This is a genomic window from Anthropogastromicrobium sp., assembly GCF_037349415.1.
In the GTDB taxonomy this organism is placed as follows: domain Bacteria; phylum Bacillota; class Clostridia; order Lachnospirales; family Lachnospiraceae; genus Anthropogastromicrobium; species Anthropogastromicrobium aceti.
This window is the reverse complement of the sequence record NZ_JAXWCK010000034.1, coordinates 1-57,671: the sequence shown is the minus strand read 5'-3', so window position 1 is coordinate 57,671 and position 57,671 is coordinate 1. Positions and strand designations below refer to the sequence as shown.

46 protein-coding genes, 1 tRNA gene and 1 pseudogene (1 of these 48 running past the window's edge) are annotated in these 57,671 nt (G+C 41.7%); 8 read left to right on the top strand and 40 right to left on the bottom strand.

Translation table 11 applies throughout. From position 1 onward, the window contains the following. From WJP93_RS07575 to WJP93_RS07560, 4 genes are all read right to left on the bottom strand, one after another. On the bottom strand, nucleotides 1-39 hold the 5' end (the start) of the coding sequence (locus tag WJP93_RS07575) for a carbohydrate ABC transporter permease (RefSeq protein ID WP_227101276.1). Its footprint begins 870 nt before the window's first position; only the first 39 of its 909 coding nucleotides appear in the window; its start codon is at nucleotides 37-39; its stop codon lies off the left edge, out of view. A 12-nt stretch (nucleotides 40-51) separates the two neighbouring features. After that, on the bottom strand, nucleotides 52-990 hold the full coding sequence (locus tag WJP93_RS07570; RefSeq protein WP_337547593.1) for an ABC transporter permease subunit: 939 nt from the start codon (nucleotides 988-990) through the stop codon (nucleotides 52-54). A gap of 123 nt (nucleotides 991-1,113) precedes the next feature. Then, nucleotides 1,114-2,703: a DUF3502 domain-containing protein gene (locus WJP93_RS07565; RefSeq protein WP_227101272.1), complete on the bottom strand. Its 1,590-nt coding sequence runs from the start codon at nucleotides 2,701-2,703 to the stop codon at nucleotides 1,114-1,116. Between the two features lie 355 nt (nucleotides 2,704-3,058). Next, nucleotides 3,059-4,858 (bottom strand): beta-L-arabinofuranosidase domain-containing protein, encoded by a 1,800-nt coding sequence (locus WJP93_RS07560; protein WP_337547591.1) that lies wholly within the window; start codon nucleotides 4,856-4,858, stop codon nucleotides 3,059-3,061. A gap of 250 nt (nucleotides 4,859-5,108) precedes the next feature. On the opposite strand from WJP93_RS07560, the gene WJP93_RS07555 reads away from it, so the two are divergent. Continuing rightward, on the top strand, nucleotides 5,109-5,969 hold the full coding sequence (locus WJP93_RS07555; protein WP_308732037.1) for an AraC family transcriptional regulator: 861 nt from the start codon (nucleotides 5,109-5,111) through the stop codon (nucleotides 5,967-5,969). Between the two features lie 58 nt (nucleotides 5,970-6,027). Here WJP93_RS07555 and WJP93_RS07550 read toward each other — a convergent pair whose 3' ends face one another. The 13 genes from WJP93_RS07550 to pta form a co-directional block, all read right to left on the bottom strand. Continuing rightward, nucleotides 6,028-7,830, bottom strand: a complete 1,803-nt coding sequence (locus tag WJP93_RS07550) for an ABC transporter ATP-binding protein (RefSeq protein WP_227101267.1) — start codon at nucleotides 7,828-7,830, stop codon at nucleotides 6,028-6,030. 45 nt (nucleotides 7,831-7,875) lie between these two features. Next, nucleotides 7,876-9,684, bottom strand: coding sequence for an ABC transporter ATP-binding protein (locus WJP93_RS07545; protein ID WP_227101265.1), 1,809 nt, complete (start codon nucleotides 9,682-9,684; stop codon nucleotides 7,876-7,878). A gap of 304 nt (nucleotides 9,685-9,988) precedes the next feature. Next, nucleotides 9,989-10,987, bottom strand: coding sequence for a hypothetical protein (locus WJP93_RS07540; RefSeq protein WP_227101263.1), 999 nt, complete (start codon nucleotides 10,985-10,987; stop codon nucleotides 9,989-9,991). 125 nt (nucleotides 10,988-11,112) lie between these two features. Beyond that, a complete protein-coding gene (locus tag WJP93_RS07535; protein ID WP_227101261.1) occupies nucleotides 11,113-12,804 on the bottom strand; it encodes an AAA family ATPase in 1,692 nt (563 codons plus the stop codon). 117 nt (nucleotides 12,805-12,921) lie between these two features. After that, the gene (ilvA, locus tag WJP93_RS07530) at nucleotides 12,922-14,139 is read right to left on the bottom strand and encodes a threonine ammonia-lyase (RefSeq protein WP_227101259.1); all 1,218 of its coding nucleotides are present in this window, start codon (nucleotides 14,137-14,139) and stop codon (nucleotides 12,922-12,924) included. Nucleotides 14,140-14,261: 122 nt separating this feature from the next. Beyond that, the gene (gene ftsY, locus WJP93_RS07525) at nucleotides 14,262-15,209 is read right to left on the bottom strand and encodes a signal recognition particle-docking protein FtsY (RefSeq protein WP_066557942.1); all 948 of its coding nucleotides are present in this window, start codon (nucleotides 15,207-15,209) and stop codon (nucleotides 14,262-14,264) included. Between the two features lie 37 nt (nucleotides 15,210-15,246). Next, nucleotides 15,247-18,804 carry a chromosome segregation protein SMC gene (gene smc, locus WJP93_RS07520; RefSeq protein WP_337547588.1) on the bottom strand — a complete coding sequence of 1,186 codons (3,558 nt, stop codon included), beginning with the start codon at nucleotides 18,802-18,804 and terminating at the stop codon, nucleotides 15,247-15,249. A gap of 24 nt (nucleotides 18,805-18,828) precedes the next feature. Beyond that, nucleotides 18,829-19,509: a ribonuclease III gene (rnc, locus tag WJP93_RS07515; protein ID WP_118614595.1), complete on the bottom strand. Its 681-nt coding sequence runs from the start codon at nucleotides 19,507-19,509 to the stop codon at nucleotides 18,829-18,831. Between the two features lie 68 nt (nucleotides 19,510-19,577). Further along, nucleotides 19,578-19,814, bottom strand: a complete 237-nt coding sequence (acpP, locus tag WJP93_RS07510) for an acyl carrier protein (RefSeq protein WP_066557937.1) — start codon at nucleotides 19,812-19,814, stop codon at nucleotides 19,578-19,580. Between the two features lie 43 nt (nucleotides 19,815-19,857). Continuing rightward, a complete protein-coding gene (plsX, locus tag WJP93_RS07505) occupies nucleotides 19,858-20,853 on the bottom strand; it encodes a phosphate acyltransferase PlsX (RefSeq protein ID WP_227101255.1) in 996 nt (331 codons plus the stop codon). 212 nt (nucleotides 20,854-21,065) lie between these two features. Beyond that, on the bottom strand, nucleotides 21,066-21,248 hold the full coding sequence (rpmF, locus tag WJP93_RS07500; protein WP_066557932.1) for a 50S ribosomal protein L32: 183 nt from the start codon (nucleotides 21,246-21,248) through the stop codon (nucleotides 21,066-21,068). 73 nt (nucleotides 21,249-21,321) lie between these two features. Further along, complete coding sequence (locus tag WJP93_RS07495) at nucleotides 21,322-21,855, bottom strand: DUF177 domain-containing protein (protein WP_118614591.1); 534 nt, start codon at nucleotides 21,853-21,855, stop codon at nucleotides 21,322-21,324. 115 nt (nucleotides 21,856-21,970) lie between these two features. Continuing rightward, on the bottom strand, nucleotides 21,971-22,966 hold the full coding sequence (gene pta, locus WJP93_RS07490) for a phosphate acetyltransferase (protein WP_066557928.1): 996 nt from the start codon (nucleotides 22,964-22,966) through the stop codon (nucleotides 21,971-21,973). Nucleotides 22,967-23,358: 392 nt separating this feature from the next. On the opposite strand from pta, the gene WJP93_RS07485 reads away from it, so the two are divergent. Then, nucleotides 23,359-24,597, top strand: coding sequence for a nucleotidyltransferase family protein (locus tag WJP93_RS07485; RefSeq protein WP_337547585.1), 1,239 nt, complete (start codon nucleotides 23,359-23,361; stop codon nucleotides 24,595-24,597). 6 nt (nucleotides 24,598-24,603) lie between these two features. On the opposite strand, the gene WJP93_RS07480 is transcribed toward WJP93_RS07485, so the two are convergent. The 4 genes from WJP93_RS07480 to WJP93_RS07465 all read right to left on the bottom strand — a co-directional run bounded on the left by WJP93_RS07480 (nucleotide 24,604) and on the right by WJP93_RS07465 (nucleotide 27,708). After that, a complete protein-coding gene (locus WJP93_RS07480) occupies nucleotides 24,604-25,095 on the bottom strand; it encodes a dihydrofolate reductase (protein ID WP_118614587.1) in 492 nt (163 codons plus the stop codon). Between the two features lie 25 nt (nucleotides 25,096-25,120). Next, entirely contained in the window at nucleotides 25,121-26,485 is a 1,365-nt protein-coding gene (locus tag WJP93_RS07475) for a PFL family protein (RefSeq protein ID WP_227102066.1), read from the bottom strand. 82 nt (nucleotides 26,486-26,567) lie between these two features. Beyond that, complete coding sequence (locus WJP93_RS07470; RefSeq protein WP_066557894.1) at nucleotides 26,568-26,840, bottom strand: ACT domain-containing protein; 273 nt, start codon at nucleotides 26,838-26,840, stop codon at nucleotides 26,568-26,570. A gap of 70 nt (nucleotides 26,841-26,910) precedes the next feature. After that, nucleotides 26,911-27,708: an MBL fold metallo-hydrolase gene (locus WJP93_RS07465; RefSeq protein ID WP_066557893.1), complete on the bottom strand. Its 798-nt coding sequence runs from the start codon at nucleotides 27,706-27,708 to the stop codon at nucleotides 26,911-26,913. A gap of 260 nt (nucleotides 27,709-27,968) precedes the next feature. Between WJP93_RS07465 and WJP93_RS07460 the strand changes: the two genes are divergently transcribed. Further along, nucleotides 27,969-30,152 carry a family 78 glycoside hydrolase catalytic domain gene (locus tag WJP93_RS07460; protein ID WP_337547582.1) on the top strand — a complete coding sequence of 728 codons (2,184 nt, stop codon included), beginning with the start codon at nucleotides 27,969-27,971 and terminating at the stop codon, nucleotides 30,150-30,152. Between the two features lie 88 nt (nucleotides 30,153-30,240). Here WJP93_RS07460 and coaE read toward each other — a convergent pair whose 3' ends face one another. From coaE to upp, 6 genes are all read right to left on the bottom strand, one after another. After that, a complete protein-coding gene (gene coaE / locus WJP93_RS07455; protein ID WP_308732332.1) occupies nucleotides 30,241-30,834 on the bottom strand; it encodes a dephospho-CoA kinase in 594 nt (197 codons plus the stop codon). Nucleotides 30,835-30,846: 12 nt separating this feature from the next. Next, nucleotides 30,847-33,678: a DNA polymerase I gene (gene polA, locus WJP93_RS07450; RefSeq protein ID WP_337547580.1), complete on the bottom strand. Its 2,832-nt coding sequence runs from the start codon at nucleotides 33,676-33,678 to the stop codon at nucleotides 30,847-30,849. Nucleotides 33,679-33,876: 198 nt separating this feature from the next. Continuing rightward, the gene (locus WJP93_RS07445) at nucleotides 33,877-34,212 is read right to left on the bottom strand and encodes a zf-HC2 domain-containing protein (protein ID WP_227102071.1); all 336 of its coding nucleotides are present in this window, start codon (nucleotides 34,210-34,212) and stop codon (nucleotides 33,877-33,879) included. An 18-nt stretch (nucleotides 34,213-34,230) separates the two neighbouring features. Beyond that, nucleotides 34,231-35,415 (bottom strand): carbamoylphosphate synthase large subunit, encoded by a 1,185-nt coding sequence (locus WJP93_RS07440; RefSeq protein ID WP_337547577.1) that lies wholly within the window; start codon nucleotides 35,413-35,415, stop codon nucleotides 34,231-34,233. A gap of 28 nt (nucleotides 35,416-35,443) precedes the next feature. After that, nucleotides 35,444-36,124, bottom strand: coding sequence for an ElyC/SanA/YdcF family protein (locus WJP93_RS07435; RefSeq protein ID WP_262537012.1), 681 nt, complete (start codon nucleotides 36,122-36,124; stop codon nucleotides 35,444-35,446). A gap of 94 nt (nucleotides 36,125-36,218) precedes the next feature. Further along, nucleotides 36,219-36,860: a uracil phosphoribosyltransferase gene (gene upp, locus WJP93_RS07430; RefSeq protein WP_066557877.1), complete on the bottom strand. Its 642-nt coding sequence runs from the start codon at nucleotides 36,858-36,860 to the stop codon at nucleotides 36,219-36,221. A gap of 130 nt (nucleotides 36,861-36,990) precedes the next feature. Between upp and WJP93_RS07425 the strand changes: the two genes are divergently transcribed. The 3 genes from WJP93_RS07425 to WJP93_RS07415 all read left to right on the top strand — a co-directional run bounded on the left by WJP93_RS07425 (nucleotide 36,991) and on the right by WJP93_RS07415 (nucleotide 39,683). Further along, nucleotides 36,991-37,071: transfer RNA gene (locus tag WJP93_RS07425), tRNA-Leu, on the top strand. A 117-nt stretch (nucleotides 37,072-37,188) separates the two neighbouring features. Then, nucleotides 37,189-38,283 (top strand): AAA family ATPase, encoded by a 1,095-nt coding sequence (locus tag WJP93_RS07420; RefSeq protein WP_262537010.1) that lies wholly within the window; start codon nucleotides 37,189-37,191, stop codon nucleotides 38,281-38,283. Between the two features lie 32 nt (nucleotides 38,284-38,315). After that, entirely contained in the window at nucleotides 38,316-39,683 is a 1,368-nt protein-coding gene (locus tag WJP93_RS07415; RefSeq protein WP_337547573.1) for a restriction endonuclease, read from the top strand. 8 nt (nucleotides 39,684-39,691) lie between these two features. On the opposite strand, the gene WJP93_RS07410 is transcribed toward WJP93_RS07415, so the two are convergent. From WJP93_RS07410 to WJP93_RS07360, 11 genes are all read right to left on the bottom strand, one after another. Continuing rightward, nucleotides 39,692-40,420 carry a GDSL-type esterase/lipase family protein gene (locus tag WJP93_RS07410; RefSeq protein WP_337547571.1) on the bottom strand — a complete coding sequence of 243 codons (729 nt, stop codon included), beginning with the start codon at nucleotides 40,418-40,420 and terminating at the stop codon, nucleotides 39,692-39,694. A 15-nt stretch (nucleotides 40,421-40,435) separates the two neighbouring features. Then, nucleotides 40,436-41,209 (bottom strand): phosphoribosylformimino-5-aminoimidazole carboxamide ribotide isomerase, encoded by a 774-nt coding sequence (gene hisA / locus WJP93_RS07405; RefSeq protein WP_227102077.1) that lies wholly within the window; start codon nucleotides 41,207-41,209, stop codon nucleotides 40,436-40,438. 54 nt (nucleotides 41,210-41,263) lie between these two features. Continuing rightward, complete coding sequence (locus WJP93_RS07400) at nucleotides 41,264-41,725, bottom strand: NUDIX hydrolase (RefSeq protein ID WP_066557863.1); 462 nt, start codon at nucleotides 41,723-41,725, stop codon at nucleotides 41,264-41,266. A gap of 104 nt (nucleotides 41,726-41,829) precedes the next feature. Beyond that, a complete protein-coding gene (locus tag WJP93_RS07395; RefSeq protein WP_337547568.1) occupies nucleotides 41,830-43,473 on the bottom strand; it encodes a penicillin-binding transpeptidase domain-containing protein in 1,644 nt (547 codons plus the stop codon). Then, nucleotides 43,442-44,782 (bottom strand): FtsW/RodA/SpoVE family cell cycle protein, encoded by a 1,341-nt coding sequence (locus WJP93_RS07390; RefSeq protein WP_227102079.1) that lies wholly within the window; start codon nucleotides 44,780-44,782, stop codon nucleotides 43,442-43,444. Before WJP93_RS07390 ends, WJP93_RS07395 begins: the two co-directional genes overlap by 32 nt. Before the next feature lie 42 nt (nucleotides 44,783-44,824). Beyond that, nucleotides 44,825-47,044 carry a DUF3656 domain-containing protein gene (locus WJP93_RS07385; protein ID WP_337547566.1) on the bottom strand — a complete coding sequence of 740 codons (2,220 nt, stop codon included), beginning with the start codon at nucleotides 47,042-47,044 and terminating at the stop codon, nucleotides 44,825-44,827. Nucleotides 47,045-47,139: 95 nt separating this feature from the next. After that, on the bottom strand, nucleotides 47,140-47,625 hold the full coding sequence (locus WJP93_RS07380) for a cell division protein ZapA (RefSeq protein ID WP_066557855.1): 486 nt from the start codon (nucleotides 47,623-47,625) through the stop codon (nucleotides 47,140-47,142). A 22-nt stretch (nucleotides 47,626-47,647) separates the two neighbouring features. Continuing rightward, nucleotides 47,648-48,649 (bottom strand): Holliday junction branch migration DNA helicase RuvB, encoded by a 1,002-nt coding sequence (ruvB, locus tag WJP93_RS07375; protein WP_118614555.1) that lies wholly within the window; start codon nucleotides 48,647-48,649, stop codon nucleotides 47,648-47,650. 83 nt (nucleotides 48,650-48,732) lie between these two features. Then, nucleotides 48,733-49,341: a Holliday junction branch migration protein RuvA gene (gene ruvA, locus WJP93_RS07370; protein ID WP_118614607.1), complete on the bottom strand. Its 609-nt coding sequence runs from the start codon at nucleotides 49,339-49,341 to the stop codon at nucleotides 48,733-48,735. A gap of 172 nt (nucleotides 49,342-49,513) precedes the next feature. Further along, the gene (gene nrdD / locus WJP93_RS07365; protein WP_337547561.1) at nucleotides 49,514-51,676 is read right to left on the bottom strand and encodes an anaerobic ribonucleoside-triphosphate reductase; all 2,163 of its coding nucleotides are present in this window, start codon (nucleotides 51,674-51,676) and stop codon (nucleotides 49,514-49,516) included. Between the two features lie 223 nt (nucleotides 51,677-51,899). Then, entirely contained in the window at nucleotides 51,900-52,805 is a 906-nt protein-coding gene (locus WJP93_RS07360; protein ID WP_066557844.1) for an AraC family transcriptional regulator, read from the bottom strand. 219 nt (nucleotides 52,806-53,024) lie between these two features. Here WJP93_RS07360 and galE point away from each other — a divergent pair, with 219 nt between their 5' ends. Further along, the gene (gene galE / locus WJP93_RS07355) at nucleotides 53,025-54,041 is read left to right on the top strand and encodes a UDP-glucose 4-epimerase GalE (protein ID WP_337547559.1); all 1,017 of its coding nucleotides are present in this window, start codon (nucleotides 53,025-53,027) and stop codon (nucleotides 54,039-54,041) included. A gap of 93 nt (nucleotides 54,042-54,134) precedes the next feature. Here the strand turns inward: galE and WJP93_RS07350 are convergent, their stop codons facing one another. Further along, complete coding sequence (locus WJP93_RS07350; protein WP_337547557.1) at nucleotides 54,135-55,169, bottom strand: aminotransferase class I/II-fold pyridoxal phosphate-dependent enzyme; 1,035 nt, start codon at nucleotides 55,167-55,169, stop codon at nucleotides 54,135-54,137. An 84-nt stretch (nucleotides 55,170-55,253) separates the two neighbouring features. Further along, nucleotides 55,254-56,789, bottom strand: coding sequence for an alpha-amylase family glycosyl hydrolase (locus WJP93_RS07345; protein WP_337547556.1), 1,536 nt, complete (start codon nucleotides 56,787-56,789; stop codon nucleotides 55,254-55,256). 172 nt (nucleotides 56,790-56,961) lie between these two features. Here WJP93_RS07345 and WJP93_RS07340 point away from each other — a divergent pair. Further along, nucleotides 56,962-57,671 (top strand): annotated as a pseudogene (locus WJP93_RS07340) (adenosine deaminase); the annotation flags it as partial.

The window sequence follows — 57,671 nt, the reverse complement described above, 5'->3', positions numbered from 1 at the left end:
ATGACGCTCACGAATCTCTTTTCCTTTTTTTGCTGCCATACTCACACCTCCTTACATCAGACCTGTACCGGTCAGTTTCTTACCCAGCCAGTTTGTCAACATTAAGAATGCAAAGTTGATTACATTTGTAAACAATCCTACTGCTGAACCAAACGAGAACTGAGATGATTTAATACCAACCGTATATACATATGTTGAAATAACCTCTGAGGTCTTTTTATTTAGTGTGTTCTGCATCAGATAAATCTTATCAAAGCCGACATTTAAAATACCACCCATGTTCATGATAAGCAAAATAACAATTGTTGGAATAAGTGCCGGGAAGTCGATGTGTACGATGGTTTGCCAACGGTTTGCTCCATCTATCTTACATGCATCATACAGCTGTGTATCAACAGAAGAAAGAGCTGCTATGTAAATGATACTGTTCCATCCCATGCTCTGCCAGACACCGGAGAATACATATACCCATACAAAGTAATCATTACTGAACAAATTAGCTTTTGGGGGAATCAGGTGAATTGCCTTCATTGCTTCACTGATTACGCCACCCTTGCTTGCTAACATAATATTTAAGATAGAAACCATAACAACCGTTGAAATAAAGTATGGAATATAAACCGTTGTCTGAACAATTCTCTTCCATTTCTGCTGACGAATTTGGTTTATAATCATTGCAAGCACAATCGGAGCTGGAAATCCTAAAACAATACTGAGTGCTGCCGTTACAAATGTGTTGCGCAGTGTTGTTCCGAACATTGCACTATCAAAATACTGTTTAAAATATTTAAAGCCAACCCACTTTCCACCGTAAATACCAGACTTGAAATCGTACTCACGAAATGCCAGCTGTACACCGTACATAGGAACATAGCAGAAAATAAATATATAAATAATTGCCGGAAGCAGCATGACCCACAGCTGCCAATCATGGGCTAAATACCAGCCAATACTTTTTTTCTTTCCGGTTGCCACTTTTTTCCTTGCCATGATGTTCCTCCCTTCCATTGTTCTGAATCAATTTGTTTTTTTAAAAGAGGCGGTGCTGATTGCTCCGCCCCCGCCCTTTTTACCATCTGATTTTATTGCTTATTTTTTCAATCAAGCCTTCAATTATTGAGCCTTCCAAGAATCATAAGATGCCTGACGAATAGCAAGGATATCCTGCAGACCTGCTGCATTTACTTCCTCTACATAAGAATCCCAATCATCTTCAATATTAGACTCACCAGTCAGCCACAGACCCCAGTAAGCGTCAGTAACGTTGGTAACATTTGCCTGTGTAACTGCCATGTTGTTCTGATCTTCAGATGTGTACTTCATCAGCATCTGCGGATAGTATTCCTTATCCATGTCGATTCTTGCAATAGCTTCCTTATACTGCTCTCTTTCTTCCAGTGCATAAGTCATATCCTGTGCCATATCGATGGTAGTTGATCTTCTGATGTACATCGGGCCATTATCAGCCATGGTGCTGGTCCACTTCCATGTACCTGGGTCGGTATCTGGATCAAGCGGATCAAGAACCTTATAGGAATCGTCGCCAGTCTTCTCAAGACAACCATCACTGATACCACCAAACAGAACCTCTACAGAAACTTCTGAATCATAAAACTCGTTCATGAACTTCATTGCTGCTTCTGGATTTGCGCAGCTTGCACTCATACAGATACGATTAGAGCTCATATTCAAACCAGAGTAATCATAAGTCCAACGTGGTTCGTCTGTTCCAAGATCATCCACATCGTCTGCGAACGGTCCGCATGGAACATACTGATCATGTAAGGTCGGTCCAAACTTATCAGTTTCTTCCCATCCTAATACAACACCAACAAGTGCATCACCATTCTCATCACCTCTTGACAGAGACTGGAACATGGAGTAGTCGTTTGTGATTGCATTCTCATTGATCAGACCTTCGGAATACAGATCAGCCAGATAAGAAATTAATGCCTTATATCTCTCATCTACTGCGTAGTTCTTAACCTGTCCATCTTCTACAAAGTAACCATCAGTACCCCAGTTAGTTAACTGAATGCCATATGAACCAATCAGATTTGTCAAGGAATAAGCGCCTCCGAACCAGCCGTTGAAGTCCATCGGAATCTCATCAGAAGCATCGCCGTTGCCGTTTGCATCGTTGTCACGGAATGCAACTAAAACGTCCTTTAACTCGCCGAGAGTAGTCGGAACCTCAAGTCCTAAGTTGTCCAGCCAAGTCTTGTTAATGAACATAACACCATTACAATCCGGCCACTTGCCCTGGAACTTAGGCAGTGCATAAATCTCACCCTCATAGGTCTTTGCAAGTGCAAGTGTATCAGGCTCTTCCTCGAACATTGCCTGTACGTTTGGTGCATACTGATCAATCAAATCAGTCAGTTCCATGAACAGACCCTTATAAGTTGCATAATCTGAATCAGCTGTTGCATTGATCAGAATATCCGGAATATCTCCAGATGCAAATCTGGTAGACTTTGTCTGATCCCAATCGGTGTAGATCTGCTCCCACTCGACCTCAACACCTGCCTTCTCCTCAATCTCCTGCAGCCACTGCATATCATTTACACTCTTGGTAAGCGAATGTGAGATAAACAGACCAGTCAGCTTAACTGGCTCCTCTGCGGAATCTGCAAATGCAGTACATGTCGGCAGTGCCATTGCTCCTGCCATTGCCATTGCCATCAGTTTTCTTGTTTTCATAAACAATTCCCACCTTTCTTTTTGATCACTTTCTTGGTAAAAGTATCTTTTTACAAGTTTTTTTTGCCAAACATCATATGTATATAATATACATATTTTCGAGTTGCTCAGCTCTTTGTGTTGGCTATATTGTAAACGATTTGCCACCCAAAAGTAAATATCACTTTCCTAGATTCGGTGTCATTTTCACACTTTTTTTATTTGTTAATCATGATTTTTTTATAGTTTTCGGTGTTACTTTTCTCTTTTTGCTGATTGAACTGTGCATAAATTTTCTTTTTGCAGAAAAAAATATCGGACTAGCTATGCTTTTTGCACAACCAGCCCGATATGAAATCACCTTCAATCGTTACTATTATTTTGTAAATCGACTGTACATGTAATACCACTGCATCTGTGGAATCTCGTAATATGGATAAAATTCTCTTGTCAAATGCTCATACGGCTTTACATGACCTGGCTTTGTTCGAAATGCAAACGAATAACCATCCTTTTGAATTGGCTCGATCCACTCCTCTGGGTTCTCACGATCCCCGTCAAAAAGAGTCATCTTGTTGCAGGCAAGAACAATCGGTCCATACACAAGTGCTGCTACCTCTGGCGCATATGAGTCCACAGATTCAAAGCGAAGCACAAACTCAAAGGAAATTGTAATCTCGTCGCCCTCTTTCCACTCGCGCTCTAATGTCAGCCAAGTGTCAGGAATGATACTGGTATTCACTTTTTCTTTGTTTATGCAGACAGTATTGCTTCCGGTTGCCCATGACGGCACACGAAAATGAAGTGCTGTTGTAACCGGTATCTCTGCGTGAACAACAAATCGAAGCTCTTTTTCCTTTGGATAAAAACTTGTATTTTCTAGGCGTACCTGCTTATCTCCAATAGAGAAAGTTACATCTGACGGCAGATACTGGCTGACAAACAGTCCCTCTTCTGAATGATAATATAAAAGATTTGCATACTCAGCCACATCCTGAGGAAATGTTCCAGTACAGCACTGCCACTCAAAAGAAGCGCCATTATCCTGAAGCCGTCCATCTTCTGTTGACTTCAAACCACCGTTGATGAAATAGTCAGCATAATACATGACCTTTCCATCCTGTGTGATCGGAGGCTGACCACCGCATCCATTATATAGAAGCTTCTCTGCCCAGCCGCCATAGCCTGCCTCTCCGGTCAGCTCCATCAGATAGCGAGTTAACTTGAAAACCGCCCAACTGCAGCAGGACACCTCACAGCTGCCCCAGCGATCATCTCTCTGGCGAATTGAATTGCCAAAGTCACGATAGTGAATATGACGCTTATCTGCATCCCAGCTAGCCTTGATGGAATCACCCAGATACCCTTCCTCATCAGCAAACAGACACTCTGCCGGACCATAACCGCCAGTTGCGAAGGTGTGGTGATCCAAAATCTCTTTGTAGGCAATTTCTATTGCACGCAAATACTCCTCATTCTTTGTCGTCTCGTAAGCCATCGCTGCACTTGAAAGACTGTTGACATGACTGTAGGCGTGTCTTGGACCTATCTTAAAATCTCCAGCAAGAAGCTTATCCCAAAAATAGTCGTAATCCCACACCTTTGCAAAATCAAGATAGAGCTGTTCGCCTGTAAGTTGATATGCGCGGTAAATCTGTTCTGGAAGCGTATACCACTCAATCATATCGCCGCTCATGATCTGCAAACCATCACGGCAAACTTCCTTGTCAAGTCTTGCATCTGCGCTCTTCGTCAGCGCACGCACATATTCTTTCGCCGGTTCATAGCCAAGATACTCATACAGATCAAGAAAGCCGCCCATCAATTTATCGTAATTATATGTACCATTGCAATCAGCAACACTGTCAGATGCTGCCAGACATTCACCCCAGCCGTCTGCCAGTCGAATCGCCTTTTCCTTTAAACGGATATCTCCTGTCACTAGATACAGCTTGGCAAACGCTCCTAACTTCTGTCCAAATGTAGATGCTCCGCTTCCATACCAACCAACAAGACCATGTCCTTTATTTGGAAGATTTGCCAGCTTGCGAAATGGGTGAAGCAGGTCATCATCCTCGATTTTTAGATAAGTCTCAATCAGCTCATCTCTCTGTTTCTTCCAATGGCCTTCCTTTAAGGCGACATTTTGATAGTCAAAATTTTGAAGTTTACTCACGTTTCTCTCTCCTTTTCTTGTATTAATATCTAATTATTCAGCGTTTTTTCTTTTTTCAATAGTATAATATTGACAGTAAAAAAATGGAATATCGAAAAGATAGAAAGTGTGTCAAAAGGTTATCCTTTTCTTTTAAATTTTATTGTGATATACTCAAGTTATGTGTGTTTATTATTGCAGAAAGGAAACGGAACGACCATGAAAAATTCATTGATACAGATCCCTTTAAATGCCCCCCCTAGACTATCATATGAGCGGTAAATTTGAAGCTCCATCTGATATCTGGATGCATGAAGATTTTGATCTGACTGATTTTGAACTGATTTTAATGACTGATGACGTCTTATATTTGGAATACAACCATATCCCATTTACGGTTCATCCAGGCGAATATCTGCTTCTCCCACCACTTGCTGCACCAGATAACAGGCGCAAAGGTCTAAAGGCTTCTAATTGTTCATTTTATTGGATTCATTTTTCATCCTGTGTGCCACATACGTTGCTGTCATCAGACGAAATAATTAAAATGGTTGAAAAATCAAATGACACAAACACAACTGACAGCTTAGGCACTGACACAAATTCAATTTGCATTCCTGTTCAGGGAACTGCTCCAAATCCTGCAAAGTTGATTGCCTTGATGAAACAGCTGCAAAGCAATGTACGTGATGGTCACTGTCATCTTGCCTTGAATTATGAGACAACATCACTTGTATGTGAGCTATATTCTCAGCTGACAAAAGAAGAAACAGATACAAATAAGCTTGCGCAGAAGCAAATCTACTCCGATATGCTTGACTACATAAAACTAAACCGCGCCAACAACCTACGTGTTTCAGATATTGCGCTCCATTTTGGCTACAATGAGAAATATTTATCACACCTTTTCCGTAAGCTTTCTGGTGTGCCGTTAAAGCAATTTATCTTAAAATCAAAGATGGATGAGGCAAATTATCTTTTGACCGATACCAATTTGAGCATCGGTGAGATTGCCGTAAAGCTTGGTTACACCGATGCCCATAATTTTGCCCGCACCTATAAGAAATGTACCGGATTGTCACCGTCCGCATACCGGGAATCCTATGCGAAGCGGTTGTTGTACCATGTTTGATAAATATATGATACTAGTTGCTTTACAAACATTTTCTTTAACGCTGACCTTTTGTTGATTATGTATAATACTGCGCCTGTGCCTGCCAAAGCTGATCGTACACCGTACCTTTTTGCTGTACCAACTCGTCATGATGACCTTCCTGGATAATATGTCCATCATCGAACACGAGAATGCGGTCACTAAAGCGACAGGCAGAAAGGCGATGTGAGATATAGACCGCACTGGTTGATCCGGTGATCTCACGGCATTTCTTAAAAATCTCTGACTCTGCCACAGGATCAAGTGCCGCAGTCGGCTCATCCAGCAACATCAAAGATGGATCACGGTACTGCGCTCTCGCTAGCGCCAGACGCTGCTTCTCTCCGCCGGACGGCGCTGTTCCCTCCATAGCTGACATCCATTCGTTCAAGCCGTTCTTTAACTGATCGGCCCATTCTTCCAGACCGATATCTTTCAGACAGCGACGCACCTTCTTTTCATCGTACTGTGCAGAAGCGGCAATGTTTTCCGCAAGTGGCAATCCAATGAGTGCAAAATCTTGAAAGACAACACCAAGAATTTTCCAATATTCCTCTTTTGAATAAGAGCGAATCTCTTTCCCATCCAAATAAATATGACCTTTTTGTGGCTCGTACATGCGGCACAGCAACTTAACAAAGGTCGATTTTCCACTTCCATTTTTCCCGACAATTGCAAGATGTTCCCCACTTTTGATTACAAGACTGACATCCTCTACGGCAGGCTTTGTGCTGCCATGATACGAAAAACTCACATGTTCAAAACGAATCTCATGAGGCGTTGAACGAGCAACAGATACTTCTTCCGATTTCTTTTGGGTCTTCTTTCCGATTTGAACAAAATCAAGAAACTCCTGACAATGTGGTGCCTGCATCGCTACGTGCTGCATGGAGTAGACAAGCATACGTGCGCCCTCTGAGACACGTGACAATGCACCCGCGTACAAAAGCACATCTCCAATCGAAAAATATCCTTGTGCTGCACGGATGCCAACGATCAGATAGCCAGCAAAACTAATCAGTCGCCCAAACATCTCGCGAATCGCACTGTTTGACGCTTCTTTTCTGCGTCTGGATTCCCCTACACCCTGACGCATTTTCTGGTTAAACGTATCGCGAAAACGGCGAATGCTGTTTTGCTGCTGATACAAGCGCACATCCTTTGCTGCTTTGTCTGCCGTAATGTATTCATCCATATAATTTAACACCTGATTGTCATGAATCTGGCCTTCCAATCCCTGCTCTTTTAACTGATAGAGCTTACGCTCCGCAAAAAATGAGTACGTTGCCGAACCTACAATCAATGCAATGAGAAGAACGGTCTGCCACCAGTCATTTCCCTCTGCCGGTACAAAAACCGGATACGCCAACGCAAATGAAGAAATCACAACAGTCAAACCTTCTGTTACATTCATTAACACCCCTGGTACCTCCCATGGGCCATACCAGTACACATTAGCAGCACGGACAATTCGCTCATACTTTTCGCGCATCTTTCCATTTTCCAGTTCACTGTAATCTGCATGCATCATCGCCGCGCTCATTTCTTCATACAGCTTAACAAACAAATCCATGCCCTCAACGCTATTTAGATTGGCAAAGAAACGACCCGTCAGATGAATCAGTGCCGTAACTGCGATGCCCGCTATAATCCACTGTACGACCTGCGGCCGATCCGCGCCCTGCGTGAGCAAATCAAGAATCTTTGCCGAAAAGAATAATGTGACAAAGGGCTGGACAATCTCAAGAAAGCGACTTCCAATAAATGCAGGAAGATTCCATGGCGAGGTCTTTGCAATCAACACTGCTGTTTTCAATATGGTTTTGATCTGTTTCAGCATATCTTTTTTCTCCTTTCCTCCCTCAAGTGCAATAGTGTAAACAATTTATACATAGTATTGACGCTGCACCTCAAACATTTTTGCATAACTTCCTGCCTTTTTTAAGAGTTCTTCGTGCGTTCCTTCCTCTGCAATCCGTCCATCCTCCATCAAGAAGATACGATCACAAAAGCGTGTACTTGCCAGACGATGGGAAATAAAGATGGACGTTTTGTGCGCAGACAACTGATTATACTTTTCATAAATATTGCTCTCAGCAATCGGATCGAGTGCCGCAGTCGGCTCATCCAAAAGAAGAATCGGTGCATTTTTATATAATGCTCGCGCCAATAACAACTTCTGTGACTGGCCTCCTGACAGATTCACAGCGCCCTCTTCTAGCTCCTGTACCAGCTTTGTGTTCTCCTTTTCCTTAAGAGAAGACACCCACTCAGCCAGATCAGCCTGTTCTAAGCACTGGGCAAAATAGGCCTCATCAACTTGTCCATCCCAGACAATATTATCTTTTATGGACACTGGAAAGATATGAAGATCCTGAAAGACAGTGGAGAATAGTTTATAGTATTCCGTTCGCTCCATTGATGTGATATCGACACCATTAATCCGAATATGACCGCTATTGGGGCGAATTAATCCACACAAAAGTTTAATCAGTGTACTCTTTCCTGCGCCGTTCATACCAACCAGCCCAATCTTCTCTCCCGCTTTTATCTTGAAGGACAATTCTTTTAAGGTATCTTTTTCATTATTTGGATAGCGATAGCTGACACGATCAAACTCGACCTCACACGGATCACCCTTCTTTAAGACATCCGCTGCGCAAACCCATCCACCAGATGGTATCGACTGTCCCTGTTCCTCTTCACGACTGTCCGTATCAAGGAAGGTTCGAACACATGAAAGATCACCGTTCACCTTCCAGACGCGCTGCAAAAGTCCTGTCACCTGACGCACCCACGCGGTGAATCCAGTCGCTGCACCAATATACAGCACATACTCCGCGATAGTAATTTTCCCTTGCATGGCAAATGCAGTAAGGCACAGATACACAACAGCATCGGCTGCAAATGACAGCACAGTTCCAATCGAGTCTGAGATAAAATTCCACTTTGCGATATGACCATACTCACGATTCAGTTTTTTGTTATAAATATTGTAATAGTGATTAACCCACGGATGCATCTGATAAAGGCGTACATCCTTGCCCTTTGCGGCATCCGACATCTCACTTGATAACCCTAGCAAACGACTTACGTTCTCACCAAAATAATCGTTGCGCTTCTGTCGTATCTTTTCGCCAAAGCCTGATGTCAGAAAGCTCACGACCGTCGCCGCAATCAAAAGAAGGATCACCCAAAATGGAAGCTTTGACAATACCGCAAGATACACGACCACACCTGCCACTGCGGAAAAGAAAGCAACCGTATTCTCACCTGCGTTAACCAAAAATCCTGTGTTAGACCAGATACGCTGCGATGCCTGGCTCAGGCTTTGCATTACCTTTTTGTCACCAAGCATGTCATAGTTGCAATCCATTAAATGGTCATTTAGCATATCCGTCAGCTTCATGCGCACATATGCCGACTCCGCGCTCACGATTCCTTTGCCATACTGGTTCACCAGCGACAACACGACTAACAGTCCTCCGAGAACGGCTGCCTGTGTAAATAGCTGTGTCCGATTTACACTTTCCTCGATTGCACGCACGATCAAATTCGGAAACCAAATTCCGATATACGGAATGATGACCTCGAGCGGAATGCGCAACAGCACAAACACAAAGGAAGCTTTGGATGCCTGCCGCATCACAGATGCCAAAAAGCTAATATTATCTGTTAATTTATATTTTTTCATGCCAACTTGTCCCCTCTTTAGATTTGTAGTAATAACAATCTCCAAATCAATTAAAAACTTTGATAAATCACCACTCTATCTAAAAGGGTACACTATATAATTTTAAAAGTAAATATCATTTTCCTTGTTTTTGTGTCTTTTTCACACTTTTTTCTCAGCTAATGCAAATATTATTGTATGTGTTTACCCGTCTGGCTTTTTTATCTCACTTGCGTCACTGCAAGTATCACTATTATGGCATGTTTATTTTATCTGTTTTTGTAGCAAAAGTCCTTTGTCTAGTAAAAATTACTTTTTCCGTCTCTCATTTGACCTTCCATGACTGCAACAGTTCAATCGACATGATGCCCTTTCCACTATGTGTCACAGTCGAATGACCACTCGTCATCGTCTCACCCACGCTCACACTGCAGTACGAAGAAAAAACACGTCCCCATTGTTTCCAGAAATCTGTCTCAATCAACGGATCATCACCTAGGTAATCTGCTGTTGACAGGTAATACTGCCAATTTCCTTTTTCATAGCCATTCGTCCAGTTTCCATCCCACTTCTTAGCCAGTATCTTTGCCACTTCTGTCTTCTGAGCCTCAGCATCCTCTGCATCTTCCATATAATAAATAGCATTATATAAATAGTTAGAAGTAGGGATGATCACATCATTTTCTGCCTGAATCTTCATATTCTGCATTATAAGGTACGAGGTTGCATTCAGCTGGATATATTCTACTTGATCTGCACCTGGTGTCAAAACAAGATACATGATATCCGTAAACGTTCCCAGATCCTTCTCGTCGCAATAATATGGTGCATTTTGTATTGCTGCTTCAATCTGATTACAGTCATCTCCAAAGGAAAGTCCAAATGGAATATCTGACCAGTCAATTGAAAGGGATTCATAGTTATGTAAAAATAGATCTACTGTCAACCCATTATCTGTCGGATCAAGCACACATCCAATGCAGCTGCCAAGACTCTCATCGTACCAGTAATTAAGCCAAAATCCGCTCTCCGTATACGGATACTGACTTGACTGATAGGACTCCTTTCCTTCCTTTAAAAGCACCTGTGAGATCCGATCAGCCAGTTTCTCACCTATCGCTGTTAACTCTTCGGTACTTTCTGCCGTACCGTCCATTCGAAAACTAACTTTTACATTATCACTTGCATCCTGTGATAATAAATATTCCATGGCTAACTGTACACCAAGCGTTTCCTGATCATTCTTGGCAAACACTGGCACAACTGCTGACAGCATTACAGAAACACATGTAGGTGCAACTAATATTCGAACTCTTTTGCTCATAGTTTGTACCTCCTTCTTTGAAATATCACGCACAATATTGTTTTATTTTTTCTTCTATCTGTATGTTATCATGAATACCAGTATTTTGTCAATTTTATTTAGGTTTTTAAACAGCTACTTTTTTCTCAAATCTCCACCAATACTTTACAGGTCTTTATCTGGCAAGCAATTCCATACTTTAAAATCTTATGAAAACCAGCATCTCTAAGCTTCTGTGTATAGTCTCGATCTTTGATCTGCTTTAATGCCTCTTTACAATCTTTTTCTAGTTGATCTTCATCATCTGAATATTTTACTTCTATTACAATTCCAATATCTGAATCATCAATCTCGATCAAGATATCGCTAAATCCAGTTCCGGATTCTCGATTTGATGACACCTCCCAGCCTGTCTTGAAACTCAAAATCCCAAGAAGAATACCATGGTAGAAATTTTCTTTGATTGATTTTCGAACAAAAGTATCACGAATGCTAATTGTCTTACCCATATAGGCAGTCAACAGCCGTTCAACCTCTTTTTCTTTTCCTTCCATCAATGCCTGACAAAATGCATTTGCCATTTGACCATCTTTTTTGACTTCATCTTGAAACAGACTTAAAATATTATCTGTGACTATATTTCTGATCTCCCGATTCGGAATTACCAAACGATAGCGTCCATCGTCCTCTGATCCTCTTTGGGTCAAATACCCAGTCATAAAGAGTGTACTCCATAAATTATCAATTGTGGAATATAATTCTTTGTAGGTAATCGTTTCATTAATCCGCTTTCGAACCACATTTCCACTCACAAGACGTTCTAATTCTGTTTTTGCAAGCTTCTGTGGTTCCCCAACACTGTCAATAAAATGATTGATTACTTCGTTCCCGCTTGTGTTTAACCAATAATTTTTTGGTGTCGCATTGGGGGTTGTCAAATGGTCTGCACAATAATTTACAACATCCCAAGGGCAATAGACATCTGTATTTCCAAACCGATATCCATCATACCATTCTTTGACTTCCTCATAATGATCTTGCTGATTCAAACTTTTAAGCATCTTTTTCACTTCATCATCAACAAATCCAAATGTTTCATCATAATCCGTATCGGTAATTGAATAGACCTTAAAATTATTTAATCCAGTAAAAATACTCTCCTTTGCAATTCGCAGACATCCCGTCAGAACAGCAAATTCCAGACTATCATTTGTTTTTAATACATTTTCAAAAAAATTGCGAAGTAGTAGCGCCATTTCATCGTAGTAACCATTTTGGTTTGCCTTTGCAAGTGGAACATCATATTCATCAATTAAAACAATCACTTGCTGTCCAAAGTGAATTTCTAACAGTTCTGTCAACTCTTGAAGGCTACTTACAAGCGTGTCTTCTTCCATCTCTCGATCTAAAAGTTCACTAAAAAGTGCTTTATCAACTGCTGTCAGTCTATCACTGTCCAGTAAAAACTGTACTCTTCTAGCCTCTCGGTTCACCAATTTGATCAACTGAGCCTTGGCCTTTGCATACGAATCTGCATGAATGCTCTTTAAGCTGATAGATACAACTGGATATTTTCCCATATGTTTTTCGCATAATTCATTATTTTTAGAAATAGAAAGACCTTGAAAAAACTTTGGATCGGTTCCAATCTCGAAGAAGTGCTGAAGCATACTCATATTCAGTGTTTTTCCAAAGCGGCGTGGTCTTGTAAACAAAGATACTTTATTTCTTCTGTTAAGAACTTGTTCGATTAATTGAGTTTTATCTACATAATAATACCCATGTCTTCTAATTTCCGCGAAATCCTCAATTCCTACCGGAAGTCTTAATTGCTCCATTTCTTAAACTCCTTTCCGATTACCGACACCATTATTTGTTTTATCTTTTTCTTCATACGTGCAAAAAGACTCCACGAGTCCGTGGAGTCTTCGTAACATATAAAAGCCATTCCCCTATTACAGATTTGCTCTAATTTCCTTCGGACGGAAACCACCCTCTGCTAATGCAGCGATGATCTCTTTCTTATGGCTCTCACCAAAGCTCTCCATGGTGATCTTTAACTCTACTGCGGCGCTTCTGTTTATGGTAATAAACTGATTGTGGTCAAGCTTAATGATATTGCCCTTTACCTGTGCGATAAGGGAAGCGACCTTTGCTAACTCACCCGGCTTATCTGGAAGCAGACAGGATACGGAGAAGATTCTTCCTCTCTGAATTAATCCGTGCTGTACAACAGAGGACATAGTGATGACATCCATGTTACCACCGCTTAAGATGGAAACGATCTTCTTGTTCTTTACATCAAGATGCTTGAGTGCTGCAACAGTCAGAAGTCCGGAGTTTTCTACAACCATCTTGTGATTCTCGATCATATCAAGAAATGCACCGATCAGCTCGTCATCTGGTACAGTGATGATCTCATCTACATTTGCCTTAATGTACGGGAACAGCTTATCTCCAGGAGTGCGAACTGCTGTACCATCTGCAATTGTATTGACACTCGGAAGGCTTACAACATGATCAGCCTTTAAAGATTCCTGCATACAATTTGCACCTTCTGGCTCTACTCCGATAACCTTAATCTTTGGATTAAGCATCTTCGCTAATGTGGAAACACCTGTACACAGTCCGCCGCCGCCGATTGGGCAAAGAATGTAATCAACAGTCGGAAGCTCCTTTATAATCTCCATTGCGATGCTTCCCTGTCCACATGCAACATCCAGATCATTAAAAGCATGGATAAATGTATATCCATGTTCTTCTGCAAGCTTCAACGCATGCTCACATGCGTCATCATACACATCTCCGTACAGAACAACCTCAGCGCCATAGCTCTTGGTACGGTTAATCTTAATTAACGGTGTATTTGTCGGCATAACGATAACTGCCTTTGCGTGATACAGCTTTGCTGCGTAAGCAACACCCTGTGCGTGATTTCCTGCGGATGCAGTGATGATACCCTTTGCGCGATCCTCCTCACTTAAAGTGGAAATCTTGTAGTACGCACCTCTTACCTTGTAAGCTCCGGTGTACTGCATATTCTCAGGCTTGAAATAGACCTTATTTCCAGTCTGGTTTGAGAAATACTCGCTGTACTTTAATTTTGTCTCCAGTGTGACGCGGCTTACGATCTCACTGGCTTCCTCAAATTTCTCTAATGTCAATTCTTCCATTTTCTCATGCCTTTCTTTTCGCTTGTTGTGCGTTACTTGCTGCACTTTCTACTACATTGTACTACATTTTACTACATTTTATTGCTAGTTTTTATGTTTTTTCCCGTTAGAGCTTTGGTGCTTTACTGCTCAGACGATGTGTCCTTGCGGTCAAACAATGCGGTGACAAACTGCTCGGAATTAAACTTCTGCAGATCATCAATGCGCTCGCCAACACCGATATATTTAACCGGAATGCCAAGCTCGGACTGGATCGCTACTGCGATTCCACCCTTTGCGGTTCCATCCATCTTTGTTAAGATGATACCACTAATATCAGCAACCTCCATAAACTGCTTTGCCTGAGAAAGTGCATTCTGACCAGTTGTACCGTCAAGAACAAGAAGCGTCTCTCTGTATGCTTCCGGATACTCCTTGTCGATGATACGATTGATCTTTTTCAGTTCTTCCATCAGGTTCTTTTTATTATGAAGACGACCGGCTGTATCACAGATTAAAACATCTGTATTTCTTGCCTTTGCTGCCTGAACAGCATCAAAAATAACTGCTGCCGGGTCGGAACCTTCCTTATGGGAAATAACACCAACATTTGCACGTTTTCCCCACTCTTCAAGCTGATCAATTGCAGCAGCACGGAAAGTATCAGCTGCTGCTAAGAGCACACTGTTTCCCTCTGCCTTTAACTGATCAGCCAATTTTCCAATTGATGTCGTCTTTCCAACACCATTGACACCGATGACAAGCACAACTGATTTTCTGTGCTCAAACTCGTAGGCATTTTCACCCAGATCCATCTGACGGCGGATACTGTCAATTAAAACCTCCTTGCACTCGTGAGGCTCCTTTAAATGAAGCTCTTTTACCTTCTGCTTCATATCTGTTAAGATTTTCTCCGTCGCATCAACACCTAAGTCGCCCATGATTAAAATTTCCTCGATTTCCTCATAGAAATCATCATCAATATCCGTAAAGCCTCTGAAAACAGAGTCAATTCCTGAAACAATGCTGTTTCTTGTCTTTGTCAAACCTTCCTTTAATCGGGCAAAAAAGCCTTTTTTCTTTTCTTCCATAGTCCACCTGCCTATCTATTTCTGTATTTGTTGACAATTACTTGTCGAGATCCTTTTCAATCAAGTTGACGCTTACGAGTGTGGATACACCCTTCTCCTGCATCGTGATACCATACAGGCGGTCAGCTGAAGTCATTGTTCCTCGTCTATGTGTAATTACAATAAACTGCGTGTTTGCCGTAAGCTTATGCAGGTAGTTTGCAAAACGGCCTACATTAGAATCATCTAGCGCTGCCTCTATCTCATCAAGAAGACAAAACGGCGATGGCTTTAAATTCTGAATAGCAAACATAAGCGCAATTGCAGTAAGCGCCTTTTCGCCTCCGGAAAGCTGCATCATGTTCTGAAGCTTCTTGCCTGGCGGCTGTGAGATAATACGAATGCCAGCCTCTATCACATCCTCATCTTCAACAAGCTCAAGTGTACCTTTGCCACCTCCGAAAAGTTCTTTGAAAACCCGGTCAAATTCAACGCGAATTTCCTCAAATTTTTCCTTAAACTGCTTTCGCATACCCTCATCAAGTTCTTCAATAACTTTCTGCAAAGTCTTCTCGGACTCAACAAGATCTTCGTACTGCGTCTTCATAAAGGTATAGCGCTCTGACACCTCTTTGAACTCGTCAATTGCACTTACATTTACGCTTCCAAGTCCGCGTATGCTCTTTTTAAGTTCACCTATATGCTCTTTTAGCTCACTAAGCGGCCTATCACTTTTGGCTGCTGCCTTAGCATCACTAGGCCGAAGTTCATATTCTTCCCAAAGATACTCAGCAAGCTCGTCAAGGCGGCTCTCGAAGCGTTCCTTGTGGTTATTCATGCGAAGAAGGTCTCTGTCAAGAGCAGATAGTCTCGTTGAAAGCTCCTCTCTCTTTGCAAAAAAGCCTTTTAATGAATCATTGATATGATTTCTTCGCTCATTTACCTTTGACAGCTCTGCTTCCTTTTGCTGCACAGTCACCTCAAGTGCCTGCATCTGCTTTTGCACTTCATCGATTTGAGCCGTTTTTTGTGCTACAGCATCTTCACATGCCAAAAAGACTGTTTTTAGTTCTTCCTGCTCTGTCTTTCGTTTATCTGCTTCCTGAGCAATCCTGCTTATATTAGCTAAAATAAATTGCTCCTGCTGCTTTAACTGCAGCTGCTTTGTGCTAAGCTCGGAAATTTCTTTTGTCAAATCGTCGCGCTGCTTCATCATCTCATCAACAAAGCTTTGATTTCTGTCTGCACTGTCTTTAGACTCATCACCAGCAGACTCAAGCTCCTTGATTGCACTTGCTACCTGCTCAAAGCTTGCTTTAATTCTCTCAAGCTTTCCTTCCTGCAAAACAAGTTCATTATTTAAATGCTCGCGGTCTTTTACAATTTCCTCAACGCGCTGCGTTGCTTCTCTTACTCGAAGACGTCCTTCCGTCTCCTTTAAGGTCAAATTTTGAATCTCATTTTGCTGTTTTTGAGTCTGCTGTGAGAGATTCACTACTTTCTTTTCTAATTCTTCAAAGGAAGATGACAACTTATTTAAGTTTTCTGTTTCCTTTTTTATTTTAATTTCAAGCTCTTCAAGCTCTCGATTTCGTCCCAGCAAGTTGCTGCTGTTTTTAAAGGCACCACCTGTCATAGATCCGCCAGGATTTAACAGCTCTCCTTCAAGTGTAACAATGCGAAGGCTTCTTCTATACTTTGCTGAAACTTTCATTCCGTGATCAATTGTATCGACAACGACAATTCTTCCCAGCAAAAATGACACCAATCTTTTGTACATATCTGATGTCTTAACAAGGCTGCTTGCCAGTCCAATCACGCCTGGCTCTTTTAATGCATCCTTTTGCGAAAACTCATCTCGCACCGTGATTGCATCAAGCGGCAAAAACGTAGCTCGTCCAAAACGGCCCTGTTTTAAATATTCGATCATGTGCTTTGCTGTCTGCTCGGTATCGGTAACGATATTTTGAATTGCACCTCCAAGCGCTGTCTCAATTGCCGTCTCATAACGCTTTTCTACATGAATTAAGTCTGCCACAACACCATGGATTCCTGGATTTTGCTTTTTGACCTCCATGATTTTCCTGATGCTGTTTCCATAACCTTCATATCGCTCGGCAAGATTTCTAAGTGACTCTGCACGCGTAACAGAAACCTGATGAAGACGCCGCTGCTCGTAATATTCATTTTGTAGCTGCTCTTTTCGCTTTTGCTCCTTTTCTAGCAAATCTGAAAGTTTGGCTTGCTTTTCTGTCAGCTCTGTTTTTTTCTGTGAGATTTCTTGGTATGCTGCCTGACACTCTTTTTCGCGTTTTTGCCAAATTGACTCATCTGTTTTACTCTCTAAGAGTCTGCGGTTCATCTGCGCCTGCTCAGTTTTTGCCTGTTCAAGAAGCGTCTGATATTTTTGCAGTTCTCCAACAAAGGAAGATTTTTCATTTAACAGGGAAATCATCTTTCCCTGATCATCCTTTAATGCCTGCTGATATGAAGCAAGTCCATCCTGCACCTGAATAAGAACACTCTGTGCGCCGTCCTTTTTTGCCGTTATGTCATAGCTTTCGCGGCTGCATTCCTGACGCTTTTTTTGTTCCTCTTCTAATTGTGCTTCATATTCCTTCTGCTCTTTCTCAAGCACTTCCATACGCTGTGACGTATGAGTACGCCGTAAATATTCGGTATTGATCTGTTCCTTCAATACATTAACGGCACCTTCTTTTTCCTGACGATTTGTCTGGCAGTCACTAATTTCATCACGAAGTGCACTGATCTGAGTATCAAGACTATTCAGGCTGTCCTGCTGTCTTTCATACTTTGCTTTTAATGCTTCACTGCTTCTATTTGTATCTTCATAGTCTCTTGTCGTAATTGCAAGATTTTTTTCAAGAGCTGCCAAATCACTCTCTGTATTTGTACTCTCTACAGCGTATGCATCAATATCATATTGTTTTAATTCATCGCGAAGTCTCAGATATTCCTTTGCTGATGCTGCCTGCTTTTCAAGTGGTCCAACCTGCCTTGAAAGCTCTGACATAATATCGCTTAGACGAACCATATTTGCCTGCTCGCTCTCAAGCTTTTTCTTTGCTGCCACCTTACGGCGCTTAAATTTTACAATACCTGCCGCCTCATCGAACAGCTCACGGCGATCCTCTGGTTTACCGCTTAAAATCTTATCAATCTGACCCTGTCCGATAATGGAGTATCCTTCTTTTCCAATACCTGTATCATAGAAAAGCTCCGTGACATCCTTTAATCGGCACTGTGTTCCATTCAGACGGTACTCACTTTCTCCTGAACGATAAATACGTCTTGATACGGTAACTTCATTATAATCAAGATTTAGATGACGGTCTGAATTATCAAATGTGATTGCCACACTCGCATAGCCCTGTGGCTTTCTGTTTTGCGTACCTGAAAAGATGACATCCTGCATATTTGCACCACGAAGCTGCTTAGAGCTTTGTTCTCCAAGCACCCAGCGCACAGCATCGGCGACGTTGCTCTTTCCACTTCCGTTTGGCCCGACAATACAGGTAATTCCATTATGGAATTCAAACAGCGTCTTGTTTGCAAATGACTTAAAGCCCTGCACCTCAATACTTTTTAAATACATAAAAGATTATTCTCATTTCTAACGTTATGCGTTTGTTTTCTTAAGCAGCAGAATAGTCTCATAGGCAGCCAGCTGCTGAGCACCCTTTTTAGTATGACCCACTCCGACACCATATGCCTTCTCGCCAATCTTTGCCTGCATGCGGAACTTTTTATCATGATCCGGACCTTCTTCTGCAAGCAGCTCATATGACAATGGCTCGTTAAAGTCTCTTTGAACGATCTCCTGAAGGATAGTTTTGCTATCGTAAAAGAGTTTTTTATTTTCCAAGTCGTTTAATACAAAACGGGTAATAAATTCTTTTGCATTAGCAAATCCACCATCCAGATAAATGGCACCAATTAACGCTTCCATTGCATCAGATGTGATTGATGCGCGAAGTCTTCCGCCTGTGGAGTCCTCTCCATTGCCAAGACGAAGATATTTTCCTAGAGAAATAGCTTCTGCACACATTGCTAATGACTGCTCACAGACAATGCTGGCACGAAGCTTTGTCAGCTCTCCTTCCGGATATTCATTATAATTGTGAAATAAATAATCACTTGATACGAGTTCCAACACAGCATCCCCCAAGAACTCCAGACGCTCGTTGTCATGTCTCTTTCCTGCATAATGCTCATGCGCATAGGAGCTGTGCGTCAAAGCAAGTTCTAACAGCTTCGGATCCTGAAATGTATATCCGACTGTTTTTTCTAATTCACCCATAATTCCTCCTCACAATTAAAAGACAGAGCCGCAAGGATCTACCTCGCAGCTCATGTACCGTTTTCATTTTACGCCATCGTATCATTAATTAATTCGTACACATCGCCAACGGTTGCCAGATTTTTGCTTTCGAGCTCTTCCTGAGGAACTGTAATTCCCAGTTCATCCTCGATTCCCATAATAATCTCAACCGCGTCCAATGAATCAGCTCCGAGATCCTCAAGCAATCTCGTGTCCATTGTAATTTCGTCCTCCTCGACATCTAAAACCTCAGCAATAATTTTCTGCAGTGTTTCAAATTCCATACAAGTCACCCTTTCTTAATACCTTCTTTTTTAATTTTTGTTCTTACACACTCAGACTTTTTTCTATCTTTGCGGCAATATCTGCCTCAGTAAAGGATACACACTGCTCAATTGCAGTTGTAACTTCCTTTGCTTTTGAACTTCCATGAGCCTTTACTACAAGACCCTTTAACCCCAGAAGCGGCGCTCCGCCGTACTCACTGGCATCAAATTTTTTCACTACGCCCTTTAATGAAGGCTTTGCAAGAAGACCACCGATCTTTCCTGCCGTTGTAGACAGCATCGCGCTCTTGATCTCTTTAATCAATGCACTTCCAACACCCTCATACAGTTTTAAAATGACATTTCCGACAAATGCCTCACAAACCAGCACATCACATGGACCATACGGAATATCTCTCGCTTCAACATTTCCAATGAAGTTGATGTCTGAACATTCTTTTAATAAGGGATAGGTCTCTTTTACGAGTGCATTTCCTTTTTCCTCTTCAGCACCAATATTGACAATGCCGACTCTCGGATTTTTAATACCCATCACATGTTCTGCATAGATTGAACCCATCTTTGCAAACTGTACCAGCTGTTCTGCTCGCGCATCTACATTAGCACCACAGTCTACTAAAAGCATGGCTCCGTTTACAGTCGGGATAACCGGTGCAAGCGGTGCTCTTTTCACACCCTTGATTTTTCCTGCAATCAGCTGACCTCCGACTAATACAGCGCCTGTGCTTCCACAGGAAACAAATGCATCTGCCTTCTGCTCTTTTACAAGCTTAAGTCCGACAACAAGTGAAGAATCCTTCTTAGTACGAACCGACTCCACAGGCGGTGCACCAGTTTCGATCACCTCAGATGCCGGCACAATCTCAAGTCTTGACTTGTCATAAGTAAGTCCCTCTAATGCCTTATTTAAGTCATCTGGACGACCTGTCAGAAGTACCTTTATGCTGCTGTTTTTATTAATGGCATCTACTGCGCCCTGCACCATACAGGCAGGAGCGTTATCGCCTCCCATACCATCTACTGCTACTGTAATCATTCTTTTTCTTCCATTCTTGTTAATTCACAGGGGAGTTTTCTATCCCAGTATCATAATATACGATTCTGTATCAGAAATCAAGAACTTTTTCGGACATTACTTTGAAAGACCTGCTCCAAGTGTCCGTCTCGTGAAATCCATTCACCTTCGTGCTTTGCTGTAACAAAAAGAGCGTACAGTCCGAAAACTGTACGCTCCATTCAAATTTTTAATTAGTCCTCAACAGAAACGATCTCTCTCTTGTTATAAGAACCACAAGCCTTGCAAACTCTATGCGGCATCATAAGAGCACCACACTTGCTGCACTTTACCAGATTGACAGCGCCCATCTTCCAGTTTGCTCTACGCTTATCTCTTCTAGCCTTAGAAGTTTTATTCTTTGGACAAATAGACATGTTTTACACCTCCTTAATTAAAGCTTTCACAGCCTGCCATACACATCCTGGCAGGCAGGATGTGACTACTGTATCAGGAATCCGTACGATTATTCTTGGCGAATATCTCACGGATAATTGACATTCTGGGATCTAACTCTGTACGATCACAATTGCAGGTCTGGTGATTTAAGTTTACTCCGCATTTTGGGCATACACCCTTACAGTCCTCTCTGCAGAGCACCTTATCCGGAATATCCGTCATCATTTCATCCAAAACCATACCATCTACGTCCAGATGATACCCGTCAATGTAGGATTGCTCATCCAACTGTGCGATACGCTCCTCTGATGACGCATTAGCATCTACGTTTCTCTCAAAGTCAAGATCCATAGGTACCTTTACGCTATCCAGACAGCGGTCACATGGCATCTCTAAAACAAGAGATACCTTAGCCGTTATCGCAATCTTCCTGTCTCCCTCATGTGTAAGCCTCAGCTCAACTGGCTGCTTACTTACAATCGGATACTTCTTACGCTTCCAGATGACCTCTGACATTTCAAGGGGAACCTCATATGTCTTTACAGTACCATCCACAGTAAAAAGCTCAGACATGTTAATTACCATAGCAGACCTCCTCACAGGCTGAACCCGTGTCAAGTATTTTTACATGACACTTTACGCACACTCGTACATTATATAGTTTTCACTACCATTTGTCAACTGTTTTCTTAGACTTTTTTTATTTCATCTGTGCCTGTACAGCGGTGATTGCAACAACGCCTACAATGTCATCTGCAAAACAACCTCTTGACAGATCGTTTACAGGTGCACCAATACCCTGTGTAACTGGGCCATATGCCTCTGCCTTTGCCAGTCTCTGAACCAGCTTATAGCCGATATTTCCAGCATCAAGGTTCGGGAAGATCAGTACGTTTGCCTGTCCAGCAACGGTGCTGTCTGGAGCCTTAGAAGCTGCTACAGACGGAACAAGTGCTGCATCTAACTGAAGCTCGCCATCAACGTCAAGCTCTGGATACTGCTCTTTTGCAATCTTGGTAGCCTCTACAACCTTTGTTACAAGATCATGCTTTGCACTTCCCTTTGTGGAATGAGACAGCATAGCAACCTTTGCCTTCTTTCCGGTCAGCTGCTCGAAGGACTCTGCGGAGGATGCTGCAATTGCTGCTAACTCTTCCGGATTCGGATCCTGGTTCAAACCACAATCACCAAATACAAATACGCCGTCCTCACCATACTCGCAGTTCGGAACGATCATTAAGAAGAATGCGGATACTAACTTGCAGCCTGGCTTTGTCTTGATGATCTGCAGACATGGACGAAGTGTGTTAGCTGTAGAATGGCATGCACCTGATACCATACCGTCAGCATCACCAGCCTTGATCATTAAGCATCCATAGTATGCATAATCAGACAGTGCCTGCTTTCTTGCTTCTTCCTTAGTCAGACCCTTCTTCTTTCTTAACTCAACGAACAGATCCAGATACTCCTCGGTCTTCTCATATGTAGCTGGGTCGATGATGGTAGCGCCAGTTACGTCATAGCCCTTTCCGTACTTTTCAACTTCTTCTGGGCTTCCTAAAATGATCAGGTTTGCAAGACCTTCCTTTAAGATCTTCTCAGCTGCCTCCCATGTTCTGGTATCCATAGACTCCGGCAGAATAATTGTTTTCTTATCGGCCTTTGCTTTTGCCTTAATCTCATCAATAAATCCCATGATACTTTAATTCTCCTTTCATTCTTCGGACGCGCTTTTCGCGCTGTCTTTCTTTTATCAATTATAGTACAATCCTTAATCTTAGGCAAGATAGGATTTTCCATATTTTGTTTCTTTTACGGTACAAAATTACAGTTCACGCGTCATGTTACTACAGCCCTTCGGTGTAATGGTTTCGTCGTCGGACCAAACTCAGCAGGCTCCTGTTATGTTTTTTCTTATTATATATTACTTTGAAAGGCTTGCTTCAAGTGTCCGACTCGTGAAATCCATTCACCTTCGGGCATGCTATAAATATTGATTTATCCGTGAACTGTAGCGGTACAAAAGTTGATGTTTTAATCTTTTTATCGTATACTATAAAAAACAGAGAAAGGCTTATTTTATTTTTTATGCAAACAGTTGGAATTATCGCAGAATATAATCCCTTTCATAAGGGTCATGCTTACCAGATTGAAGAAGCTAAAAAAGCAGTAAACGCTGATTTTGCCGTTGTCGCTATGAGCGGAAATTTCGTGCAGCGCGGTGCTCCCGCTATTATTGATAAATATACGCGCACTAAAATGGCATTAGAGGGCGGAGCTGATCTTGTGCTTGAACTGCCTGTACCTTTTGCAACAGCTGCTGCCCCTATATTTGCAGAAGCAGGTGTCTCGCTTCTTACGCGTCTTGGATGCGTTGATGCACTATGTTTTGGAAGTGAATCCGGCAATATTGATTCTTTGATTACGGCAGCACACACATTACAAGAGGAAACGCCTGAATATAAAGCACTTTTGCAGCGCTTTTTAAGGGAAGGAAACAGCTATCCAAAAAGTGTCCAGATGGCGATGAACTCTATGGGAACTTTGCTTACAGCCTCACCGAATGATACGCTTGGTGTTGAATATATAAAAGCACTTCTTGCATCTGGCAGTACAATGAAGCCATTTGCTGTAAAAAGAGAAGGCAATGACTACCATGATACAAAACTCTCCTTAGGCTTTGCAAGTGCGTCTGCCATACGAAGTCAAATTGAATGTGAATCAGCTTCTTCTATTTCGTCACTTTCAGCTTTTCTTCCTGAAACCTCCTTTTCTTTGATGGAAAAAGCTTTTAGTCATACATTTCCAATCACAGAGGATGATTTTTCGCTTGCACTTGGCATGATAATAAACGCTGGTCAAATGACAAATGGAATGGATCTTTTACATGCAGCTGAGATGACACCTGAACTGTATGATCGCATACAGCGCATACTTTGTACAGGACAAGCCTTTACATTTAGTGAGCTTGCCCAAAATCTTAAAACAAAAAACATTACACGTGCTCGGATAAACCGCGCACTGCTCCACTGTCTGCTTTCTATAAGTCAGGATGATATGGAACTTTTTCGTGCATCTGGCTTTTGTTCCTATGCACGCATTCTTGGTTTTAAAAGCAATGCTTCTTTACTGCTAAAGGCAGTTAAAAATAATTCAAACATTCCTGTAATAACAAAGCTTGCTGATGCAAAAAACAAGCTCGATGAAACAGGAAATAAAATCCTGTCCCATGAGCTTGCCTCTTCATTTCTTTACCGCCAGGCTGTCTGGTGTAAATTTCATGAAACTTTGCCGGATGAATTTCGTGCCGGCATAGTCATCATATAAGCTGTCTTATTTTTGTTTTCTTTCATAACAGCGAAAATCATAAATAAGATCAAAATATGTCTGTTCATCACTGACATCTGTCAATGACCACTCGTTAGGCGAAATTTCTGGAAAGAACGTGTCTGCATCATACACATAATCAATACGCGTCAAATGAATGCGGTCTGCATATGGCATAAATGCTTGATATACACTCTCACCGCCTATTATGTAGACATCCTCACTGCGGTACTTTTTGATTTCTTCTAGTACCGCTTCGACGCTATGACAGATGATTGCACCCTTGCACTTATAGTTTTTATTACGTGTCAGTACAATGTTTGTGCGTCCTTCAAGCACACGTCCGCCTGGAAGGCTCTCCAGAGTTTTTCGTCCCATGACAACGACCTTTCCGATCGTTTCTTTTCGAAACAGCTGCTGATCAAACGGAATCGTAACAAGGAGCTTTCCCTGATAGCCAATTCCATTTTTCTTATCTGCTGCGACAATCATATTCATAGATTTTTTACTACCTTTATTTTAATTAATTCTTAAAGCTGTGGATCGGTGCCGGAATACGTCCGCCTCTGTTGATAAACGCACTGCAGTCCTTTGTATTAACTGGCATGATTGGTGCATAGCCAAGCAGACCGCCAAATTCTGCTGTATCGCCTACCTTTTTGCCGATAACAGGAATTACACGTACTGCTGTTGTCTTCTGATTTACCATACCGATTGCTGCCTCATCTGCAATAATACCTGAGATTGTGGCTGCACTTGTATCTCCAGGAATAGCAATCATATCAAGACCAACGGAGCAAACACATGTCATAGCCTCAAGCTTTTCGATGCACAGACTTCCATTTGTAGCTGCCTCGATCATGTTGCGGTCCTCACTGACTGGAATAAATGCTCCACTTAATCCACCAACATAGGAAGATGCCATGATGCCGCCCTTCTTAACCTGATCATTTAACATTGCAAGTGCTGCTGTTGTTCCCGGTGCACCTACTTCCTCTAAGCCAATCTCCTCTAAGATCTCTGCTACACTATCGCCAACTGCCGGAGTCGGTGCAAGTGACAGATCGATGATTCCAAACGGAATTCCAAGTCTGCGGCTTGCTTCCTGTGCAACAAGCTGTCCTACTCTTGTAATCTTAAATGCAGTCTTCTTGATAGTCTCACAAAGCACCTCAAAATTCTGACCGCGCACCTGTGAAATTGCGTGCATTACAACACCAGGGCCACTTACTCCGACATTTATAATTGCATCTGCCTCTGTCACACCATGGAATGCACCTGCCATAAATGGGTTATCATCTGGTGCATTGCAAAATACAACAAGCTTTGCACAGCCTAAGGAATCCTGATCCTTTGTATACTCAGCTGCCTCTTTTACGATATTTCCCATTAAACGAACTGCATCCATATTGATTCCTGTCTTTGTTGAACCAATATTGACTGAGCTGCACACACGCTCTGTTACAGCAAGTGCCTTCGGGATTGAACGAATTAACAGCTCCTCTGCCTTTGTCATACCCTTGCTTACAAGTGCAGAATAACCGCCAAGGAAATTTACGCCAACCTCCTTTGCTGCTCTGTCGAGTGATTTTGCAATCTCAACAAAATCATCCGTTGTCTTGCACGCTGCACTGCCGACAAGAGCGATTGGCGTTACGCTGATTCGCTTGTTTACAATCGGGATTCCATATTCTTTCTCGATATCTTTTCCGGTAGACACAAGATTTTTTGCCAGTGTTGTAATTTTGTTATATACATTCTCACAGACCTTTTCAACAGAACTGTCAATGCAGTCTAACAAGCTGATACCCATCGTAATGGTACGCACATCAAGCTTCTCCTGTGTAATCATATTGTTGGTCTCATTTACCTCAAACATATTTATCATAGGAATTTACCTCTTTCTTGTTTGTGAATTATAGTGGATACAACGCCTACGAATTGCTCCGTTGCTACGCAACTCTGGCATTTCAAATGCGGTGCATTTTTGTGAAGATTTCTTCCTTCTGGCAATGAACCTCTACGCCAAGCTTCTTGCCAATCTCCTCAAGCTCTGTTACAACATCAATAAAGTTTTCTTCGACAGCACTGATATCAACAATCATCATCATATTGAAGTATCCCTGTACGATTGTCTGGGAAATATCTAAGATATTTACCTTCTTCTCTGCCAGATAAGTACAGATTCCTGCAATAATACCTACTGTATCTTTTCCTATTACTGTGATAACTGCTTTTGTCATTTTTAATTCCTGCCTCTCTTATTTTTATTTTATTTTAAGGTCAAAATATTATTTGACCTTAACTTATTAGCTATATGTAAATTACATCAGACATCGCATCGCGCCTTGCGACTGTGATTGGAAAATCGCCTGAATTATATGGATTTTCACTCATGTTCACTTCACAGCATACAGTCTCATACGCAAGCTCGGCATAATTGTTTTCCTTGCTCAAATGGCCTAACACAATATGCTTCATTCCATCGTGAAGCAGTTCATTTAATAAATGACCTGCCGCTTCATTGGAAAGATGACCCTTCTGACCAAGAATCCTGCGTTTTAATGGAAATGGATACGGACCTGCCTCAAGCATATGCACATCATGATTTGCTTCAAGCAAAACTGCATCCAGACCAAGCAGATGATTAATTGTATACTGGCTGTACACACCAAGATCTGTGACAACTCCTACTGAATGACCCTCTGCCTCTGCGCGGTAGCCCACTGGATTGGCTGCGTCATGACTGTTTGAAAATGGTGTTACAGTAAAATCCCCTACTACAATCTGCTCATCGGCACGTACTGGGCGATACAAATCAGGATCTATTTCCTTTTTTACATCCATTCGCTCAATTGCCTCAAGCGTCTCTTTTGTGCCATAAAGCGGCACATGATGCTTTTTTGAAAAAACGCGAATGCCGCTTATGTGATCACTATGCTCATGTGTAATCAACACACCGGCAAGCTCATCTGGCTTAATACCAAGTTCCTGTACTCCGGTATCTATTCGCTTACAGCTGATTCCTGCGTCCACCAAAAGATGCGTGTGATCGGTGCCTATATAGGTACAGTTTCCGCTGCTTCCACTGGCTATACTGACAAATCTCATAATTTCTTCTTATGCCTTTCTTACTTGAGCCACCGTACCTGTCCCAGATGGCTCTATAAGCCATTGTAACAAGCCGTCATGCAAAAGTCAATTGTTTTGTTGCCTATACGAAAGCCCTTCGGTGCAATGGTTTCGTCAATCTATGGCAATGATTCTCCATCATTTTGTGCTTTTCAGATATTTTTTCTTATTTTATTTCATGGTACAATTCCAGATATAAGTAATAATGTAACTTTTCAAATTTAAGGGAGGTATTTTTTATGAACTGGAATCCAACATGGATCTGCCCTGCAAATGATCTGGGCGATCCCGCTGCCGTTTTTGGCACATCTTTCGTCTTTGAAAAAAAGATTACACATGCAAATTTGACAATAACTGCCCTGGGCGTGTATGAGGCTAGATTAAATGGCAGACGTGTCGGTCAATTTGTTATGGCTCCAGGCTGGACAAGCTATCACAAACGCCTGCAATATCAGGAATATGATATCACTGATCTTCTGACAAACGGTAAAAATGAAATTGAGGTTACTGTTGGAAAGGGCTGGTATAGAAGTCCGCTTCCTGGATGGCTTGGCTGTGCATATCAGGATGAGCTTCGCTCTCGCCCATGTGGCCTTGCTGCACAGATTGCACTTACCTTTGAAGACGGCAGCAGCAAAATCTTATCTACTGATGAAAGCTGGAAGGTTTCGGACGGTCCTGTACGTTTCTCTGAAATTTATGATGGAGAAATTTATGATTCAGCAAAGACTCCGTTGCTTGATCAGCCAGTTACCATATTTGATGGACCAACAGATACATTGATTTTGCAGCAGGGTGAGGAAGTTTGCGAGCAGGAACGCCTCGCTGTAAAGAAAGTATTTGTTACTCCAAATGGAGAAACTGTTCTTGATTTTGGTCAAAACATGACCGGCTATGTAGAGCTATTTGTAAACGCAAAGGCTGGTGACTGTGTAGACCTTTCTTTTGCCGAGGTAATGGATAAAGAGGGTAACTTCTATACAGAAAATTATCGCGGTGCAAAAGCACAGTATCACTATATCTGTAGTGATGGTGTACAAACCTGGCATCCATCACTTACTTTCTATGGTTTTCGATATATTCGCATCAATGACTTCCCAGGCGGCATTGACTGCGTAAAGCCTGAAAATTTCACGGCTATTGTCGTTCATTCTAATATGAAACGAACTGGATTTTTAAGCAGTTCAAATGCTATGCTAAATCAGCTGTTCTCTAATATTATATGGGGACAAAAGGGTAATTTTTTAGATGTTCCAACTGACTGCCCACAGCGCGATGAGCGTCTTGGCTGGACTGGTGATGCACAAGTTTTTGTACGCACCGCCTGCTTAAATTATGATGCTGAAAAATTCTTCACAAAATGGCTGGCTGATCTGGCATCTGATCAGCACGATGATGGCTATGTTGGTCATGTTATCCCAGATCTTTTACAAAATCCACATGCCAGCAGTGCATGGGGTGATGCTGCTGCCATATGCCCATGGCAGGTTTATCTGGCATTTGGCAACAAGCAAATTTTAAAGAACCAATATCAGAGTATGAAAAAATGGATTGATTATATCACTTCCACTACCACCACAAAATATCTCTGGACAGGAGGAACACATTACGGTGACTGGCTTGGTCTTGATGCACCATCTGGCAGCTATAAGGGTTCAAGCAATGAAGACTTTATCGCCTCTGCCTTCTACGCTTATTCGACAAGCCTTGTAATTCAGGCTGGAACCGTACTCAGAGAGGATGTCAGTGAACTAAGTACACTTTATGAAAATATTGTAAACACCTTCCAAAAAACATGGCCAACATATAATACACAAACCGAATGTGTCTTAGCTGCTCACTTTAAGCTGGCAAAAGATTGTCAGGCAACAGCTGATCAGTTAGCTGATATGGTTCGCGCCTGCGGTACAAAGCTTCAGACTGGATTTGTCGGCACTCCATACTTGCTGCATGTATTAAGTGATTATGGTCACACTGATCTGGCATGGGATTTACTTCTTCGAACTAAATATCCATCCTGGCTGTATCCAGTCACAAAAGGAGCTACCACCATCTGGGAGCACTGGGACGGCATTATGGAAGACGGAAGCTTCTGGAGCAAGGATATGAACTCCTACAATCATTATGCTTATGGCTCCGTTGCTGACTGGGTTTACGGTGTTGCAGCCGGCATTCTTCCAAGAAAGGATGCACCTGGCTATGCCAATGTTACAATTGCACCACATCCAGATAAGCGTCTTGACTGGCTGCGCGCCGAATTAGACACCCGCCATGGCCATATCAGCTCCTTCTGGACAAAGGAAGATGATTCCTGGCGCTATGAGATTACCGTACCAGTCGAAGCAGACATTGTAATTGATGGTGTATGTCATAGTGTACGGGCTGGATCTTACTGCTTCTACAGCGATCAGAAAAACGCTTAACATTCAAACTTGTACAAAAAATACCCACATACTTTCCAAAATAAAATAGGAAGTATGTGGGTATCGCATTTGTTTCAAAATGCTGTATTTATCTGTATTTTTTCATCTGTCGTTCAATCTGTGCCTTCGTCTCCTCAATGCTGTGACTATTGTCAATCACAACACGACTCTCGGCACGAAATTGCGCATCACTTTTTTGTCTTGCAATGGTCTGACGGCAACGCTCCTCGCTGTAGCCTCTTGACTCCATGATACGTTTTATGCGCGTCTGCTCATCGGTGTAAATGTACCAAACGTCATCGCACAGCGGGATCAGATGACCTTCTGAGAGAAGCGCAGCCTCAATCACAATCAGCGCATCTGGCTCTTTGTCGCGTATTTCCTTGATCATCCACTCAATACGTACTCTTACATTTGGATGAGTAATCGCATTAAGGCGAAGCGTCTCAAGCGGATTTGAAAATGCTGTTGCTGCCAGTTTTTTTGTATCAATCGTCTGATCTTCATTTAAAATTTCTTTTCCAAATGCATTAACGATATTGACATAATTAGCCTCTCCCGGCTGCATAAGCTCTCGTCCGACCTCATCAGCTAAAATTAATTTTGCATTATACTCTTTTTCTAGGATTGCAAGCACCGAAGACTTTCCGGCGCCGACACCTCCTGTTATTCCAAGAATCATTATTACTCTCCCTTACTTTGTTTCGTACCAGCTATTCCCCACAGACACAGACACTTCAAGCGGCACGCGAAGATTCGCTGCTGACTGCATCTGCTCAACAAGAAGTGTCTTAACTGCCTCACACTCCGCTGTTGGTACCTCTAGCAGCAGCTCATCATGCACCTGAAGGACGATTCTGGACTGCAGTTTTTCTTCTTTTAGACGTTTGTTTACTTTTGTCATTGCAATTTTCATAATGTCAGCTGCCGTTCCCTGAATAGGTGAATTCATCGCAATTCGCTCTCCAAACTGACGCTGCATATAGTTGGAAGATTTAATTTCTGGTATTGGACGTCTTCGTCCAAACATTGTCGTAACATACTCATCTGTATGACCCTGCTCTACCATACGATCAAGGAAGGCCTTGATTCCAGGATAGGCATTGAAATAGTGCTCAATATATTCCATCGCTTCCTTGCGTGAAATACTTAAATCCTCACTAAGGCCAAACGCACTAATTCCATAAACAATTCCAAAATTAACAGCCTTTGCATTTCGGCGAAGCTGCGGTGTAACTTCTTCAAGCGGAACATGGAATACCTGGGAAGCTGTCAGTGCATGAATATCCTGTGCACTGCGGTATGCCTCAATCAGTCTCTCATCACCAGACATGTGAGCAAGCACACGAAGCTCAATCTGCGAATAGTCAGCATCAATAAATACACACCCATCCTTTGGCACAAAAACCTTGCGGATGGCTCTGCCTAACTCCATGCGAACTGGAATATTTTGAAGATTTGGCTCTGTGCTGCTGATGCGGCCTGTTGCCGTGATCGTCTGGTTAAATGTTCCATGTATACGACCATCCTGTGCAATACATGAAGCAAGACCCTCCGCATATGTCGATTTTAATTTTGTCAGCTGACGATATGACAATACTTTTTCTACAATTGGATAATCTGTTGACAGCTTCTCTAACACTTCTGCTGCAGTCGAATATCCGCTCTTTGTCTTCTTTGCACCTGGAAGCTTTAAATCCTCAAACAGCACTTCTCCAAGCTGTTTTGGAGAAAGAATGTTGAACTCTTTTCCTGCAAGTGCATAAATTTGAGACTGAAGTGATTCAATTTCTCCAGTTAAATCCTCTCCATAGCTTTTAAGTGCTTCTTTTTGCACAGCGATCCCTGTCTGCTCCATGCGGCAAAGATCAAAGACAACTGGCATCTCGATATCTTTATACAGCGCGCTCATATCCTCTTCTTCGAGCTGTTTTTCAATAACAGGACCACAAAAAAGTGCTGCCGCTGCCTGATGACACACATACGCATCAAATGATGGCTGCATTGATGCCATCTCCAATACTGTCTTTCCAAACAAATCCTGGTAGGACGGCAGTTCCTTTGATGCATAAGTTCCTGCAATCTTTTCAATAGGATAGCTTCCCGTAAGAGGATCCAGCAAATATGCTCCTATTGAAACATCACGAAGCGACTGATGATAAAAGGCATCAACACCCTGTGGCTTATGATCTGTCATATAATGAAGGAACTGCTTTGCATCAGGTACATACATTGTCTTGCAGGAGGCTGCCAGTTCATCAGCAAAACCTGTCAAAAGATCTTTTGTGATAAAATTGATTACTGGAAAATAATATCCCTTTGTCCCTGCTGCCACTGCCATTCCTACAATATTATCCTTCGTTCCTGCAAATGAAAGACCAAGCATTTTTTCTTTTTTGAGCGCACGAATCACTTCAAAGCTTTCATTCATATCCTCTACGCGCTCAAGCTCAAGCGTTTCAAATACAGATGGCTGCTCTTCTTCATCAAAATCAAGACGGACACTATGAAATTCAAGGCGATCAAGCTCCTTTTGAGCAGCTGCCTTGTCAATATGAGTACGAAAATGCTCAAGCGACTCTGTAATCGGAATGTCTGTCTTGATTGTTGCAAGCTTCTCACTTAAAAAAGCAGCTTTTTTTCCAACAAGCTCTGTATCACTTTCCTTTAATAAGTAAGCAAGAGGTGAACGCTTTAAATCAAGCTTTTCCTTCCAATATTCCTTAATCGCCTTCTCGCCGGCTTTGTCCAGATTATCAATTGCCTCATATAGCTTTTCAACAGTACCATACTCTTTAATCAACTTTACAGCGGATACAGCTCCTACACCTGGCACACCAGTTATATTGTCTGATTTATCACCTGCTAATCCCTTTAAAGAATTAACATGGCACGGCTCAATTCCAAATTCTTCCTCCACCAGCTGTGGATTAAACGGAAACACACGATCCGGGATTGCCATATCTTCTTTTTTCATATGATATTTATCAAAAATTTCCTGTGTCTTTTCAGCACTTGAATGCATTAGCCACAATGTAGTATTGTCTGTTACAAGCTGAAGATAATCATTATCCTTTGTCAAAATTTTGACTGGAAGCTGTGATTCAAATTTTTTCGCCATGGAACCACATAAATCATCTGCCTCAAAGTGCTCATCCATAAGCTGGCAGATTCCCATATTTGCAAGAACCTCCTGGCAAAGCGCAAACTGCTCCCTTAATGGCTCTGGAGTCTCAGAGCGATTACCCTTATAATCTGCATAAAGTTCACGCCTAAATGTATCTCTTGTCAAATCCCATGCCACAGCCAGATACGCCGGCTTTTGTTCTTTTATTATTTTAAACAGGTATCTAAGGAAGCCAAATATGCCATTTGTATAAACTCCCTTCGAGGTCATCATAATTTTATGATACCATGCCTCTTTTTCCTCCTGCTTTTTCGCATACAAAATCTCTCTTGGCAAGTTGCCAAAGTACTGCGTCGACAGCAGGCTCGAGCCGTCTATTAACAGCAAATAGTCTCCCATGTTCCCTCCTAAAATTTTTATGATGTATCCACGAATTGCTCCGTTGCTATGCAACTTTCGCAATTCTAAAAACATTCGGATTCGCTGATTTTCCTTGAAAATCGCTGCATCCTCATGTTTTTGCGGGTCCCAAGCTCAAAAACCTAATCGTGCAAGCACGAACGGCTTTTGGAGCTTTTGACCCTGGTATCATTTCATTTAAAACCAACGCATGATCTGCAGCATAGATACAGCTGCCGCTGCAACTGTTGCTGCTGTCAATGCAATATGATGAAGCCACTGAATAAACAGACCTGCACGAACCTGTCTGGCCACTTGGCTCATATCATGCTCAAACTGCTGCTTTAAGTTATATGTCTTAAAGCGATCCTGATCCATTCCGTCGATTGCAGTACGAACCGTATAATAAATTTCCAGATCCTCTCTGCAGCCGGAACATTCTTTGATATGCTTTAAAAAATGATCGGTCTCCTCCAATGAAAGAGCACCCTCCAAAAAAGGAACCATCATACGGTTCGCAGTTTTACAGTCCAAACAATCCCCTCTTTTCTATCAGGCAATGACGTATTGCAAAAACGCCTCCATCTGGTCCTTTTCGCTAAACTTAGCAATATACATCTGGTCTCCCATGCCCTGTGCTAAAACAGCCGGCATACGGTCACTCATCGTGATATTTGCACGATAACGTGACAAAATCTCGTTATGAGCATTCTTATGCGGATTACAATCGCGTCTTCCCACATATATGCAATAGAACTTATCTGCATACTCAGACAAAGTACAGCGATCAAACACGATCATATCTGCCCAGATCTTATACACATTTGTACTGTTTGCATAATTAAGCATATCTGGTGTGAAACCGCCGCTTGGACGCATATTGACTTCAAGCGCAATTATCTCACCTTTGTTTGCCACACCCGGCATATCCTTATTCAAACGGAAAAACTCAAAATGAATAAAGCGGCTCTTTACATCAAATGCTTTCACGCATCGTCTTCCTGCATCGCGCACATCATCTGGCAGCTGCTTTTCTATGTAAAAATAAGCATCCGCCTTATTATTTACAATATCCATAATGGAAACAGGCGTCACATTTCCAGATTCAAAAAGAACATCTCCCTTGCTGTTAATAATCGCATCATAAGAACAGATTGTGCCATCTACATATGGCTCTGCTAAATATCCTTCTCTGTCTGCTTCTGCAAAAAATTGATCAAGCTCCTGATCATTTGAGATGCGATAAGTATTTTGTGCACCGACACCATTATCTGGCTTTACTACAATCGGATATCCATACTTTGCTGCAAAAGAAAAGCAGCCTTCGCGAGAGCCAATACGATAGCACTCCACTGCCGGAATACCTGCCTTTTTGTAATACTCCTTCATGTGCTTCTTGGACTTAAAAGTCTCAATCTCATTTAGCTGAAAACCACTTGTGATATGAAAATCTGTGCGCAGTCTGGCATCCTGTGTCAGCCAGTACTCATTATTGCTCTCAAGCCAGTCAATACGGCCATATTTAAAGGTGAAATAAGCGACTGCGCGCATCATCTGATCATAGTTTTCCATGGACTCTACCTTATAATACTCGGTAAGTACATTTTTTAAACTATATGGCAAGGAATCATAGGCACTGTCACCGATTCCTAAAACGTTTACTCCGTTATTCTTCAGTTCCGCACAAAAATGATAATAGTTGGTTGGAAACTGAGGCGATATAAAAATAAAATTCATAAAGATGTCCTCCCAAAGTTGTTGCAGTTCACGCATAGTATACGTCAAACTTTTTCGATTTGCAAGTAATGATTCCTTTTGCCCATTCTGGAAGTTCTGGCTTAGTAATACCATACCAAAAGTCCTTTAGTCTTGCTGCCATCTCGCGAAACTCTCTGTACAATTGCCCGCGGTAAACAATATCGCTGTCTGCTGACACGCCATATGCATTAAGCCCCATACGCTGTGCCAAATAAAGTGCGCGGTAAAGATGATAGCTTTGAGTCACAATTACAATTGTTGATCCCTTATTAAAAAATTCCAGACTGTGCACAATGGTATCATATGTATTTAAACCAGTATGATCCATATATACCTCATCTGCTTCAATCCCGCCTGACACCGCAAGTTTTTTCATAACGGATACTTCATCGTAATCTTCATTTAAATTATCTCCACTGACAAGCATTTTTTTAGCAGAAGCTTCCTTATAAAAAGAAATCGCTGTCTGCATTCGATCATTCAACATTGGACTTGCTTCCTTATTTGGTCTTACTGCACAGCCCAAAACAACAACACCATCTGCTTTAAAATTTGCCCACTGATCTTTTTTTAAAATACGCCCTTTTGTCCCCCATACCATATAGACATTGATTGCTGCTGCCCCTATTGCTAAAACAATTATAACAATAACTATCAGGCAAAACAGCTGTCTGATTTTTGCGCGCATAAAATTTTCTCCTTTAATATTGACCAGTATCTTCATCCCAGTTTAAAAAGAGCCGGATTGCTCCGGCTCAAAGCTCAATTCTAATTAGAACGTTTTATTTTGTTCCGAAGATACGGTCGCCTGCATCGCCAAGACCTGGGCAAATGTATGCATTCTCATTCAGCTCGCGATCTACATGTCCAACATACAGCTGAATGTCTGGATGTGCCTTCATTAGTCTTTCGATACCTTCTGGTGCTGCGATTACGCACATAAACTTAATCTTCTTTCCACCATGCTGCTTAATAAAATTAACTGCCTCAACTGCTGATCCGCCAGTTGCAAGCATCGGATCTACAACAACTATAGTTCTCTGCTCAATTGGTGACGGCAGCTTACAGTAATACTCATGCGGCTCGTGTGTAACCTCATCACGATACAGACCAATATGACCAATCTTTGCACTAGGAGTAAGTGCGGTAATACCGCTTACCATTCCCAAACCAGCTCTTAAAACAGGAACAATTGCTAACTTCTTTCCTGCAATCATAGGTGTCATACATGTTTCGATAGGTGTCTCAATCTCTACATCCTCAAGCGGCAGATCACTCAATGCCTCATATCCCATCAGCATTGCAATCTCCTCAATAAGCTTACGGAACTCATTTGTTCCTGTATTTTTATTTCTCAGCATAGAAATTTTATGCTGAACCAGCGGGTGACTATTTACGTATACATTACTATACTCTTTATACATTTTTTCTTCCTTTCTGAGTTTTATCTCACGTTTCTTTGGCTATCATATCATTCTTTTATATTTTCTTCAACTATTTTCAAAAAAATGCTTGCTTTTTTTTGAAAAGCATGGTATTATTTACATGTTGTCAGCCGGTGTGGCGGAATGGCAGACGCACGTGACTCAAAATCACGCGGAGCGATCCGTGCCGGTTCGAGTCCGGCCACCGGCATCAAAAAGGTGTTCATGAGTAGTTTTACTTGTGAACACTTTTTTTTATTACATTTAACATAACGATTAGTATCACTTAAGCAATAACTTTCTTAATTTTGTGGAGGTATACGTAAATATGATATTAAAACCCAAAATACTAAAAAATGTAAAAGATGTTGAATATATGGATGACTTCGATGACTGGTATATCTTTAAAGAAAATTCGTCAGACTACGCAGAGCTTCCGAAAAATATGATTTTCTACGGTCCACCTGGAACTGGCAAAACATATCACACTCTCCTCTATGCTGTTGCAGTCATTGAGGAAAAGTCATTATCAGATATTGTGAATGAACCTTTAGAGGATATAATAAAACGCTATCATCACTATAAGGCAGATGGGCTAATTGAATTTACCACATTCCATCAATCATACAGCTACGAAGAATTTATCGAAGGCATTCGTCCCGTAATGACTAGTGACAGCGATAATGTGATTTCTGATGTTAAATATAAAGTCTCCTCTGGCCTTTTCAAGAATTTCTGTGACCGCGCAAAGCAATCGATTCAAACTAATCACGTTTTTATTATTGATGAGATAAACCGCGGCAATATTGCAAAGATTTTTGGTGAGCTTATCACGCTGATTGAGCCTTCAAAACGAATTGGGCAGTTGGAAGGAACTTATACTCGACTTCCATATTCAAAAGAGTCTTTCGGTGTTCCTGACAACATTTACATAATTGGAACAATGAATACAGCAGACCGTTCCATCTCTACAATCGACACTGCTCTTCGCCGTCGTTTTCAATTTAAAGAAATGCAGCCTGATCCATCAGTTCTAAGCGAAATTTATGTTGAAGAGCTTTCAATTCAACAACTTCTCTCACACATGAATCAAAAAATCAGCGTGCTTTACGACCGTGAGCACACAATTGGTCATGCTTATTTCATGCCGTTAAAGAACAATCCAACAGTTGAAACGCTTGCTTCTATTTTTAAAAGTGCAATTCTCCCTCTACTGCAGGAGTACTTTTATGAGGACTATGAAAAAATTCGCCTTGTACTTGGAGACAATAAAAAGGTAAATGAGAGCGAACAGTTTATTATTAAAAATGTGGTTGACTATGATGCACTTTTTGGCAGCACAGATTTTGATCTTGGCGATTCCTTTCAATATAAAATAAATGCAGCGGCTTTTTCAATAATTAAAGCATACCATTCTATTTAAAATCTATTTTTTTAAAGTTGAAAGGATCATATATGTCAAAAACAATTTATCAGATAAGCGAATATGGATCTTTTATCACAGGCAGACAAATAGAGGGATACACTACTCTGCCGCCTACCATATTTGAGCAGCTGGAAAACTTTATTCTCTCCAGTAAAAATGTAAGCTCCACTCATACGTTTCATAAGTTTTTCGGCACAAGCAGTGACACAAATGCCTTAGAGCTAATGGGGATTTCATTCAGAAAAGAAATCGGCAAAATTATAACTGCCAAAAACTATATCGGTGTTATTACATTCGATGATGGCACTGCCATTGAAATCTTACCAAAGATTGTCTCTAACACGCAAAAAAGCAATCAAAAAATCAAAAAACTTGTGACAGACATGATCAAATCACTCACGAATATCTCATATAAAAGCTTGCAAGTTACAGATGTCGATATTGAAAAAATGCCGATTTTGGATATCTTCATACGAATGTTTATCGTTGAAGCATTTTGTTTGGCAAAACATGGACTGCGCAGCAACTATGAAACCATAGCTGAAAACAGATCTTATTTTAAGGGAAAAATTTTGTTTCCTGAGCAGCAAAAATACAATATTTCCCACAAAGAACGTGTTTTCACAGAATCTGATGAATTTACACCTAACTGCCCTGAAAACAGACTGATCAAATCGACATTAATGCTTTTATATAAACAAACACGCTCTTTGAGAAACAAGAACGATATAAAAACATTGCTTGCTGCTTTTAGTAATGTCCCGTTTTCTACAGACTATGCCAGTGATTTTTCAAAAATAGGACTTGATTACAATTCAAAAAACAATGTGAACTTTAAAAATAAAAGTCATAGCAGGGACTATTCCACACTCCTTCTATGGTGCCAACTTTTCTTGAGTGGAAAAAGTTTTTCTTCGTTTTCTGGCTCTGGTGCTGCATTTTCTCTTATGTTTCCTATGGAAACACTATTTGAGCGCTATGTTGCCGTGCAGTTAAAAAAATTTCTACCGGCAGAGGATTTTTCAATCTCCATACAAGATGCCACACATTATCTGTTCACACAGCCTAATAAGAAATTTATATTACGGCCAGATATTGTAATCACCAGAAAACATGACAACGCCATTTTTATTTGTGATACGAAATGGAAACTTCTCTCCAGCCAAAAAGTAAATTGGGGGATCTCTCAGGCGGATATGTACCAGATGTATGCATACCAGAAAAAATACAATGCCAAAAACATTACAATGCTCTATCCAATGACTGAAAAAGTCAGTCAAAAGATAGAGCATGAAAAAGGAATCAAGTTTACTTCAGATGATGGTGTGATCGTTAGGGTACGATTCATAGATTTGTTTGACATCAAAAAAAGTTTAATAGGATTGATGGACCTGTGACAAAAGCATTATAATGTACGCAGGAAATCTTCGATGAACCAACTCTCATACAGATGAGCTTTGATATTTGGATGAGAGTTTCTTCCTCCCACCTTAAATGCTTCCATGCGAAGCTCTTTTGCACGATCACAATGAGCAGGGTTTGTAGAGCGATGCATCATTGGTGTTCGCTCATCTCCGTTTAAGTCGATATATGGAATGCCCCATTTCTTTGCCACCTCAATGGTTGCCAGACGATAATCATCAGTCTCACATCCATTTGACACTAAAATGCCAATATGTGCATACGGATGATGCGCAATCAGATATTCCAAAACAACATTCCAAGCACCATAAAATGTAGTATTATCAGTATCATCAATCGTGCCCAAATGAATTATTCCTGTCTGATCTTCGCCATCGCTTCCTGTTGATGATGGTCTGTGGTGTGAATCATTGATTCCGTAGTACAATGTGATGTAATCAACATCCTCATCAATAGTCTTATAAATTCCATTGGAAAATGAATTGGAAAAAGTGCCTGGAATAGGCGGCATCGCCATTGTCTGGCCACCTACTGCCAAATGCTGCACTGTCATCTGATTTCTTTCAGCTATTAAATAACCATATGTCTTATATTTTCCGGCAAACGGACCATCTTCAAATGTCTCGCTATATCCTCCAGAAAAATCTCCATTTGTAAAACTATCACCGCAAACTGCCCATTTTTTTCCATAAAGAATATTTGTGTTATCCATTTTTTCTCCTTTTCGTTAAAAATGCATCGCTGCAAGACGCTCATATGACAATGTTCCACCAAACAAATCAAGTGCACTTCCAATTGTCATATCAATCTTTCCTTTGCCCAGTTTTTTGAGAAGCTCAATATCATCCCAACTATGAACTCCTCCGGCATATGTAACAGGAATACCGTCATAATCAGACAGCATCCTAACAAGTCCCGTCTCTATTCCTCCATTTTTGCCTTCTACATCGACAGCATGTACTAAAAATTCATCACAATATGCAGACAGCTCCTCCAATAATGGCAGTGTAACTACTTCCTTTGTAAACTTCTGCCAACGGTCTGTCATGATACAGTAGCCTTCATCTATCTTTCTACAGCTTACATCAAGAACTAGCCTTTGTTTTCCAACTAACTGTGTCAGTTTTTTCAAACGGTCATACTGAATACATCCATCGTTAAACACATATGATGTGACAATTACATGAGATGCACCTGCGCGCAAAAAATCAAGTGCATTATCTGGAGTGATACCGCCGCCAGCCTGCAATCCTCCCTCATATGCATGCAGTGCTTCAAGTGCCTGCTTTTTTGTCTTTTCATAATACGGGGAGGACTGTGGATTCAAAAGAATCACATGTCCTCCCTGCAATCCGTCTTGCTTATAACGCTTTGCAAACCACGATGCATCACGATTTGCCACATAATTCTCTGATGCCTGATCATTCTCATCCTTCAAAGAACTTCCAACAATTTGCTTCACGATACCATTATGGATATCAATACATGGTCGAAATCTCATACTCTCACCTTATCCTGTCTGATCTATTATGTCAATGCAAAACGTCTGCATACCTTATCCGATACGGTTAATTCTGTGGATTCCCCACAAATTATCCCGTTTCAGATTCAGGTATTCATTGTACGCTCTCTCGAGTATCTGCTTTTCATTTGAAAACTTCAGCAGATGATACGCCTCATGATACTTATAATATCCGGAATCTACAAAATACTCTTCCTTCTGCGGCTTACTGTAGTAACTGTCTGCCATCATTAGATACCAGTGCACTTCTTTTTCTACAATATCCTGCGGTACATGGAATGTATACTCACTTACACCGATATATTTCACAATGGATGCCTCGACACCTGTTTCTTCCCGTACCTCGCGCAGCGCTGTCTGCCAATGCTCCTCTCCGGGTTCAACGGTTCCCTTCGGTAATACCCAGCCTTCATACTTGCTCTTGTAATTCTTATATAAGACTAAAATTTTACCGCGAAATATCACCACACCGCCACAGCTCGTTGCTTCTATCATTGCAATTCCTCCTGACTATGGTGTGTTTTGGCCAGGGCAAATCTCTGCCCTGGCATCATATAAAATAAGTATACTTGAAAATGCATACAGTTTCAAGGTTTTTTTTATCTGCTGAAATAATAATCAAAAATTTGTCCCGCAACCGGTGCTGCAACAATTCCGCCGGCACCGCCCTTTTCAATCATGACACATACTGCGATTTCACTTACATCATTTGTTCCATAACCACAGAACCATGCATGATAATTTTTTGTGGAATCATACTGCGCTGATCCTGTTTTTCCAGATACTCTCGCATATTGGCTGCCTCCGGCTGCTGCCGTTCCATTTGTAATAACATATGTTAGAAATTCATCCATCAGTTCTGCTTCTGCCTTTGTGCACACACTGCGCAGCGCCTTTGGCTTTGTCTGTTCTACAACATTTCCATCTGCATCCAGATAGTGATCTACCAGATAAGGTGTCATCATTACACCATCATTTGCGATAGCTGCATATATCATCAGATTTAATAACGGTGTTACAGTTGTTGTTCCCTGTCCAATGGCAAGCTGCATTCTTGACCACACGCTGTCATCTGAGGCAATATCAAAATGGCTCTTTTTGTACGGGAAATCCACCTGACTTCTGTCACTTTGATTGTATCCAAAATCCTCTGCCAGCTTCTGCCATTTTGTTGAATTAAGTGTCTGTGCTATCGTATCAAACGCGCCATTGCACGACATACCTAAAATTCCATAAATATCCAGTTCTCCATGCGCAACACCATCATGACAGTTTACAACGTAATCACCGTTTGTATATGTTCCGGTGCAAGTATAGTGAAAATCCTGCCATGTATCTGGATTTTCACGAATATATTCAAGCAATGTAATAAGCTTAAAGGTAGATCCCGGAGGATAAGTTCCCTGCGTTGCATGATTCATCATGTTCTGCGTTGTATTTTCCTCTGATGTCAGCCAGCTCCATTGCTCCTCTACTGTGTTTGGATCAAAATTAGGCGAAGAAACCATAGCCAAAATCTTTCCAGTAGATGGCTCCACCACAGTAATTGAGCCTGTCTTTCCATCAAGTTGTCTATAACAAAAATCCTGCAAACCAGAATCAAGTGTTGTCACAAGCGTATCTCCCTGTGTCTTAACACCAAGAAACTCATTTTTTAACTTTGTCCAAAAATCAACATGACTTGTCAGAAGATTTAACTTCTGAGTATCTTCAAGACCATAGCCACCAAGCACGGAATAACCTACTGTATGCGCATACCAATTTGTGTATGGATATGCGCGCACCTCAGTTCCATCCTCTCTTGTCTGCGTAGTCGCCACTACAACACCATCACTTGTAACAATATCACCCTTTCGAATCAGCTGTGCCATATTTTGCTGTCTTGTATTATATTTACTTGAAAGAACATCATCCTTTCCTTTCACCTCAAAATAAATAAAATACAAAAGCATTGCACCAAGCAGTGATACTAAAATTGTACCTGCCACTTTAATTTCATACTGGCGGCTTGTCGGCTTTTTTTCTTTTTTTACCCCTTTTTTAGTGGTGTTTTTTACTTTTTTCTGCGCCTTTGGTTCTTGTTTTATTTCTTCTTGTTTTATTTTTTCTTTTTTGATTTCTGGCTTTTGCTCCTGTTTCTCTTCAGCTGTTTCTTCATTCTTTTTTTCTGGTTTTACTTCTTCGTTTTTCTTTACAGCTGCTTCTTTCTCGTTAATAATGGACTCTTTCTTTGATTCTCTCAAGTCTTTCCACCTCATTCTGACGTTTGATATACAGTTCCTGCATGATTCCAAAAATAATAAATGTACTTAACACAGAGCTTCCTCCATAGCTGACTAGTGGAAGTGTTACACCTGTAAGCGGAATAAATTTAATTCCGCCTCCGATTGTCAAAAAGACCTGTGTGCCATATATGGCTGTAAGACCAATTCCAATCAGCTTATAAAATGGAAGATACAGCTCTGCTGCGACTGCAATAAACATTAACAGACATGCAATACAAATTAAAATCAGACAAATGCCAATGATACCGCCAAGCTCCTCGCAGACTGCTGTAAAGATACAGTCCATGATAACCTCTGGTGTTTTAGATGGCTGTCCTTTGTAAAGTCCCTGTCCGAACCATCCGCCTGTTCCAATTCCAAACAAGGAATTTCCAATCTGATTTCCTTTTCCGTAAAAATCAGCAAATGGATGAAGCCATGTCTGAACACGCACACGCACATGGGCAAACAGATAATACGCTGCGATGCAGGCAAAAAAGCCGACAATCAATCCAATAAAAAGATAAGCTTTCTGTTTCGTTGCCACATATAACATCATCAAGTAAGAAACAAAGAAAATGAGTGCAGCACCAAGGTCTCTTGAGGCAACAAGAATTATTCCGTGAACTGCTGCGATTACTGCCGACAAAAGTACACGCTTTATATCTGTGCGCTCACGAAGCAGTACCGCAATCAGCAATACAAAGCTTATCTTTACAAACTCAGACGGCTGAAAGCTGAAAAATCCCAGATTGATGTAAAGATTTGCACCTCTTGTAATTTTACCAAGCACAAGCACTATGCCAAGCATCAAAATACCGATGATGCCCATCACAATTGCCCAGTTACGTGCAGCCTTCAGTTTTGCAAACATTTTGGGAACTATTAGTGTAAGCACAGAGGAACCTACTACTATAATATACTGCTTTATTGACTGTTTTGGATTTAGCCTTGTAAGCAGTATAAAACCAATTGACAAAAACATAAGCATATGGCTTAGCAGCGCTAAATTTGCTTTTTTGTACATATGGCGGTATACAAGTAGATACACCATAAAATAAAGCATAATAGCTGCATAGTAGCCCACTATCAGTATGCTTCTCTCTTTCACTGCGATCACAGCAAAACCTAATGTCAAAAATGAAAAGGTCAAAAGGTTCATTCCCCAATAACACCCTCTCATATTTTCAACACTCTTATATCGAAGTGACCAAAATGCCAGCACCGTATATAAGATCATCACAATGATCATCGAATATTTACATACACTCGTTAATAATGTTGTCATCTATTCTTCCCTTTCGTTGTCTAGTATACTGCTGACCTTTTTTTACTCAGCGCCTCTTTTATAATGACCGCGTGTTGTATTTTCAAGTTTTGCCGACGTCTTTCCTGTCTTAGCAAGCTCTTTGTATACAGCTAATACCTCTGCCATCTGCGTTTGTGTTTCTGTAGTAAAACTTAATCTTACACTGCGAAGCGAAAGTGTACGCACAGACGACCACTGATCGGCCAGAGACAGCGGCAGACTGTTATAAATCACGTTATAACATTCCCTGCAATTATTTTTAACAGGAAAACGGTTTCTCATTCGGTCTACAAGTGTCAGTTCTACTGGCTGTTTTTTACATCCAATCGTATTTTTACAAATACACTGTGCAGACACCATCATTGGAATCCTGCCATACACAATAAGTTCGCTTGTCAAATCTGCCGATGCCTCCAACTCTTTTCTATTTAGCTCAACAGAAAGCGTCCTGTATTGATTTCCCCATGAAGAAAGCTCCTTCGCAGCCTGTGTATTCCAGCTATACAGACTATGATCCGCTGATACCTTTCCTGGCAGCAGATATTTCTGCGCAAATAGCCACGCCTCCGGCGTAGAAGCCAAAATGCCATCAAAGCCCGCGTCACTAATGATTTCTTTATGCTCTAAATACCATGGCTCATTCTCCTGACGAAAGACCTTTGGCAAATATAAGAAACACATTTTTCCTGCCTGATGTGCTTTTTGCACGAATTTCTCATATTGATCTGGCTCACATATATGACTGTCAATTGTCACCTGACTAATCCAATCCTGCGATAAAAGCACTTCAAATTGCTCTTTTGTCTCAGCCGATGCATGCCAAATCAATGCCAAACCTTGCACATCTGTCACTGTCTTCTGTGCTTTCTCTTTGAAAGTCTCTCCTGATATGACAGATTCTCTGTGCCATACTTTAAGAAGCTCATCTTTGATTGACTGTACTCCTGCTCTTCTAAGCTCGTTTAGCACACCAACTGGGCAAAATGATGCTTCATCTGTCTCAATCGTAAGAGACTCCCATGAAAAATCAGTATCGCCAAGCTTTTCCATTTGCTTTTGAATCGCTTCCTTTGTGAGCGGGCGGCTTTTTGCTTCCTGCACCATACCTGCACTGACAGTAATCTCTTTTTTTTGCAGCACGCTCACATGACCATCTTCACACGCTGCAGCCGCAGTCACAGATAGTATAGCAGGTTTTCCCTGATAAATCTTTACCGTTCCTTTTATATTTTCTTTCAATTTTGTTCCAATATAGTCGGTACGGATCTTTTCAAGGAATACATCCTCTCCTGCACGAAAATCAGGTGCCGTATATGTTATCATGGAAGTGCCGTTATGTCTTGTATAATAGCCATCTGTAAATCCTTTTCTGTTAAACAGACCAAGCAAATGCTTCTTGTCTGCCTCAGACACACGATATGGCGCTTTTGGATTTGCCAGGTAACGATCAAGATACTTGCGGTAAATGCTGACTACACCTGCTGTGTACTCTGGCTTTTTCATTCTTCCTTCAATTTTAAGGGAATACACTCCTGCCTCTATAAGCTGCGGTAAAATTTCTATTGTACATAGATCCTTTGGACTTAAAATATAGCCCTTTTGCTGCGGCAAAATCACTTTTCCATTTTGTTCAACGCTATACGCCATACGACATGGCTGCGCACAGCGTCCTCTATTGCCGCTTCGTCCGCCTGCAATACTTGAAAACAGACACTGACCTGAGTAGCAATAGCAAAGTGCTCCATGCACAAAGCTCTCAATTTCCAGATCACAGCTTTTATGAATGCTGCGAATTTCATTAAGTGAAAGCTCACGTGGCGTTACTATACGCGTTGCACCGAGTTCTTTTAATTTTTCTGCTGAAAGCTCTCCGCTCATTATCATCTGTGTGCTGGCATGTATCGCAAGATCTGGAAACCACTCACGCACACGGCGAAAGACACCAAAATCCTGCACAATCACTGCATCGAGTCCCTGACAATAAAAAGGCAAAAGATACTCATACAGTTCATTCATTTCCTGTTCTTTTAATAACGTGTTGACCGTAAGATATAATTTTTTTCCATGCAAATGTGCATAATCAATCGCATCTAAAAGTGATTCACTCTCTGCATTGTCTGCATAGGCTCTCGCTCCAAAGCGGCTTCCGCCTATATATACAGCATCTGCACCTGCCGCAAAGGCCGCGTACATCGTCTCTACAGACCCGGCTGGTGCGAGCAGCTCTGCTATTTGTTTCATCTTTTATGCCTGCCTTTCCTTGTAAATTATCTTTAATTAATAACTATTGACTTAAAGCACAAAGCCCCGGCACACTGCCCGGGCTTTTCTATAGTTTATTTTTTCTTGTGTGCCGCTGCACTGTTTGCGAATGATCCATACGGCGGATATTGTTTTTTCTCTTGTGATGCCTGCGCGGTCTGTGTATTTTTTGCCTCTGCCTCTTTTGCTAACGACTGCAGATATGGACATACTGCCTGTGTCTTGGGCTTCTCCTGCAGCTGCTTTTTTAAGCTTGCTATTGTCATCTGCATATTGACCATCTCGCGCTTCATATTGTAAAATTCTGCTTCCTGCTGCTCGTACTTTCTTGTTGCTTCCTCTGCCTGCTGCTTCATGCGACAGTAATCATCTGCCATATTCATAAGCAAAATGATCTGGCGAAAAGCATTTGCCTGCTTGCTGTACGCTGACTGACGATGCAAAAGCTCCATTTTTTCATTAATATACTCTGCAAGCTCTCTTACGTAGGATGCATCCTGATCGGTGCTGATCTTATACACCTTATCTTCTATTATAACATCTGTACTATTTCTTTCCATGTTCTTAAAACCCTCAAAAATCTCATACTTTAGGCACCGGTCTGTGAAGGTGCTCATAAGCTAAACGTGTGATTGCTCTTCCTCTTGGTGTACGCTCGATCAGTCCGTTTTGAATCAAATATGGCTCATAAACATCCTCAATCGTGCCTGAATCTTCGCCTAATGCAGCTGCGATTGTATCTAATCCCACCGGACCGCCGCCAAACTTATCTGCAATTGTCTCTAAAATTGCGCGGTCTCCCTTGTCAAGTCCAAGGCGATCTACCTCAAGAAGATCAAGTGCATACTCTGCAACTTCTTTTGTGATAACACTGTCATAACGCACCTGCGCAAAATCACGCACACGCTTTAACAGACGGTTTGCAAGACGCGGTGTTCCTCTTGAGCGGCGGGCAAGCTCTAACGCACCTTCTTTCTCAAGCGTAACATTTAGTACATTAGCAGAACGCTCAAGCACTTGCACAAGCTCATTTGTCGTATAAAAATCAAGCTTATGCACAACACCAAATCTGTCACGAAGAGGTGCTGTTAAAAGACCAACTCTTGTTGTTGCACCCACTAATGTAAATTTAGGCAGATCCAAACGGATAGAACGCGCTGTCGCGCCCTTTCCGATCATTATATCAATCTCAAAATCCTCCATTGCCGGATATAAAACTTCCTCGACCTGACGGCTCAGGCGATGAATTTCATCGACAAAAAGCACGTCATTTTCAGATAAACTATTTAAAATAGCTGCCATATCGCCTGGCTTTTCAATGGCTGGGCCTGACGTAATTTTAATATTGCTGCCCATCTCATTTGCAATAATTCCGGCAAGTGTCGTCTTTCCCAGTCCCGGAGGACCATATAAAAGCACATGATCTAGTGCTTCTTTTCTCTTCTTCGCTGCCTCTATATATACTTTCAAAATCTCCTTGGCTTTTTCCTGTCCGATATACTCTGACAGATACTGCGGCCTGAGATGGTTTTCCAGCACGTTTTCATTTTCTTCAAGCTGGGTCGTGATAATTCTTCTTTCCATGTTGTTCCTCTGTTCTTTTCTTCGCAGTTATTCGGCCAGATATACAGCAGACACTGCAGACACAATTTCTGACACCGCGGTTTTTACAATGTTTTCTTTAACGCAGCCTTAATGATTGCTTCTGTACTTAGTGTCTCAATATCCTTAACTCCAGAGACTGCTTTGACTGCCTCAGATGCACTAAAGCCAAGTGCTGTCAATGCCTCAATTGCCTCAGCACGATTTGCATTAGTTTTCGAATCCACAGCACCAGCTGAAACCATAGCAGACTGCTCTCCAAGAGTATCTGCAAGCGAAATTTTATCCTTTAACTCAAGAATCATTTTCTGAGCTGTCTTAATTCCAATGCCAGGTGCCTTTGCAATCGTCTTTGCATCCTGTGCATAAATTGCAAAACGAAGTGTGTCCATTGACAATGCTGACAAAATGCCAAGTGCTCCCTTCGGGCCAATACCGCTGACACCAATCAGCAGCTCAAACATTTCCTGTTCCTCTTTACTTATAAAACCATATAGCTGCATAGCATCTTCCTTCACATGAAGATATGTATACAGTTTAAATTCGCTATTCTTTGCCGGAAGGCGATTCAAAACAGTCTCCGGTACCCGGATACAAAAACCAATTCCGCCGCACTCAATTACCACGGCATCTGTGCTGTGTCCGGCATATACTCCTGAAATATAGGAAATCATTTCATTCTCCTTTAATACACCCTCAAAACAAAAAGGCATGTTCGCTTTAGTATAACATGGAAAAAGGCGCTTGGCAAGATGAAAGAAAAGACGTGTATGAGATAAAAATCCCAACACGTCTCTCTTACACTATATTAATTTACAGATTCGCATATGTTTACAGATGTGCAGCTTACAGATGCAATACACGTTCCTTAATCTCTTGTGTTCTTCCTTGATTCCAGAACTGAGTTCCGATGTAGCCGCATGTACGTCTTGCGACATTCATCTTATCCTGATTGCGGTTTCCACAATTTGGACACTCCCATACAAGCTTTCCGTCATCATCTGATACAATTTGTATCTCTCCATTGTAGCCGCATACCTGACAATAATCACTCTTTGTATTTAACTCGGCATACATGATATTTTCATAAATATATTTCATGACAGAAAGAACAGCATCGATATTGTTCTGCATGTTTGGAACCTCAACATAGCTGATTGCACCACCTGGAGACAGCTTCTGGAACTGTGACTCGAACTTCAGCTTATCAAATGCATTGATCTTTTCTGTTACATGAACATGATAGCTGTTTGTGATGTAATTCTTATCTGTGATTCCAGGAATCAGTCCAAAACGCTTCTGCAGACACTTTGCAAACTTATATGTAGTGGACTCAAGCGGTGTTCCATACAAGCTAAAATCAATGTTATGCTCTGCCTTCCACTTTGCACATGCATCATTCATATGCTGCATAATCTCAAGTGCAAATGGAGTTGCCTGAGGATCAGTATGGCTTGTTCCTGTCATGTACTTAACACACTCACATAAACCTGCATAGCCTAAGGAAATTGTAGAATAGCCATTATACAACAGCTTATCGATTGTCTCGCCCTTCTTTAAACGAGCCAGTGCACCATACTGCCACAAAATCGGTGCAACATCAGACGGTGTTCCCTTTAAACGATTATGTCTGCACATTAATGCACGGTGACACAGTTCAAGACGCTCATCAAAGATCTTCCAGAAACGCTCCTTATCCTTTCCTGATGAACATGCAACATCAACAAGATTGATTGTGACAACACCCTGATTGAAACGGCCATAAAACTTTGGCTTATTATTTTCATCATGATATACAGTCAGGAAGGAACGACATCCCATACATGGATAGCAGTTTCCATCTTTGAGTTCCTTCATAACCTTCTCGGAAATATAATCTGGAACAAGTCTCTTCGCTGAACACTCTGCAGCAAGCTTTGTCAGATAATAATACTTGCTGTCCTCGTGAATATTATCCTCTTCGAGTACGTAAATCAGCTTAGGGAATGCCGGTGTAATCCATACACCCTTCTCATTCTTGACACCTCTGATACGCTGATGAAGCATCTCCTCGATAATCGCTACAAGATCCTCTCTTGTCTGACCTTCCGGTACCTCATCAATATACATAAATACTGTAATAAACGGTGCCTGTCCATTTGTTGTCATAAGCGTGATAACCTGATACTGAATTACCTGAACACCACGGTTAATCTCTTCCTTTACACGCTTTTCTGCGATAAGATTGATCTGCTCCTCTGTTACCGGGATTCCTGCTTCTTCCATCTCCTTGCGAACCATACGACGGAATTTCTCACGGCTGATCTGTACAAAAGGTGCAAGATGTGCCAGTGAAATACTCTGTCCGCCATACTGTGAACTGGCTACCTGTGCGATGGCCTGTGTTGCAATGTTACATGCAGTGGAAAAGCTCTTTGGCTTTTCAAGCATAGTCTCACTGATTACAGTGCCATTTTGCAGCATGTCCTCAAGATTAATCAGACAACAGTTGTGCATGTGCTGTGCATAATAATCTGTATCATGGAAATGAATGATTCCAGCATCATGTGCCTCCACAATATCCTCTGGCAGCAAAAATCTTCTTGTAAAATCCTTATTTACCTCACCTGCAATGTAGTCCCTTTGTACACTGTTTACAGTCGGATTCTTATTTGAGTTTTCCTGCTTTACCTCTTCGTTGTTGCACTCAAGAATACTCTTGATACGTTCATCAGTTGTATTGTGTGTTCTGGCTAACTCGCGCTCATAACGATACCTTACATAATTTCGCGCTACAGAGAAGGCCTGCTCACGCATAATGGCATTCTCCACAAGATCCTGTATTTCTTCCACGTTTAAGGAACGATTCACTGCAAGGCACTGCTTCTCTACTTTTTCCACAATATGAGCGATCTGATGATAGCTCAGTCTTTCAGCCTCAACCACGCTGTCATTGGCCTTTTTCACGGCCTGTGCAATCTTATTTGCGTCAAAGATTGCCTCTGCTCCGCTTCTTTTAATAATCTTCATTATGCAGCCCCCTTAATCAATTTGTTCCTCACCATTATACAACATCTTGTGTTTTTGTCAATGTATTTATACTGTATTTGGTGTCTATCGAATTCACAATTGTAGTGGGTGCTTTTGCAACTTTGAAAAAATTTTTCCAGTTTTTTCACGCAATACAAACCTGTGTTCCCTATATCGACAAAATATTATGATGTCTTTAGGGAACTTTTGTCATATCGTCTGACTATACTTTCTGTGTCTTCGAAATGAAAGACTTTCGATAATCGCTCGGTGAACATCTCATCACCTGATGAAATACCTTTCCAAAATAGGCAGGATTAGAAAATCCAACCATCTGGGCAATCGATGTGATGCTGTCTTCTCCCTTGATCAAAAGGGGCAGACTTTTCTCAATGCGGTATTCCAGCAAATATTCAAATATCGTCTGATTCATATGACGCTTGAAAAAACGGCAGCATTCACTCGCGCAGATATTAACATTTTCTGCGATAGCTCCAAGAGTCACATGCTCATGATAATGCTCCTGCAAATAAGTAATCGTCTTTCTAAGACGCTCAATATCTTTGTACTGAGCCGATGGATCTGGCGAAATTTCACTCCATACGTTTGTATACAATGTATTCCATATTTGCAAAAGTGTCTGACAAATTACAAGCTCAAATCCTGGCAAATGCCCCTCATAATCTGTCACAATAGTTTGAATCAACAAAAGTATCTGTTTTTGCCACTCAGTATCTGGCACAAGATGTAGTCCTCCAAGCAAATCATTTCTTGTTACAGGCTCTACATATTTTTTGTCAACTGCACTTCCCTCAAAGCCATAAATCATTCGCGGATGAAATGTAACGGAAAGATAGCGGCAGTCTCCCTGATTCAGCATATGACCAGTGTGAAGTGCATTTGCATTGCAAAAAAGTCCTTCTCCTGCCTTAAGGCAATATACAGTATCATTTACCTGATATTCGATTTGTCCCTCCTCAATATAAGTTAACTCCACCTCCGGATGCCAGTGCCAGGCAAATGCACCTCTCTCGTAATCAGACAGCACTTCATGGCTAACAAACACTGGAAATTCATAGCTTCCGTGAAATTTCAGTTCTTTTTTCTCATTATTAATTTTTAATTGCATAGAAACCTCAAGATACTTATAATTTTTTCGAAAATAGTTGTTGCCATACCATTCCTCTCTCATTATAATTGTAAGTAGAGGAAAGTCAAGACGATTTCCAAATGCACGTTAAGGCAATCGGCTAGCGCTGCGGCCAAAATTGTCTGTACGCCTACTAAATATTTTATTACACACGATACTACTATTTATTATTTATCGCAGCGCAGAAATGGGGTTATCATGAAGATTTTAGTTACCGGTGGCGCCGGCTATATCGGCAGCCATACCTGCGTCGAACTGTTGAACGAGGGATATGAGGTTGTCATCATGGACAACCTGTACAACGCCAACATAAAGGCCGTTGAACGCATTGAGCAGATCACCGGAAAGAAGGTTACTTTCTACCAGACTGACATGTTAGACCGTGAGGGTGTAAAGGCAATCTTCGATAATGAAAAAATTGACGCAGTCATCCACTTTGCAGGTCTCAAGGCTGTCGGCGAATCTGTTGTAAAGCCAATCGAGTACTACACTAACAACATGTCCGGCACACTGATTCTGTGTGATGAGATGCGCAATCACGGTGTTAAGAACATTATCTTTAGCTCTTCTGCTACTGTATATGGTTCTCCAGCTGAGATCCCGATTACTGAAAACTGCCCGAAGGGTACTGCAACTAACCCATATGGCTGGACCAAGTGGATGCTTGAGCAGGTATTAACTGATATTCACACTGCTGACCCAGAGTGGAATGTAATCCTGCTTCGCTACTTCAATCCAATCGGTGCTCATAAGAGCGGCCTGATCGGTGAGGATCCAAAGGGTATTCCGAACAACCTGCTTCCATATGTTGCTCAGGTTGCAATTGGAAAGCTTCAGTGCATCAACGTATTCGGAGATGACTACGATACACCAGACGGAACTGGTGTCCGTGACTACATCCACGTTGTTGATCTTGCAAGAGGCCATGTAAAGGCCATCCAGAAGTTAGCCGATAAGGAAGGTGTCAGCATCTACAATCTTGGTACTGGAAAGGGCTACAGCGTTCTTGATGTCATCCATGCATTCGAGAAGGCATGTGGCAAGAAGCTGCCATATGTAATCAAGCCGCGTCGTGCCGGTGATATCGCAACCTGCTACTCCAAGTGCGATAAGGCTGCTGCTGAGCTTGGTTGGACTGCACAGTACGATATCGACGAGATGTGCGCCGATTCCTGGAACTGGCAGACAAAGAATCCAAACGGATATAATGACTAATTTTACAAAAAGAAGGACCAATGGCTTTTTTGCCAAAGGTCCTTTTTTGTAACTATTTAGAGTCATATAGAATTGCTTGCTGTTAGTCAGCTCTTACAGTGCAGCAATTGCATCTGTCAATGCCTTGATCTGCGCATCATTTGTTGCCCAGCTTGTGCAAAAACGAACAATCGATTTGCCTTCTTTTGCTTCTCCCCAATATTCAAAGGCAAAATCTTTCGCCAGTGCTTCTTTTTGTGCATCTGTTAAAATCGGAAACTGCTGATTTGTCATAGAGCTTCCATACATGGAAATTCCTTTTTCCAAAAACGCCTTACGCAGAGTCATTGCCTTTTTTACAGCCTCGCCGCAAATCGCTTCATACAAACCGTCTGTAAACAGCGTATCAAACTGAATGCCTAACAGACGACCCTTTGCAAACATGCCGCCGCGCTGCTTAATCATATAGCGAAAATCCTTTTTAAGTGATTCCTTCAAAATGACAACAGCCTCACCGAAAAGCGCACCGCACTTTGTTCCGCCGATATAAAATACATCACAAAGATTAGCAAGCTCTGGCAGTGTAACATCACATGCCGGACTCTGTAAGCCATAGCCAAGGCGTGCACCGTCAATAAAAAGCGGCATATCATGTTCTTTGCAGACTGCATATATATCAGTCAGTTCCTGCTTGCTGTAAAGTGTTCCGCTTTCAGTCGGAAATGAAATATATACCATACCTGGCTGTACGATATGCTCACGGCTGCCGTCTTCATAGTGCTTCTTCACAGTCTCCTCAATCTGAGCTGCTGTAATCTTTCCATCCTCTGATGAAAGTGCCAATACCTTGTGACCAGTTGCCTCGACTGCTCCAGTTTCATGGCACGCAATATGACCTGTATCGGCACAGATTGCGCCCTGCCACGGCTTTAACGCTGCCGCGATGACAGTCATATTAGTCTGCGTTCCTCCAACAAGAAAATGCACATCGGCATCCGGTCTTCCAACCGCCTTTTTAATCTTTTCTCTTGCACTCGCACAGTACGGATCCATACTGTATCCTACCGTCTGCTCCAGATTTGTCTCATTAAGTCTTTTTAAAATGGCTGGATGACAGCCCTCCTCGTAATCACACTGAAAATATATCATGAATTTTCCTCAAATCTTGTATTTTTTTCTATCAAATAAGGTAAAACACCACATTTGTAAAACTATGTTTGTGGATATTTTATTTTATCGCAGTAAGTTGGCTGACTTTGGCGGAATCACAAGCTTACCATTCTCTGCGACCACTGCGCCGCCAATCTGATACAAATTCTGCTGCCAGCTGCCCGGTACAGTCAAAACTGCCTCGCGATCGGCTGGATTTACGACAACCAAAATTTTCTCATCGGCACTGCTTCGAATATACGCAAGCGGTGATCCATCTGCTCCATCTGATACAAACTCAATATTGCCATCACTTAACAAAGCACTGTGCTCTCTTCGAAGCGCAATCAGCTTTTTCACCTCGTAATACAGAGAATTTGGATCCTTCATCTGATCCTCTACTGTCGGACTGTTTGGCTTGTCATCAGTCGGAATATACAGTTTTTCTGGTGACGCATTGCTAAAGCCAAAATTCACCTCGTGATTCCACTGCATTGGAGAACGGGAACCAGTACGGTTGTAGCCGCCCTCAACTGATACCAAATTTTCGACATAGCGAAGACCAATCTCATCTCCATAATAGATAAATGGTGCACCTGGCATCGTCAAAAGAAATGCAAATGCCACCTTTAACTCATCTCCGTGCAAAACTCTCGCCAAACGATCCATATCATGGTTTCCAGATGGAATACAGATTAATCCCTTCTCTCCTGCCTTTTTGCGGCTCTCCTTATAATTTTCTACAAAAGCTGCTGCGCTACCCTTTCCTCTAGAGGAAAAATACGGTTCCTCACAGCGAAACAGATCATTGTAGTGAGATGGTCCAAAGTGCAGCAAAAAGTCCATATCAAAACCTGCCTGAAGTGACTTATCTGGCTCACCCCACTCTGATACCATCGCTGCCTCTGGAAATTCTTTATCAAGAAATTGGCGAATGGTCTGCCACAGGCGAATAGTTCCAAGTCCATCAGGGTCATTTTTTACAAGTGAGCCTGCCATATCGACACGGAAACCATCGCAGCCCATCTGAAGCCAAAAGCGCATGACATTTTCCATCTCAGCAATTGTTGCCTTCGGTCCCTCTGCATCCATCGGCTGCTGCCACGAGCGCTCACAGATATAGTGACCATAATTTAATGCCGGCTGGTGGGAAAAGAAATTTACCACGCAACAACCGTCTCTGTCCGAAATACCCTTGATCGAGGCAATTCCCTCTGGCTGCTCCCAGATATTGTCTGTCCAGATATAGCGATCGGTATATGGATTTTTCTGTGCCTTAAGTGATTCCTTAAACCACGGATGTTCTACTGACGTGTGCCCAGGAACCAGATCCAGAAGAATATACATTCCCCTCTTGTGAACCTCATCAAACAGTCTCTTCAAATCCTCATTGGTTCCATAGCGTGGTGCTGCTGTGTAATAATCGGACACATCATAACCAGCATCGCCAAATGGAGATTCAAAGCATGGATTCATCCAAATCGCATTGCAACCCAACTCCTTAATATAGTCTAGATGATCAATGATTCCCTGAAAATCACCGATTCCATCTGCGTTGGTATCCTGAAAAGACTGTGGATAAATCTCATAGAAAACTGCATCTTTCAACCACTCTGCCATACTTCCTCCTTCTTGACTGTTATACAGTCAATTTTGTATTTTAAATCAATTTCAGTTTTTATTCTACTTCGCTGTACGCGATCTGTCAATTTTCTATTTCAATTCTTAACTTCTTGATTTTTTTTGTGATAAGGCGTACACTTATTCTACTGATACGAAAGGTAGGTTTGTTATGTCAACAAAAAAGATTACACTTCCAACACATTTTATTGACTTACATTTACATCTTGACGGTGCAATTACACTAGATATTGCAAAAGTACTTGCAAAACTTCAAAATCAAACGCTTCCCTCATCCTCCGATGCCGAGCTTTCTAAGCTTCTTAGCATCCCTCCTGACTGCGAGGACTTAAACGAATATTTGCGCCGCTTTGATCTTCCAATCTCACTATTACAGACAAAGGAAAGCATCAGCGAGGCTTTTTATCTAGTTCAAGAAAAGCTGATCGCACAAAATGTCATCTATGCAGAGCTTCGATTTGCCCCTCAATCCTTTATGCAAAGAGGCTTAAGTCAGCGTGAAGTTGTAGAAGCTGCCCTTGATGGCCTTTCGAGGTCTAACCTTTCTAGCAGTATCATCCTTTGCTGTATGCGTGGGCCGAGACGTGAAAAAGCCAATCTGGAAACAGTTCAGCTTGCAAAGGAATATTTAACTACACAGGACGGCATTACTGCCCTTGATCTTGCCGGTGCCGAAGGATTGTTTGCGACAAGTGATTATAGAGAACTATTTGCACTTGCATCAAAGCTTGATGTGCCATTTACACTTCATGCTGGAGAAGCCGCCGGTGCCGACAGTGTACGCTGTGCGATTGAGATGGGTGCCCGCCGAATCGGTCATGGTGTGCGCGCCTTTGAGGATGATGCACTTTTGTCACTTTT

Excerpts from the sequence above, each read along its gene's own strand:
- WJP93_RS07400 (WP_066557863.1), bottom strand. The coding sequence starts at position 41,725 with ATGATAGAAGCAACGAGCTGTGGCGGTGTGGTGATATTTCGCGGTAAA.
- WJP93_RS07550 (WP_227101267.1), bottom strand. The coding sequence starts at position 7,830 with ATGCTGAAACAGATCAAAACCATATTGAAAACAGCAGTGTTGATTGCA.
- WJP93_RS07390 (WP_227102079.1), bottom strand. The coding sequence starts at position 44,782 with ATGACAACATTATTAACGAGTGTATGTAAATATTCGATGATCATTGTG.
- WJP93_RS07380 (WP_066557855.1), bottom strand. The coding sequence starts at position 47,625 with ATGGAAAGAAATAGTACAGATGTTATAATAGAAGATAAGGTGTATAAG.
- WJP93_RS07420 (WP_262537010.1), top strand. The coding sequence starts at position 37,189 with ATGATATTAAAACCCAAAATACTAAAAAATGTAAAAGATGTTGAATAT.
- WJP93_RS07440 (WP_337547577.1), bottom strand. The coding sequence starts at position 35,415 with ATGAATTTTATTTTTATATCGCCTCAGTTTCCAACCAACTATTATCAT.
- ftsY (WP_066557942.1), bottom strand. The coding sequence starts at position 15,209 with ATGGAAGAAAAGAAAAAAGGCTTTTTTGCCCGATTAAAGGAAGGTTTG.
- WJP93_RS07415 (WP_337547573.1), top strand. The coding sequence starts at position 38,316 with ATGTCAAAAACAATTTATCAGATAAGCGAATATGGATCTTTTATCACA.
- WJP93_RS07350 (WP_337547557.1), bottom strand. The coding sequence starts at position 55,169 with ATGATATATTTTCAGTGTGATTACGAGGAGGGCTGTCATCCAGCCATT.
- WJP93_RS07360 (WP_066557844.1), bottom strand. The coding sequence starts at position 52,805 with ATGCAATTAAAAATTAATAATGAGAAAAAAGAACTGAAATTTCACGGA.
- WJP93_RS07385 (WP_337547566.1), bottom strand. The coding sequence starts at position 47,044 with ATGAAACAAATAGCAGAGCTGCTCGCACCAGCCGGGTCTGTAGAGACG.
- WJP93_RS07485 (WP_337547585.1), top strand. The coding sequence starts at position 23,359 with ATGCAAACAGTTGGAATTATCGCAGAATATAATCCCTTTCATAAGGGT.
- hisA (WP_227102077.1), bottom strand. The coding sequence starts at position 41,209 with ATGAGATTTCGACCATGTATTGATATCCATAATGGTATCGTGAAGCAA.
- plsX (WP_227101255.1), bottom strand. The coding sequence starts at position 20,853 with ATGATTACAGTAGCAGTAGATGGTATGGGAGGCGATAACGCTCCTGCC.
- WJP93_RS07410 (WP_337547571.1), bottom strand. The coding sequence starts at position 40,420 with ATGGATAACACAAATATTCTTTATGGAAAAAAATGGGCAGTTTGCGGT.
- nrdD (WP_337547561.1), bottom strand. The coding sequence starts at position 51,676 with ATGAAGATTATTAAAAGAAGCGGAGCAGAGGCAATCTTTGACGCAAAT.
- coaE (WP_308732332.1), bottom strand. The coding sequence starts at position 30,834 with ATGATTCTTGGAATAACAGGAGGTGTCGGCGCCGGAAAGTCTTCGGTG.
- polA (WP_337547580.1), bottom strand. The coding sequence starts at position 33,678 with ATGGGAGACTATTTGCTGTTAATAGACGGCTCGAGCCTGCTGTCGACG.
- acpP (WP_066557937.1), bottom strand. The coding sequence starts at position 19,814 with ATGGAATTTGAAACACTGCAGAAAATTATTGCTGAGGTTTTAGATGTC.
- WJP93_RS07545 (WP_227101265.1), bottom strand. The coding sequence starts at position 9,684 with ATGAAAAAATATAAATTAACAGATAATATTAGCTTTTTGGCATCTGTG.
- pta (WP_066557928.1), bottom strand. The coding sequence starts at position 22,966 with ATGGGATTTATTGATGAGATTAAGGCAAAAGCAAAGGCCGATAAGAAA.
- upp (WP_066557877.1), bottom strand. The coding sequence starts at position 36,860 with ATGTATAAAGAGTATAGTAATGTATACGTAAATAGTCACCCGCTGGTT.
- ilvA (WP_227101259.1), bottom strand. The coding sequence starts at position 14,139 with ATGGAAGAATTGACATTAGAGAAATTTGAGGAAGCCAGTGAGATCGTA.
- galE (WP_337547559.1), top strand. The coding sequence starts at position 53,025 with ATGAAGATTTTAGTTACCGGTGGCGCCGGCTATATCGGCAGCCATACC.
- smc (WP_337547588.1), bottom strand. The coding sequence starts at position 18,804 with ATGTATTTAAAAAGTATTGAGGTGCAGGGCTTTAAGTCATTTGCAAAC.
- WJP93_RS07480 (WP_118614587.1), bottom strand. The coding sequence starts at position 25,095 with ATGAATATGATTGTCGCAGCAGATAAGAAAAATGGAATTGGCTATCAG.
- rpmF (WP_066557932.1), bottom strand. The coding sequence starts at position 21,248 with ATGTCTATTTGTCCAAAGAATAAAACTTCTAAGGCTAGAAGAGATAAG.
- WJP93_RS07565 (WP_227101272.1), bottom strand. The coding sequence starts at position 2,703 with ATGAAAACAAGAAAACTGATGGCAATGGCAATGGCAGGAGCAATGGCA.
- WJP93_RS07555 (WP_308732037.1), top strand. The coding sequence starts at position 5,109 with ATGAGCGGTAAATTTGAAGCTCCATCTGATATCTGGATGCATGAAGAT.
- WJP93_RS07470 (WP_066557894.1), bottom strand. The coding sequence starts at position 26,840 with ATGACAAAAGCAGTTATCACAGTAATAGGAAAAGATACAGTAGGTATT.
- rnc (WP_118614595.1), bottom strand. The coding sequence starts at position 19,509 with ATGGGTGAATTAGAAAAAACAGTCGGATATACATTTCAGGATCCGAAG.
- WJP93_RS07495 (WP_118614591.1), bottom strand. The coding sequence starts at position 21,855 with ATGGTAATTAACATGTCTGAGCTTTTTACTGTGGATGGTACTGTAAAG.
- ruvB (WP_118614555.1), bottom strand. The coding sequence starts at position 48,649 with ATGGAAAGAAGAATTATCACGACCCAGCTTGAAGAAAATGAAAACGTG.
- ruvA (WP_118614607.1), bottom strand. The coding sequence starts at position 49,341 with ATGATTTCCTATATTTCAGGAGTATATGCCGGACACAGCACAGATGCC.
- WJP93_RS07435 (WP_262537012.1), bottom strand. The coding sequence starts at position 36,124 with ATGCGCGCAAAAATCAGACAGCTGTTTTGCCTGATAGTTATTGTTATA.
- WJP93_RS07465 (WP_066557893.1), bottom strand. The coding sequence starts at position 27,708 with ATGAGATTTGTCAGTATAGCCAGTGGAAGCAGCGGAAACTGTACCTAT.
- WJP93_RS07460 (WP_337547582.1), top strand. The coding sequence starts at position 27,969 with ATGAACTGGAATCCAACATGGATCTGCCCTGCAAATGATCTGGGCGAT.
- WJP93_RS07540 (WP_227101263.1), bottom strand. The coding sequence starts at position 10,987 with ATGAGCAAAAGAGTTCGAATATTAGTTGCACCTACATGTGTTTCTGTA.
- WJP93_RS07475 (WP_227102066.1), bottom strand. The coding sequence starts at position 26,485 with ATGATAAATATGTTTGAGGTAAATGAGACCAACAATATGATTACACAG.
- WJP93_RS07535 (WP_227101261.1), bottom strand. The coding sequence starts at position 12,804 with ATGGAGCAATTAAGACTTCCGGTAGGAATTGAGGATTTCGCGGAAATT.
- WJP93_RS07570 (WP_337547593.1), bottom strand. The coding sequence starts at position 990 with ATGGCAAGGAAAAAAGTGGCAACCGGAAAGAAAAAAAGTATTGGCTGG.
- WJP93_RS07345 (WP_337547556.1), bottom strand. The coding sequence starts at position 56,789 with ATGGCAGAGTGGTTGAAAGATGCAGTTTTCTATGAGATTTATCCACAG.